This window comes from Streptomyces verrucosisporus, assembly GCF_017114865.1.
Classification (GTDB): domain Bacteria; phylum Actinomycetota; class Actinomycetes; order Streptomycetales; family Streptomycetaceae; genus Streptomyces; species Streptomyces fenghuangensis.
The window spans coordinates 1-46,118 of record NZ_JADEYH010000035.1 but is presented as its reverse complement, the minus strand read 5'-3'; the positions used below and the strand labels follow the sequence as shown (position 1 = coordinate 46,118).

Sequence of the window (46,118 nt, the reverse complement as noted above, 5' to 3'; positions counted from 1 at the left end):
CGATGGAGGAGCCCGCACCCGCCGGTACCGGACCCGCCGGCTCCCCGACGCACGGCCCTGGTGCGAAGCCGGCGGGCGCGGGGGCTGACCCCGGGCGGGAGACGGTCCTGGCCGGAGGAAGCGGATAGTGTGCCTCTCCCGCCACTCCGGGATCTGTGCACTACGGGAGTCGTGGTGGCGGGCGGCGGTCGCTCCCGGGCGGCGCGGCGCGCCGGCTTCACGCGCTGTCCCGCAGCGCCGGCATGCGATGCGACCGCAGCTCTCCTCCGGTTTCCCGGGCACGTTCCCGCGGGCGGGCCGGGCACGACGGACCCCGCCGCACCGCAGCGGCACTCCCGGCACACTCCGGGATGCGGCCCGATGCGTGGGGATACGACTGTGAGCCCGGTGATGGCACACCGGACCGGACGGAGGTGGCGATCCCGCTTCCAGCACTGCCGTTTGAGGTGCTGTCCGTCCGTCCTTCCCCCAGATCACGCGGCTCCGAGGAATGTACAGGCCGGCCGACCCGCGCCGGCCGGCCTGCGTGGCGGTCACACGCCGGTCAGACAGGGGTCATCTCGGCGGTCGCGGTGAAAACGAAACTCCCCCGCTGGAGGGCGTTGACGCGTACGGACCTGTGTCCGCCGGACGCCTTGGATTCGGTCTCGGCCTCGATCCAGCACGGTTCGTCGAACTCCACGTAGCGCCTGAAGGAGACGTCCATCGCGGTCGGTATCGTCGCTCCGCCGGAGGGCTCCAGAGCGTGGGCGGCCTGGCGCACGCCTTCCAGCAGGAGCATGCCGGGTACATGGTCGACGGGGTGATCGAAGAGGACGGGGTGGGTGGTGTCGACGCGCAGCTGCCAGCGCCAGTCCTCTGCGGTGGGGGAGAGGACCACATCCTGGGGCCTGAGGCGTCCTGTCAGCTCTCCGGCGACCGGAGGTACGGGCGTCGGGGCCTCGGCGGACATCAGGGCGGCGTCGCACCGGCCGGAACGGAGGCGTTCGTAGACGCGGGGGGAGTGCAGGCCGAAGGCGATGGTGGCCACCGACAGCAGGGAGCCGTCACGGACGGCCTCGATGTGCATGGTCATCGAGGCCGCCAGGGAACGGTGGTAGCGGATGTCGGTGCACGCCACGTGCAGTTCGATCTCGGCGGGTGTGTTCTGCGCACGTAGCGCCTGCGCGTTGGCGGCGTACTGCAGGCGGGACCAGCTGATCTGATAGCCGAAGGGGATCTCGTAGGCGGTGTGGGAGAGCAGCAGGCCGCTCTGCCGGAGCGTCTCACAGAGCAGCAGCGGGTCGTGCACGCCGTGCTCGGTGGTGTAGAAGCTGTGGCTGCGCGGCCACTGCGCGGTGACCGTGAAGGTGTCCTTCTCGACCTTGTTCCACCCTGTCAGGAACACCTCGGAGAACGCGGCCCTGTGTACGTACTCTCTGGCCACGGTGGTGGTCAGAGCGGGTCTCACGGAAACGGAGCGTTCTTCGGTGATAAGCATGGCTCTCCCCTGGAACGTGCGTACGTGGCGCCCCCGCGCTATCAGCCGTAGGGGCCGATCTGTAAAATAAGGGTGTTCGTTTTTTTTGTCGAGGGAAAAGTTGAGGTCGCCAGATGAGCGGGCCGAAGCAGGAACGGGCGGTGAGGACAAAAGAGGTGATTCTCCACGCTGCGGCCGAGGTCTTCGACGAGTACGGGTACAGCGGTGCCAGCATCAGCAAGATCATGGAACGCGCCGGGGTGACCCAGGGCGGCATGTACTTCCACTTCAAGTCCAAGAAGTCACTCGCCCACGCCGTCATCGCCAGTCAGCAGGAGTTCGTCCAGTTCCCCGCCGGTGAGCCCGGACTGCAGCGGTTGGTCGATCTGACGTTCCACATGGCGCGGGCACTGCAGACCAATGTCCTGGTCCGTGCGAGCGTCCGCCTCTCGGTCGAGCAGGGCGAGATGGGGATACGTGACGACACACCCTATCGGGAGTGGGTGGAACAGCTCCACGGGCACCTGTGCGCGGCGCGTGAACAGGGCGAGCTGCTGTCTGACGTGGACGAGGAGGAGTTCGCCAAGGTGCTGGTGGGCGCTTACAGCGGCACTCAGCTGTACTCGAACATCTCCACCGGCCGGGAGGACCTGCTGGAGCGCGTCGCCATGCTGTGGCGCTATCTCCTGCCCGGGATCGCTCCTCCGCACGTGAGAGCGAGGATCCGGGCGAGACCCTGCGAGGAAGGACTGGTCGCTTGAGGCCCCCGCGGATCGTGGTCACCGGAGCCACCGGGTTCACCGGCTCGGCTGTGCTGAGGGCACTGGCGCGATGGCGGGGGACCGCCGGAGACCGATTCGTCGTCCGCGCGGTGGGACGGCGGCCTCCGACCGGGGAGACCGCCGCCGACGAATGGTTCCCGGCCGACCTGGCGGAGCCCGGCACGCTGAAGGGTGCGTGCGAGGGCGCGGAGGTGCTGGTGCACCTGGGCGTCTCGCTCGGCCCGGACCCGTCGTGGTGCGACGCGGTCAACAACCGGGGAACCGCCGCCGTGATGGCGGAGGCGGAGCGGGCCGGGGTTCACAGGATCGTGCACCTGTCCACGGCGGCGGTCTACGGCCCCGGTCCCCACCGCGGCATCGTGGTGGGCGAGGTCGAGCCCGCCCCCGTCTCGCCGGCCAGCCGGTCCCGGCTGGCCGGCGAGCGGCATGCCCTCGCGGCCGGGGCGACCGTGTTGCGTCCAGGCCTGGTGATGGGGCGTGGGGACCGGTGGGTGGTCCCCACCCTGGCCGAACTGCTCACCGCCGTGCCCGCCCTGTGGGACGGCGGAAGGGCGCTGCTCTCCCTGGTGGACGTCCAGGATCTCGCGCGCCTGATCGTCCGTTTCGGCCTCACCGGGCGGTCGGCCGCCGCGGCGGTGCACCATGCCGGCCACCCCGTTCCGGTACGCTGCGGCGACCTCCTGACGGCCCTGGCCGGGCACGGACTGCTGCCGGCGGTCACCGAGGAGCTGCCCTGGAGCGAATGCGTTCGCGCGCTCGAGTCGTCCGGCAGTCGGGTGACCGAGCGTCAGATGTCACTCATCGCGCTCGACCACTGGTACGACAGTGCGGCCACCTGGCGCGCCGCGGGGTGCGAGCCGGGTCCGGGTCCTCTGGCACGACTGGAGGAGTCCGCCGACTGGTACCGCTCGGTCACAACGGCCGGGTCCCCGGGAACCCGCGGGGCGGAGTGAGGTGACCGGACGGAGCGTCTCCGGCTGCCCCCCTGAACGTCACGGAGCGGTGGCCTCGGGAGCGCGGACACCCGTCAGGACCAGGTGCCACACGCGCTCCAGCCGGCCGGCGGCGCTCTGGTGGCCGGTGCTCCTGCCAGGGCCGGTGCCGCTCCGTTCGCGCGTGTAGGCCTCGGCCCCGCTCGTCAGGTGTTCCACCAGTGTCGCGACGTCCGCCGGCAGCGCGTCCTCACGGAGCTGGCCGGACCGGTGCGCCTCGTCCAGCAGCTTCCGCACGGTCGGCAGCCAGCTGTCCGACCAGGTCGAAGCGGTGGGCCGTTCCCGCGTGAGGCGGATGGCCGAGCGCACCGCCACGTTCTCCTCCATCAACCGCGCGAGTTCGAGCGTGATGTCGATGATGGCGCGCAGGGCGGGCGTCCGCTCTCCCGCGACGCGCTCCAGGACGGCCTGCACGGCCGCCCAGCCCTCCTCCATGACGGCGTCTGCCAGGTCCGCCTTGGTGGAGAAGTGGAAGGTCAGTGCTCCCACCGACATGCCCGCGGCCTTGCTGACCTGGGACAGCGAGGCGCCCTCGTAACCGCCGTGATCGAACGCCTCCGCAGCGGCCCTGAGCACGGCGGCGCGTGTCCGTAGAGCTCTCTCCTGCTTCACCATGCCGACTCCGAATAGGCGCTCGCCGATTGACGCACAGGGGGTACGGCCTCCGACCGCAACGCACCATTGCGCTTCCCCGGTGGTCCACTCTTCACGTTAGGTGAACACCCTGCTCCTCCCCGGAGACGCCGGGCAATACCGAGTTGCCCAAGATGCGCCTAATCCGTGAAGTGACCCTCCCGGAGCACACACCACCGCCGTGACCTGGGAGAAGATGCGGGAAAGCGCCTTCTTCGCACCCGGGCGGCGGGGCAGGCCGGCCACCCGTGCGTGGGGCGGCTCCCTCCGTCACGCCGTACACCCCCGTGGGCGCCGGTGCCGCCCGCGGCGCGAGGGGCGAGTGGGCGACATCGCGGACCGACTCCGCAGGGTCGCAAAAAAAAGAGGGTGTTCGCTATTCTTTTGGCGTGCGTCAGCCTCATGCCTGCCGCAGGGAGGGAACCACGCCATGACCACGCACGCCCTCACGGACACCCGGGGCCCGGTGCCCGCGTTCGCCGACAGCATCTTCGAGCGCCTGCCACGGGCCGATCAGCGCAGATGGGCGCGAGCCTACCTGCAGGGCCTGCTCGCCACCCCGGGCAAGAAGTCGGTGCGGCGCATCGCCGCCGCCCTCTCGGAATCCCCCACCGTTTCCCAGTCGCTGCACCAGTTCGTCAACGCGAGCCCATGGGACTGGGCGCCTCCCCGGGAGGAGCTGGTGCGCTGGGTCGAGCACCGCACGCGACCGCAGGCCTGGACCGTGGACCTGGCGGTGCTGCGCAAGCGCGGGGAGCATTCCTGCGGCGTGCACCGGCGCTTCGTCCCGTCCACCGGACGCTCGGCCACCTGCCAGGTGGGCGTCGGCGCCTTCCTCGCCGTACCCGACGGGGCCTTCCCGGTCGACTGGCGTCTGCTGCTGCCCGGCCCCTGGGCCAGGGACCCGCAGCGCCGCAGACGCGCCCGTATCCCGGACGGCGTCCACGACCAGCCGGTCGAGCGGCACGTCCTGGACCTGGTCGACATCCTGGCCTCGGTCAGCCGCGCAGTCCCCGTGCCGGTCGTGGCGGACTTGTCCGCCTCCCCCGACGCGGTCGACCTGGTACGCGGCCTCACCCTGCGCGACCGCCACTTCGTCGTCGCCGTACCGGACGACTTCAAGGTCGTACTCGGCCGCCATCTGAAGGTTCAGCAGCGAGGCGGCTCCGGCGTGCGCGGCATGCTCATCGCCGCGCGCAGCCCGTTCCAGTTCGAAACCGGCGGGCTGTTCCAGACGGAGACCGTGCCCGCCGAGCCCGGACACAGGCGCGGCACGACCGTCATGACGAGCCTCGTGCACCTGCCCACGGCGCTTGTGTCCGATTCCCAGCCGCCGCGCACCTACCAGCTGTTCGCGGTGCGCACCGCGGGAGACCGCCGACCGCCACGGCTGTGGCTCACCTCCCTCACCCGCGCCAGGGCGGATGAGAGACTCGCGCTGGTACGGACGCTGTCGCGGACGGCCGAGTCGGTGAGGCGGATGGAGAAGGATTTCGGCCTGCTCGACTTCGAGGGGCGCTCCTACCCCGGCTGGCACCACCACATGACCTTGGTGTCGGCGGCGTACGCCTACAGTCGGCTCGACGGGTCGGGAATCGCGGCGCGGCCGCTGCCGACCGCCGCCTGACCGGTGGGACCTGCCGCCCCGGAGCCGGGCCGGACCGCCAGTGCGCCGTGCGCGGGTCCGCGGCTTCACCACCTCGGCCCCCTTCCGGGAAACCGCTCCGACGCTAGGGTGAACGGATGCTGAGACACACCTATGAGGGGCAGGACTGCAACCTGGCCCGGGCCCTGGAGGTCGTCGGCGAGCGCTGGACACTCCTGATCATCCGCTCGGCCCTGCTCGGCACCAAGCGCTTCGACGCGTTCCTGGAGCACCTGGACATCGCCCGCAACGTCCTGACCAGGCGCCTCACCCGGCTCGTCGAGCACGGGATCATGGAGCGGGTCCCCTACCAGGACAGGCCGGCCCGGTATGAGTACCGGCTGACCCCCGCGGGACTCGATCTGACCCGGGCGGTCATCGCGCTGATGCAGTGGGGCGACCGGAATCTTCCGCTGGAAACGGGCCCCCCGCGCAGGGCCGACCACATCGGCTGTGAGGGCACCGTGCACGTTGAGCTGAGGTGTGCCGGCTGCGGCCGCCAGGTGCACGACGAAGAGGTGGAGGTGCGGCCGGTGCGTTGAACACGCCCGCGCCCCTGAACACCTCCCGCCGGCTCGAACACCTGGCGTGGTACCGAGCGAGCACTCGTCCCCTGCGCACGTCCGAAGATGCCCCGCGCTCCCCCGCCACACCACGATGGGCCATCCGCTGCCGACAGGGCGATCCGTGACGGGAGGACGACCGTGGTATCCGTACTGGGAGCGCTGCGCAGAGCGGCGATGGCTCCGTCCCTGACGGAGGTGAGCATCGCCGGCCGCGGCTTCGCGGTGGAGGCGACCGAGAGCACCCGGCGGCTGGATGCCGTGCCTCAGGCGGTCGTCTGCGGCTTCGAGTGGGGTATCGGGGACCGCGACCTGGCCGACACCGAGCGCCGCCTGGCCATGGTCGAGCCCGAGATCAGGGGGTTCGCCTACGAGGGCGCCACGATGGCCTGCGTCATCCGCGACGCAATGGGCCCGCGCGGTCGCCGCACCCGGGATCTGATGGAGGGCGGCGGCAGACCGCACGTCTTCCTCAACTACATCGGGATCGGCTTCGCCATGGCCCGCCTGCCGCGACCGCTGTGGCGGAAGGCCGTGCCCCCGCTGACCGGGCCGGAGCACTATCCGGCGATGAGCTGGCTGGCCGTGGACGGGTACGGCTTCGACCGCGCCTACTTCGACACAAGCCGCTGGGTCGACGAGCAGCGGATGCCCCGGGCGTACCCGTGGGAGGGCGACTGCGGCTACTTCCGGCGCGCCGTCGACCAGGGCGTCGGCCGGGCCCTGTGGTTCATCCACGGCGGCCGCGTCGACCGCGTCTGCGCGGCCGTGCGCGCGTTCGCCGACCACCGCAGGGCAGACCTGTGGAGCGGCGTCGCGCTGGCCGCCACCTTCGCCGGCGGGAACACCCCCGAGGGCTTCGCCGCGCTGCGCGCCGAGGCCGGGGAGGATCGCCAGCACGCCGCCCAGGGGTCCGTGTTCGCGGCCAAGGCCCGTCACCACGCCGGTCACGTGCCCGACCACACCCGCGCCGCAACCCGGGCGTTCGCCGGGCTCGACGTCGAGGCAGCCGCCAAACTGGCCGACGATTGCGCGGTGCCCCGGACCGGGACGGGATGCCTTCCGGCGTACGAACTCTGGCGCCGCAACGTGCGCGAACGGCTGGCCTCCGCCGTGGTTTGAGCACATACGGAGTAGACGTCCGCCCGACCTCCCTGGATAGATTCGAAATCATCCATCTACTGGGGGATATTCCTCGAGAGGCGGTTTACTGCGTTGTCCACGATCTTCGGGGCGCTACGGCGCCGCATTCTCACACCTTCCATTTCCGAAACGACGCTGAAAAAGCGCGGTTTCCACTGGAAGAACCGCCAGGCCCAGGAACAGCTGGAGACGATCGGCCGGGTTTTCCTGGAAGGATACGGCCACACGGTCCAGGCCCGGTCGGCCGCCGAGGCCGAGGAGATGCTGGAATCCGTCCCCCGTGCCTACCGCGGGTTCGCCTACGAGGGCGCCGGCATGGGGGCGGTCGTGCACGACGCGCTGCCGGGCCACGGCGGGAGGCTGGAGGGCCTCCTCGCCGGCGAGGGCCGCCGCCACATCTACATGGTCTACGTCGGCATCGGCTGGGCGATGGCCCGCCTGCCGAGGTTCCTGTGGCCCGACGTGGAGCGCACCGACCCGCTGCTGCGGTGGCTGATCCTGGACGGCTACGGCTTCCACCAGGCTTACTTCCGCACCGATTCCTATGTCCGTACCCCGCACGTGCGACACCCCTTCCACTGGGCGGGCGGTCCGGACGACTACGCGGCCAAGGTGATCGACCAGGGCATCGGCCGGGCCCTGTGGTTCGTCGGCGGCACCGACGCCGACACCGTCACCGACCTGATCGCCTCCTACCCCGAGGACCGCCGCGGCGACCTGTACGCCGGCGCGGGGCTGGCCGCCACCTACGCCGGCGCCGCCGACGAGGAGGAACTGCGCCGGTTCGCCGAGCGGGCCGGGGAGCACCGCCTCCAGCTGGCCCAGGGCGCCGCCTTCGCCGCCGAGGCCCGCGACAGGGCGGGCACCACGGTCGCGCACACCCACCTGGCCACCCGCCTTCTGTGCGGTACGACGCCCGAGCGGGCGGCGCGGGTGTGCATCGACCGCATGCCCGCGCAAGGCGGCCGCGCAGATGTCCCCGCCTACGAGACGTGGCGCCGGGACATCGCCGCCGAAATCGCCTCCATATCGATCTCCCGGAAAGGCGCCGACCTGTGAGAAAAGTAACCGGATGGCTGCGCAAGAATGTAGCGGGAGTCGCCGCGCTCACCCTCATGGTGGGGACTTTCTACGTGGTGCGGATCCCCGAGACATCCGCGTCCGAAACCGCGAAACTCGCCGATAAGTTCTCCTTCGAATCAATGACGGTCGCCATGCCGGCCGGATTCGAGAAGAAGAAGATACGCGAGGTCAACAAGGCTTACGAGCACATCGACGCCTGGATATCCTCGGTCGGCGCCGGCATCGCCATGAACGACGTGGACGGCGACGGGCTGGCCAACGACCTGTGTGTCACCGACCCGCGCATCGACCAGGTCGTCGTGACGCCCTCGCCCAACCGCAAGGATGCCTACCCGCCCTTCGCCCTCGACCCGGCCCCGCTGCCGGTCGACGAGACGATGGCTCCGATGGGGTGCGTGCCCGGCGACTTCGACGAGGACGGCGCCACCGACCTGCTCGTGTACTACTGGGGCCGCACCCCCATCGTCTTCCTCGCCGAGGACGCGGGCAAGGACAAGGGCCTCGCGCCCGGCTCCTTCCGCCCCACCGAGCTCCTGCCCGGAAAGAAGGGCCCCCGGTACACCGGCCCGCTGTGGAACTCCAACGCCGCCGCCGTCGCCGACTTCGACGGCGACGGCCACAACGACATCTTCATCGGCAACTACTTCCCCGACAGCCCCGTGCTGGATCCGTCCAAGGACGGCGACGTCGTGATGAACGACTCGCTCTCCCACGCCCAGAACGGCGGCGGCGGCCACTTCTTCCGGTGGACCGAGCACGGCTACGAGAAGACCGACGGCTCCCTGCCGCAGGGTCTCAGCCACGGCTGGACGCTCGGCGCGTCCGCCGCCGACCTCGACGGCGACCGGCTGCCGGAGCTGTACCTGGCCCACGACTTCGGCACCTCCGCGCTGCTGCACAACACCTCCCGCCCCGGCCGCATCGAGTTCGCCCAGGTCAAATCCGTCCACTCGGGCACCGTGCCCAAGTCCAAGGAGATCGGGCGCAGTTCCTTCAAGGGCATGGGCGTCGACTTCGGCGACCTGGACAACGACGGCCTGTACGACATGTTCGTCAGCAACATCACCACCTCGTTCGGCATCCAGGAGTCCAACTTCGCCTTCATCGGCACGGCCGGGAGCAGAGCCGAGGTGCGAGCCCGTCTGGAGGACGGCCAGGCCCCCTACGAGGACCGGAGCACCGACCTCGGGCTCGCCTGGTCCGGCTGGGGCTGGGACGTGAAGACGGCCGACTACGACAACGACGGCGTACTGGAGATCACCCAGGCCCTCGGCTTCGTCAAGGGCAAGAACAACCGCTGGCCGCAGCTGCAGGAGCTGGCCACCGCCAACGACGCGCTGATCTCCAACCCCACCTGGTGGCCGAACGTCCGGGAGGGCGACGACCTCGCCGGAAGCCAGACCATGCGCCTGTTCGCCAAAGGCGAGGACGGCAGGTACACCGACCTGTCCCCCGCACTCGGCCTCGCCGTCCCCATCCCCAGCCGGGGCATCGCCACCGGCGACGTCGACGGCGACGGGCGCCTCGACCTCGCGGTCGCCCACCAGTGGGGCGAGCCGGGCTTCTACCACAACGTCGGCGAGGACACCGGAGCCCATCTCGGGCTCCGGCTCACCCACCCCTCCGGCTCACCCGCGGTCGGCGCGGAGGTCCGCGTCACCCTGCCCGACGGGACCGAGCGCATCGGCCGCGTCGACGGCGGCGGCGGCCACTCCGGCAAGCGCAGCTCCGAGGTGCACATCGGCCTCGGCCACGACGTCCGGGGCCCGGTCAGCGTCCGGCTGACCTGGCGCGACCGCACGGGCGACGTACACGAGCAGCGGCTGCGGCTGTCCCCCGGCCGCCACAGCATCCAGCTCGGAACACAGGCCAAGGAGAAGTAACCCCATGTCCGCACAGCAGAAGGCACCGGCAGCGCCGCGCCACAACCCGAAGGTCGTCACGGCCCTGCGCCGGTTCGCGATCTCCATCTCCGTGCTCAACATATTCGGCTACACCGTCCTCGGTTTCGAGCAGCCGTGGACCTGGCCGTTCATCGCCCTGGCCACCGCCTACACGGTGGAGATCGCCCTGGAGGCGGTCGGCGCCCGCTCCGAGGGCAGGGCACCCCGGTTCCGCGGCAAGGGCCCCCGCGGGCTGGTGGAGTTCCTCTACCCGGCCCACATCACCGCCCTGGCGGTGAACATGCTCACCTACGTCAACGACCAGGTCTGGGCGATGGTGTTCGGCGTCATCGTCGCCGTGGGCGCCAAGTGGGTGCTGCGCGCGCCGGTGCGCGGCCGGATGCGGCACTTCATGAACCCGTCGAACTTCGGCATCGCCGTCATCCTGCTGCTCTTCCCGTGGGCCAGCATCGCCCCGCCCTACCATTTCACCGAGTACCTCGACGGCGGCTTCGACTGGCTCGTCCCCGCCGTCATCATCGTCCTGGGCACGATGCTCAACGCCAAGCTCACCGAGCGCATGTGGCTGATCCTGGCGTGGGTGGGCGGCTACGTCCTGCAGGCGGTGGTCCGCGGCCTGCTGTTCGACACCTCCGTCCCCGCGGCCCTGGCGATGATGACCGGGGTGGCGTTCGTGCTCTTCACCAACTACATGATCACCGACCCGGGGACCACCCCGTCATCCAAATGGGGCCAGATCGCCTTCGGCGGCGGCGTCGCGGCCGCGTACGGCGTGCTCACCGCGCTCAGCGTCGCCTACGGCATCTTCTTCGCCACCGCCCTGGTCTGCCTGGTCCGCGGCGCCCACCTGTGGACGGTCGACGTCCTGGAGCGCAAGCGCCGGCAGACGGAGCCCCCCGCCGGTCAGGCCCCGGAGCGGCTCGCCGCCGGGGAGCTGACCCCCGAGCAGTTCGCCGCCACACAGTGCGCCGGCGGCTGCGCCGGCGAGTGCGCCTGCCCGGCCGAGCCCGCCGCGAAGAACGCGCCGGAGAAGGTCGGGGTGGCGGCATGACCAGGATCGCCATCGTCGGCATGGCCTGCCGTTATCCCGACGCCGCCGACCCCCGTCAGCTGTGGGACAACGCCGTCGCCGGACGCCGCGCCTTCCGCCGGCTGCCGGAGGTGCGCATGCGCCTGGAGGACTACTGGGACGCCGATCCCGCCGCCCCCGACCGTTTCTACGCGCGCAACGCGGCGGTCCTGGAGGGATACGAGTTCGACCGGGTCGCCCACCGGATAGCGGGCAGCACCTACCGCTCGACCGACCTGACCCACTGGCTCGCCCTGGACACCGCCGGACGGGCTCTGGCCGACGCCGGGTTCGCCGGCGGCCAGGGACTGCCGCGCGAGCGAACCGGCGTCGTGGTCGGCAACACCCTCACCGGCGAGTTCGCCCGCGCCAACGTAATGCGGCTGCGCTGGCCGTACGTGCGCCGCGTCATGGCCGGGGCGCTCAAGGACCAGGACTGGGACGACGGTCGGATCGCGGACTTCCTGGCGGATGTGGAAGCCGCCTACAAGGAGCCGTTCCCGGCCGTCGACGAGGACACCCTGGCCGGAGGTCTGGCCAACACCATCGCCGGCCGGGTCTGCAACCACTTCGACCTGGGCGGCGGCGGCTACACCGTGGACGGCGCCTGCTCCTCCTCGCTGCTGTCGGTCACCACGGCCGGCACCTCCCTGCTGAGCGGCGACATCGACGTCGCCGTCGCGGGCGGTGTGGATCTGTCGATCGACCCGTTCGAGATCATCGGTTTCGCCAAGACCGGGGCCCTGGCCAAGGGCGAGATGCGCCTGTACGACCGCGGCTCCAACGGCTTCTGGCCCGGTGAGGGCTGCGGCATGGTCGTCCTGATGCGCGAGGAGGACGCCCTGGCGGGCAATCACCGCGTCTACGCGACGATCGCGGGCTGGGGCGTCTCCTCCGACGGCCAGGGCGGCATCACCCGCCCGGAGGTGAGCGGCTACCGGCTCGCCCTGCGCAGGGCGTACGAGCGGGCCGGGTTCGGCATCGACACGGTGCCGCTGTTCGAGGGCCACGGCACCGGCACCGCGGTCGGCGACCGCACCGAGCTGTCCGCGCTGATGAGTGCCCGGACCGCGGTCAACCCCAAGGTCCCGGTCGCGGCCATCACCTCCATCAAGGGCATGATCGGCCACACCAAGGCGGCGGCCGGCATCGCCGGTCTGATCAAGTCGGCGATGGCCGTCGACAACCAGGTCCTGCCCCCGGCCATCGGCTGTGTCGAGCCGCACGAGCTGCTCACCGGCGAGCAGGCCAACCTGCGGGCCCTGCGCACGGCCGAGGCCTGGCCGCAGGGCACGCCCCGGCGTGCGGGCATCACCGCCATGGGCTTCGGCGGGATCAACACCCACGTCGTGCTGGACGAGCCCGCCACCCGCCGGCGTACGGCGCCCGACCGCCGCTCCGTCACACTGGCGCACTCCGCGCAGGACTGCGAGCTGCTGCTGCTGGAGGGCGACTCGCCCGCGGCCCTGGGCGCCCGGATCGGCGAGGTCGCCGATTTCGTGGCCCACGTCTCCTACGCCCAGGTCGCCGACCTGGCCGCCACCCTCCAGGGCGAACTGCGGGGCCTGCCGTACCGCGCCGCGGTCGTGGCCTCCTCCCCGGAGGACGCCGAGCGCCGGCTGCGGAACCTGGCCGAGGTTCTGGAGGCGGGCGAGTGCGCTCACTTCGCCCCGGACGGCCGCGGCTTCCTGGGACACGCCACCGGCCGCGGCCGGATCGGCTTCCTCTTCCCCGGGCAGGGCTCGGGCAGGAGCACCGGCGGCGGCGCGCTGCGCCGCCGCTTCCCGGAGGCGGCGGAGGTCTACGACGGAGCCGCCCTGCCCGCCACCGGCGACATGGTCGCCACCGACGTGGCCCAGCCGCGCATCGCCACCGGCTCGGCGGCCGGTCTGCGTGTCCTGGACGCCCTGCGGGTGGAGGCGACCGTCGCCCTGGGCCACAGCCTGGGCGAACTGTCCGCCCTGCACTGGGCCGGCGCGCTGGATGAGGAGACCCTGCTGGAGGCGGCCCGGGTCCGCGGCCGCGCGATGGCCGAGCACAGCGCCTCGGGCACCATGGCCTCGCTGGTGGCCGGCCCGCAGGAGGCCGAGCGGCTCGCCGAGGGGCTGCCCGTCGTCGTCGCCGGGTACAACGGCCCCGAGCAGACCGTCGTGGCCGGACCGGTCGAAGCGGTCGAGGAGGTGGCCGGCCGCGCCGCCGCGGCGGGGGTCGGCTGCACCCGGCTCGCGGTGTCCCACGCCTTCCACTCCCCGCTGGTGGCGCCGGCCGCGGGCTCCTTCGGCGACTGGCTCGCCGGCGCCCGCCTCGGCGAGGTCGGCGCCCGGGTGGTCTCCACCGTCACCGGCGAAGAGCTGGCGCGCGACACGGACCTGGTCGGCCTGCTGCGGCGGCAGATCACCGACCCCGTGCTGTTCACCCAGGCCGTCACCGCGGCCGCCCGGGAGGTCGACCTGTTCGTCGAGGTCGGTCCGGGGCGGGTGCTGAGCTCACTGGCGACGGCGGCCACCGGCGTCCCGTCCGTCGCGCTGGACACCGACGACGAGTCGCTGCGCGGACTGCTGGGGGCGGTCGGCGCCGCCTACGTCGTCGGCGCGCCCGTCGCCGGTGAGCGGCTCTTCCAGGACCGGCTGGTCCGGCCGCTGGAGGTGGGCCAGGAGTTCGGCTTCCTGGCCAGCCCCTGCGAGCAGGCGCCGCGGGTGGCCCTGCCCGCCGGCCGGGCCTCCCGAACCGGGCACAACGCCGGGACCGGTGAGCCGGCCGCTGCGGCCGCCGCCTCGCCCGGAGCAGTCGCCTCGCCCGCGAGGGCGGCCACGGCGGGCCCGGCCGCGGAGCCGGAGGGCGGGGGCGGCACCCCGGCGCTGGAGGTGCTGCGCGGCCTCGTCGCCGAGCGGGCCGAGCTGCCCGCCGACCTCGTCGCCGAGGACAGCAGGCTCCTGGACGACCTGCACATGAGCTCCATCACGGTGGGTCAGATCGTCAACCAGGCCGCCTCCCGCCTGGGCATCGAGGCGGCCCGGGTGCCGACCAACTTCGCCACCGCCACGCTCGCCGAGCTCGCCGAGGCCCTGGAGACACTGGCCGCCACCGGCGGCGAGGCCCCCGGCGGGACGGAGACACCGGTGATCATGGGCGCCTCCGCCTGGTCGCGCGCCTTCAGCGTCGACCTGGACGAGGTGCCCCTGCCCCCGGCGGCCGCGCCCGAGGGCGACGGCTCCTGGGAGTTGTTCGCGCCGACCGGCGACCGGGCGGCGCGGGAGCTGCGCGACGCGCTGCAGAACGCCGGGGTCGGCCCGGGGGTGCTGGTGTGTCTGCCGGCCGGCTGCGCCCCGGAGCTGGTCGAGCAGGCCCTCGCCGGGGCGAAGACCGCCCTGGCGGGGGAGAAGGGCCGGCGCTTCGTCCTGGTGCAGGACGGCCGGGGCGCGGCCGGGCTGGCCAAGACGCTCCACCAGGAGGCGCCCCACCTGCGCACGACCGTCGTCCACACACCGCTGGGCGGGGACACCGTGGACCGGGTGGTGGCCGAGGTGGCCGCGACCACCCGCTTCTGCGAGGCCCACTACGGCGCGGACGGGGTGCGCCGCGTGCCGACGCTGCGGGCCCTGCCCGTCAGGGCGGAGCGCGCCGACACTCCGCTCGGTCCCTCGGACGTGCTGCTGGTGACCGGCGGCGGCAAGGGCATCTCCGCCGAGTGCGCTCTGGCGGTCGCGCTGGACAGCGGTGCGCGGCTCGCCGTGCTCGGCCGCTCCGACCCCGCCTCGGACCGGGAGCTGGCCGGCAACCTGGAGCGGATGACCGGCAACGGCGTGACCGTGCGCTACGCCCGCGCCGACGTCACCGAACCGGACCAGGTCCGAGCCGCCGTCGCCGAACTGGAGCGGGAGCTGGGCCCGGTCACCGGCCTGCTGCACGGCGCCGGGCGCAACGAGCCGGGCCCCCTGCACGCTCTGGAGCCAGCCGATTTCCGCCGCACCTTCGCGCCCAAGGTGGACGGTCTGCGGGCCGTGCTGGACGCGGTCGGGCCCGGCAACCTGAAGCTGCTGGTGACCTTCGGCAGCATCATCGGCCGCGCCGGCCTGCGGGGCGAGGCCCACTACGCCACCGCCAACGAGTGGCTGGCCGACCTCACCGAGGAGGTCGCCCGCACCCATCCGCAAGTCCGCGCCCGCTGCGTGGAGTGGTCGGTGTGGTCCGGGGTCGGTATGGGCGAGAAGCTCTCGGTCGTCGAGTCGCTCTCCCGCGAGGGCATCACCCCGGTCTCCCCGGACCAGGGCGTGGAGATCCTGCTGCGGCTGGTCTCCGACCCGGACGCGCCCGTGGTGACGGTCGTCAGCGGCCGCACCGAGGGCATCGAGACGGTCCGGCGCGACCTGCCGCCCCTGCCGCTGCTGCGGTTCACCGGGAACCCGCTGATCCGCTACCACGGGGTGGAGCTGGTCACCGAGGTCGAGCTGAACGCGGGCACCGATCCCTATCTCGCGGACCATCTGCTGGACGGCAACCTGCTCATGCCGGCCGTCATGGGCATGGAGGCCATGGCGCAGGTCGGCGCCGCGACCACCGGATGGACCGGGACGCCGGTGATCGAGGACGCCCGCTTCCTGCGGCCCATCGTCGTCCCGCCCGATGGCAGCACCACCATCCGCGTCGCCGCGACCGTCACCGGCGCGGGCACCGTCGACGTCGCCGTCCACGCCCAGGACACCGGTTTCGCGGCGGAGCACTTCCGCGCCCGGCTGGTCTACTCCGGCGCCGCGGCGCCGGACGGCCCGCCCCTGCAGACCGCCGCGGACACACCGCAGGTCCCGCTGGATCCGGCGGCCGACCTGTACGGCGGCATCCTCTTCCAGGGGGAGCGCTTCCAGCGGCTGCGCCGCTTCCACCGTGCCGCGGCACGTCATGTGGACGCGGACGTGGCGGTACGGGAGCCGCAGGGCTGGTTCGCCGGCTTCCTCCCCGGCGAGCTGCTGCTGGCCGACCCCGGCATGCGCGACGCGCTGATGCACGGCAACCAGGTGTGCGTCCCCGACGCCACCCTGCTGCCCTCGGGGGTCGAGCGCATCCACCCGCTCGGCGCCGGCCCGAACATCCCGCGGGAGCTGCGCTACTGCGCGGTCGAGCGCAGCCGCGACGGCGACACCTACGTGTACGACATCGCGGTCCGCGACGCCAGCGGCGCCGTCGTGGAGCGCTGGGAGGGCCTGACCCTCCACGCGGTGCGCAAGACCGACGGCTCCGGGCCCTGGGTCGCCCCGCTGCTGGGCCCCTACCTGGAGCGGACGCTGGAGGAGGTGCTCGGCGCCCGTGTCGCGGTCGCGGTCGAGCCGCACGGTGACACACCGGTCGAGTCCGTGGCCGAGCGCCGCGCGTTCACCTCGGCAGCGACCTCCCGGACCCTGGGGGGGCCGGTGACCGTGCGCCACCGGCCCGACGGGCGCCCGGAGATCGGCGGAGAGCGGCACCTGTCGGCGGCGCACGGCCTGGGTATCACCCTCAGCACGGTGGCGGACGCAGAGGTCGCCTGCGACCTGGAGGCGGTCTGCATGCGTCCGGCGGACGAGTGGGAGGGCCTGCTCGGCGAGCACGCGGCCGTGGCGGAACTGGTCACCAAGGAGACCGGTGAGGCGCCCGACACCGCCGCCACGCGGGTGTGGAGCGCCGTCGAGTGCCTGCGGAAGGCCGGTGTCATGGCGGGCGCCCCGCTGACGATGATGCCCCGGCGCGAGGACGCCTGGGTGGTCTTCGCCGCGGGCGAACTGCGGATCGCGACCTTCGTCACCGCGCTGCGGGACGCTCTGGAACCCGTTGTCTTCGCATTCCTCACGCACGAACCGGAACTCACGGAAGGACGGTCATAGACCATGTCGGACGACTACTTCGAGTACCGGCACACGGTCGGATTCGAGGAGACCAACCTCGTCGGGAACGTGTACTACGTCAACTACCTTCGCTGGCAGGGCCGGTGCCGGGAGCTGTTCCTGCAGCAGAAGGCACCGGAGGTGCTGGCCGAGGTACAGGACGACCTGAAGCTGTTCACGCTGAAGGTGGACTGCGAGTTCTTCGCCGAGATCACCGCCTTCGACGAGCTGTCCATCCGCATGCGGCTGTCGGAACTGGCTCAGACGCAGCTGGAGTTCACCTTCGACTACGTCAAGGTGACCGGCGGCGCCGAGGCCCTCGTGGCACGGGGCCGGCAGCGGATCGCCTGCATGCGCGGTCCGAACACCAACACCGTGCCCTCGGTCGTCCCCGCCTCCCTGGCCCGCGCTCTCGAGCCGTACGCGGCGCGGAGCCGGACCCCGGTGGGGAGGGCGGCATGAGCACCTTGGCCGTTCCGTCACAGGACCGCACCCGGGCCGGGGACCCGGTGCGGCTGAGACGGACCTTCGGGGCGTTCGCCACCGGCGTGACCGTGGTCACGGTCGGTGGCGACGCCCCGCGGGGCATGACGGCCAACTCCTTCACCTCCGTCTCGCTCGACCCCCCGCTGATCCTGGTCTGTGTCGGCAAGGACGCGGTCATGCACCGCGGCCTCGCCCGGTCCGAGACCTTCTCGGTCTCGGTACTCGGCGCCGGCCAGGAGGGCGTGGCCCGGCACTTCGCCGACCGGTCGCGGCCGATGGGCGCCGGCCAGTTCGACGCGGTCGGCCGACTGGAGGGCCTGGTCTGCGACGCCCCCCTCATTCCGGGGGCCGCGGCGCACTTCGAGTGCGAGAAGTGGCGGGAGTACGACGGCGGCGACCACACCATCTACCTCGGGGAGGTGCTCCGCGCGGAGGATCTCCCCGGCCGGGGCGCGCTGCTGTTCCACCGCGGGCGCCTGCGGGACCTGGCACCGGAGCCGCCCGGGGCGGCGGTATGAGCGCCCACCCGCCCGGGCCGCCGCCGACGGCCCTGCCCGGGCTGCTGAGAAAGCTCGCGGTGGACCGGCTCGCGATGATGCGGGACGCGGCCGCGCTGGGCGACGCCGTACGGGTGGTGACGGGGCCCAGGAAGCTGTACGTCTTCAACCGCCCGGAGTACGCCAAGCACGTGCTGGCCGACAACGCGGCCAACTACCACAAGGGTATCGGCCTGGTGCAGGCCCGGCGCGTCCTGGGCGACGGACTGCTCACCAGTGAGGGCGAACTGTGGCGCGCCCAGCGCAGGACCGCGCAGCCCGCCTTCAGACCGGCCCGTATCAACGCCCAGGCCGGGGCCGTGGCGCAGGAGGCCGCCGGACTCGTCGCGTCGCTGAGGACCCGTGGGAAAGAAGGGCCGGTCGATGTCCTGGAGGAGGTCACCGGCCTCACTCTCGGGGTCCTCGGCCGCACCCTGCTCGGCACCGACCTGGACCCCTACGACTCCATCGCGCACGCCTTCGAGGCCGTGCAGAACCAGGCGATGTTCGACATGGTCACCCAGGACCTGGTGCCCTCGTGGCTGCCGCTGCCGGTCCAGCGGCGCTTCCGCCGGGCGCGCCGGGAGCTGGTCCGGATCGTCGACGCGCTGGTGGCCGACCGCTCCTCTCGCATTGGTGAGGGGGACGGCGCCGACGACGCGCTGGCACGGATGATCCTCGCCGCGCGCCGCCACGCCGACCCCCGCACGGGCCGCCGCCTGCTCCGGGAGGAGCTGGTCACACTGCTGCTGGCCGGCCACGAGACGACGGCGAGCACCCTGGGCTGGGTCCTCCAACTGCTGGCCGTGCACCCGCACGTGCGCGACCTGGTGCGCGAGGAGTCCAGGAGGGTCCTGGGCGGCCGCGTGCCCGAAGCGGACGACCTGCGTGAACTGACGTACACCACGCAGGTGGTGCAGGAGGCCATGCGGCTGTACCCACCGGTGTGGATACTGCCCCGGGTCGCCCGGCGCGGCGACGAGGTCGGCGGGTACACGGTGTCGGCGGGGGCCGACGTGCTCGTGTGCCCCTACACGCTCCACCGCCACCCGGAGTTCTGGGAGGATCCGGAGCGGTTCGACCCCGGACGGTTCGATCCGGCGCGGAGCGCCAGCCGGCCCCGGTACGCGTACATCCCCTTCGGAGCCGGTCCCCGGTTCTGCGTCGGCAGCGGCCTGGGAATGATGGAGGCCGTCTTCGTCACGGCTCTGGTCACCCGCGACCTGGACCTGTCCGTCGTGCCGGGGCACGCCGCGGTCGCGGAGCCCATGCTCTCCCTGCGGATGCGCGGCGGGCTGCCGATGACGGTCGGGGCGGCACCATGACGGGGCGCGGACGCGCGCGGAAGGCCGGCCGCGGGGATTCCCGCGGCCGGCCTTCGGTCTTTTACTCCCGGGTGGCGGGAGCGTCAGCCCGCCACGGTCTCCAGCGCGTTCGTCCGCATGTCGAGGAGGGCCATCAGCACCGGCGGGTCATGGGCGTCCAGCGGGCGCAGGGCGATATCGGCCGGCATCAGCAGCGTGTCGGTGCGCACGGTGACCGGACCGTACCGGCCGACGGAGACGACGTCCTTGTGGTCGGTGCCCGAGGGCAGGTGCTCGTGGCCGTACGGGACGGAGTGCACGAGGACATACCAGGAGCCGACGGGAACGCCCGTCAGTTCGAAGGGCCCCGGGCCGTCCAGAACGCTGCAGCGCACCGGCCGGCCCTGGGGAACCGGGGTGGGGAAGAGGCCGACGAAACAGTGCCCGGGAGAGCGGTCCTCGCGGAACCGCACCTGGCCGCGCAGGGTGGCGCGCGCGGGGTCGTGACCGGGGGCCGGCCTTCCCTCCACGAGTTCGGGAACGAACCCGCCCATCGTCCGGAACAGGCTCGGGGAGACACCCACACAGGACTTGAAACGCGAACTGAAGGTGCCGACGCTGCTGTATCCGACCTGGCTGCTGATGTCGGCCACACTGAAATCGGTTTCCAGCAGCAGACGCTTGGCCTCCTGCAGGCGCAGCGCGGAGAGGAATCGTCCGGGGGAGGTGCCCGTCACATCCCTGAAGACCCGGGTGAAGTGGAATTTGCTGAACATCGCCGTGCGCGCCATCTCGTCGATGGTCAGTTCCTGGCCGAGGTTGGCATGCATGTCATCGATAACCCGGCGGACGGCGTGCTCGATAGCAGCGGTTGGCACCATTTCCCCCTTTTGTCGAGTGAGGCGTCTTCTCAGTTCTTCGAAGGTGCATGCGGTTATGGTGCGGAGGATCTTCCGGTAAGCCGTCTGGACAGTTCGTCGGCGAATCTCTTCCAGCTCCCGGAGCACTGGAGTGCCAGTTCCGCGACGGTGGCGGAGCAGTGAGGCGGAACGGAGTCCGCGTGCTGCCGCCAGGAGTCATCCACAACGAAGTGCGTGTGGAGCCAGCGCAGCAGATGACGGCCGGACTCGGTGTGGCGGAGCGACGGATCGCGGGCGAGTTTGTGCAGCGTCTCCACCGAGAGGCGGGCCCGGCCGGCCAGGACCGGGAGGTCGCCGCCGGGCGCGGCGGCCTGCTCGCGCTGAGCGCGCACCGCGCGCTCAGCGGTGGTGGCCGTCCCGGGGGAGCCGGCCTCGCCGGCGGCCGGTTCCGGCGAGGCCGTACCGCGAGGCTGTCTGCGGCCGACGGGGACGGGGGACTCCCCCCGCAGCAGCCGCTGCCGCACGTCGTGCGCGGTGCCGAGGGAGAGCCCCGTCTCCTTGACGATGGCCCGAAGCGGCAGGTCCGGGTGGGTGGCCATCAGCCGCGCGGCGTGCATCCGCTCGGCCGTGCGGTCCAGGGGATAGGACCTTCCGTCGGAGCCGACACGGTTGTTCGACCGAGGAGAATCCCCGACTGAACGCCGGCGCGCGGTGGCCACGGTCTTGGCATCCAGGCCGACGCAGGCGGCGACGGCCCGGTCCGACAGGTCCGGGTGGGTGCCGAAGACTCGGAGGGCGGCCGCCTTGCGGTCCGCGACCGACAGCGGCAGCCCGTGGGAGACGTTGGCCGTGACTGCCCGCAGGAAGGCGTCCTCCTCGGCTCCGTCGAAATACCGGACCTCGACGAATTCAAGCCCCTTGAGGGACGCCGCTGCTATCCGGTGCATTCCGTCCACCACCCGCATCGTCGCGCGATGGACGAGGACGGGCGGCAGACTCGCGTATATTTCGGCAAGTCGGTGTACATGGGCGTCGTCGACGCCGTTCAGGCGCGGTGAGTCAGCCGGCAGCAGCTCCTCGATCCGCACTCTGTGCGTGGAGTCGTATGACAGGGCAAGGGTTCTGTCGGCGTTTTCCAACTTTCCCCCCGTGGTGAGAGCGAATTTCCCTTTCGGCATGTCGGAACGCTTCGCCGGTAAACCACGACCGCGAACAGCAAACGCGTTCCAAGAAAGCATAGCGGTCGACCTGTTTTTTTCGACGCGGCGGCGGAACGACGCCTCGACTCCGGCTAGTTGCTTCACGAAACTCGATGTTCTCCTGAACGGGCTCAGATAGTTGCTTGAAAGGACTAAGCAGCTCTAGCGTCTTTCTCACACCAGCCACCAGTTCCCACTCACCTGACGGAGGTCGAGTTGCAGCGAGATGGATCAAACGCGCCGACGGCAGACACGGTGGACGACGTGTCGCTCACCCTCGAGGCCTACGCGGACACGATCGTCCCGGGAGAGAAGCGGTGGCCCGGAGACCGGGCCGTGGTCGGCGCCGCCACGGGCGGTGGAGCGGTGGCGGCCGGCGCCCTGGAGCTGCTGCGCTGGGACGCCACCGGCATCAGCGACGGTCTGGACGACCTGGCGCAGCGTGTCAACGGGCACGCCGAGGCCTACGCCGAGGAGACCGGGCTGGAACTCGACCCGGAGGTGCCCGCCTTCGTGGCACTGGACTTCGACCACCGCACGGAGGTGGTCGCACGGCTGACCCGTCCCGGCCACCCGGAGAAGGAGTTCTGGGTGCTCCTGTCGCTCTTCTGCAACATGGCCTTCGACTCGGCCGCGCACCTGCACACAGCCGACGCGCTGCGGGACGGCCACCCGGGACTGGAGGCCATGGGCATCACCAGGCCCGACGCGGACGGCCTGTGGCGCTTCCGCAACTTCGGCTACGGCCGCGAACTCGCCCGAACGCACCCCACCACCACGCCCTCAGGGAGCCCAGCATGAGCGAGACGACCGAGCGCACCGACGTCCTGGTGATCGGCAGCGGGTTCGGCGGCGCGATCGCCGCCTACCACCTGGCCGCGGGCGGCGCCAAGGTGACCGTGCTGGAGCGCGGTCCCTGGCTGGAGAGCCAGGAGTTCGAGCACGACTACAAGCTCGGTTCCTCCTACACGCGCATCTTCGACTTCGTCGTCGGCGACGGGATGAGCGTGCTGGGCGGCAACTGCGTCGGCGGCGGCAGTGTCGTGTACTTCGCGGCCATGCCCCGGGCCCCACGTTTCGTCTTCGAGCGCAAGGGCAGCATCGGCCGCCGTATGTGGCCCAAGACCATCAGCCGCGACACCCTCGATCCGTGGTACGACCGGGTCGAGGAGTCCCTTTCGGTCAGCAGGCAGGGCTGGGAGGACGCCTCCTACGCGGGGGGGTTGTGGGCTGCCGCCTGCCACCGCGCCGGCCGCACCGCCAACCCGCTGGCCGCCGCGATCGACAACTCCAGGTGCGTCAACTGCAACTTCATGATGGCCGGGTGCCGTTTCGAGGCGAAGCAGTCCCTCACCTCGAACTACCTGCCGGCCGCCATCGCCCACGGAGCCGAGATCCGCCCCCTGCACGAGGTGCAGTACCTGGAGCGGACGGCCGAGGGCGGCTACCGGATCCACTACGACATCGTCCACGACGAGGACTACCGCCTGCGGAACGGATCCGGAGTGATCGAGGCGAAGATCGTGGTGATGGCCGCCGGCGCCGCCGCGACTCCCGTCATCCTCCAGCGCAGCGAGGCGCACCTGGGCAGGATGCCGCACGCGGTGGGACGCTATTTCTCCGGCAACGGCGAGCGCCTCAACACCGCGATCCTCAACGAGGACAAAGTCGCCGAGCTGCTGGGACTGTCCCGGGGCGAAGGGGAACCGCCCTACGGCGCCAACGCGATCGGCAGGGGTCCGACCGTGGCCAGCTGGGACAGGCTCGACGGCTCGCTGCCGGAGTACTCCCGCTACTCCCTGGAACAACTGTACTTCCCGCCGGGTCTGGGGACGATCCTCGCCCAGGCGCCGGGCGCCACCGGTCCCGCCTGGTTCGGCAGGGAGAAGAAGGAGATCCTGAAGAACTGGAAGTCCTGGCTCACCATCTTCTCCATGACCGAGGACGACAACGAGGGCGTCTTCGGTCCGCCGCCCGCGACCGGCAACGCGCACCGCATCTCCCAGCAGATGCTCGGCCGCGGCAGCCTGACGTACCGGCCGACGGACAACACCTGGCGCGGCTGGCGGCAGTCCGACGCCGACGTGAAGGAGATCCTGGAGAAGGACGGCCTGGCCAAGGTGATGCCGTGGACCAACGACCTGGTCGGCGCCTACACCGTGCACCCGCTGGCGTCCTGCCGCATGGGGGACGACCAGCACACCTCCGCCCTCGACGACACCAACGAACTGCGGGGCCACCCCGGCATCTTCGTCACCGACGGCTCCGCCGTTCCCGGCGCGCTCACCGTCAACCCCGCGATGACCATCGCGGCGGTCGCCGAGCGCGCTGTCCCCGGCATCGTGGCGGCCGCCCAGCGCAGGGGCATAGCCGTCTCCTACGGCGCCCCGACCCCCAACGGCCGGCGAAGCGGCCGCGAGAGCCCCCTGCCCCTGCTGCCCGTGCTCGCCCGTGCCTGATCTCTCACCGGCGCACTCGCACACGATCAGTAAGTTGCATCAAAGGACTAGGCGGCTCAGGTGAGTCGCCCGATGAAATCGACTACCGACTGAGGGAGACGACAGACCATGGACACCCTGAACGACGTGCTGAAGGCCCTGGCCACCGATATCGACGAGGTCGATGCGCTCCTGCGGGGTCTCGACGACACCGACTGGAACAAGCCCACCCCCGCGCCCGGCTGGAACATCGCCGACCAGGTCGCCCACCTGACGTTCATCTTCCGGCTGGCCAGGACGGCGGCCGCCGACCCGGACACCTTCAAGGGCATCGCGGCCCAGGCCGCGCAGAACTTCGACGGGGCCGTCAACGCCGCCCTCCAGCAGTTCAACGGCCTCCCGCCGGCCGAGCTGCTCGCCCGCTTCCGCGGCGAGGGCGACGCCTCCGTCGAGGCGCTGGCCGCCGTGCCGGAGGACGCGGTGGTGCCCTGGCTGGTCAACCCGCTGCCGCCGGCTGTCCTGGCCTCCGCCGGGATCATGGAGCTCTTCGGCCACGGCCAGGACATCGCCGACGCCCTCGGCGTGCGCCGCGAGCCCACCGAGCGACTCCGCCATCTGGCCCGGTTCGCCGTCCTGACCCGCGACTTCGGGTACCTGGCCCGCGGCCTGACCCCACCGCAGGAGCCCTTCCGCTTCGAACTCACCTCTCCCTCGGGCGAACCGCTCCTCTTCGGCCCGGAGGACGCCGGCCAGAGGATCACCGGCCCCGTCCACGACTTCTGCCTCCTGGTGACCCGCCGCCGCCACCGCGACGACCTCACCCTGACCGCCACCGGTGAAGAGGCCGACCGCTGGCTGGACATCGCCCAGGCCTACCGCGGCCCCGCCGGCGAGGGTCGTGCCCCCGGGCAGTTCGCGGACCGGTACCGCAACTGACCGGCCCTGCCAGGACGTGTCCGGGACCATCGCCCGCCCCCGTCCGCCGTAAGCCCCGCAGGAGAGGCCATGCCCAGCGCGCGCGTCCGCAGCGCCACGGTGATCGGCTGCGGCCCCGTCGGCACCTCCGTGGCCCTCGCCCTGGCCGGCGTCGGGGTCCGCACCCTCGTCGCGGACCCCGACGCCGGGGCGGTGCGGCGGGCCGTCCGCGCAGGTGCCGGAACCCCGCTCACACGAGACGCCCCGCCCACCGACGTCGTCGTCGTCGCCACCTTGCCGTCCGCGGCAGCCGAGGTGCTGTACACGGCTCAGCTCCTCGGCCTGGGCGGCGCCTACACCGACGTGGCCGACGGCCCCGGAGCCGGGATGCCGGTCCGTGAGGAGGCACTGCTGCGCGGGTGCGACCTGAACGGGTACGTCCCCGGCCGCCTCCTGGCCGGCGGCCCGGGGGGACGGGCGGAGGACGCCGCGGGACCCGGCGCGCTCGCCGGCCGGCCCTGGATCCTGGCCCCCTGGCCCACTGTCCCGTCCGAGGCCGTGGACACCGTGCGCGCACTCGTCACGCTCTGCGGGGCGGTCCCCCTGGAGCCCGCGGCCCGGCCCGGAGGGACCACCGCCCTCCCGGCGAGCCCGCAATCCAGGAGATGCCCTGTCCAAGACCGGGTGTGAAGCTGCCACCACATGCCCGGTGGGGCTCGACCGCAGAGGGAGGACCGCACATGAGCGCGGATGCGACGACGGTGACGGAGAAGCTGGAGAGGATCTGGACGGAGACCCTCGGGGTGCTCCCCGGCGACCTGAAGGACACCACGTTCTTCGAGGCGGGCGGCGAGTCCATATCCGCCACCCGCATGGTGTCGCGCATCGAGGACGAGCTCGGCGTGCAGATCGAGGTCGGCGACATCTTCGAGGAGGACCCGGACCTGGAAGCCCTCAACCGCATCGTCACGGCCGGTGGCCCCCGCAACGGCTGAGACGCGGCCACCGGTACGAATCCGACGGCGGAGCGGAGAAAGGTGAAGTGCGATGAAGGGGTTGCAGCGGTTCGGGCCCGGGGCGGGCCTCGACGAGGTCGTGGGCGTCCTCGAGCGGGACGGGGCGGTGGTCGTCGAGAACCTCGCCGACGCCGGCACCCTCAAAGGGCTGTGGGAGGATCTGGGTCCCCACCTGGACTCCTGCGACTACAGCGGTGACTGGTACAACGGCACGCGTACCCGGCGGGTCTCCTCGGTCTTCGCCCGCACCGACAGGCTCACCCCGGTGGTGACGCACCCCCTGTACCTCGGCGCCGCGCGCCGGATCATGCAGAAACCGGTCCACGTCTGGATCGGCCGGTCCCGTACCGAACTGGTGCCTACCGTCCAGATCAGCGGTACCCAGGTCATCCAGATCCACAAGGGGCAGGGCAGGCAGCCTCTGCACCGGGACGACGCGCTGCACCTGCGCCGCCACCCCGGCCCGACCAGCCGGGTGCAGCTGATGCTGGCCATGAGCGACTTCACCGCGGACAACGGCGGCACCATGGTCATCCCGGGCAGCCACCACTGGGACGACGAGCGGGCCCCGCGTGCCGAGGAGGCCGTCCCCACCGAGATGGAGGCCGGTTCGGCCCTCATCTGGCTCGGCGGGGTCTACCACGGCGGCGGCGGCAACACCACCGACACCCCGCGCACGGGGCTGACCATCGCCCTGGACCTGGGCAACCTCCGCCAGGAGGAGAACCAGTACCTCGCGGTGCCCAGGAGGGCCGTACTCGCCTATCCAGAGGAGGTGCGGCGGCTGCTCGGCTACGACCGCTGCCCGCCGGGCCTGGGCTGGTACGAGATGGAGGACCCCTACACCGTCCTGGAGGGCGCCGGCCCGGCACCCGGCCGGGCCGCTCCCGGCAGCCACCGGTAGAGCCCCGCCGCGGCCCGGCGCCCGGCCGGGCCGTTCCCGCGCGCCGGCGGACGCCCGCGCCCCGCCGAGCGATCCCAGCCACACCACCCCAGGAGAGAACCCATGCCGCAGCGCTGCCCCGTCGCCCACACACTCGACACCACCGGGCGGGACATCCACGCCGAAGCCACCGCCCTGCGGGCCCGCGGGGCCGCCGTCCGGGTGGAGCTCCCCGGAGGGGTCCTCGCGTGGTCGATCAACGACTACGCCACCGTGCGCAAGGTGCTGAGCGACCCCAGAGTCACCAAGAGCGCCCGCAACCACTGGCCGGACTTCATCGAGGGGCGGATACGCCCCGACTGGGAGATGATCAGCTGGGTCGCCATGGACAACATGGTCACCGCGTACGGCAAGGACCACGTCCGGCTGCGCCGGATCGTCGGCAAGGCGTTCACCCCGCGCCGCACCGAGACCTACCGGCCGCTCGTCCAGCGGCTCACCGAGGGCCTGCTGGCCTCCCTGGAGACCGCGGAGCCGGGCGAGGTGGTGGACCTCAGGGAACGCTTCGCCTACCCCCTGCCCGCCATGCTCGTCGCCGAGCTGATCGGCATGTCCGAACAGGCACGCGTGGCGACGGCCGAGGTCATCGACATGATGGTGGACACCACCGTCACCCCCGAGCAGGCCCAGGCCGTGCTGCTCAACTGGCGCGGGGCCATGGAGCAGCTGGTGGCCGAGAAGCGGGCGCACCCGGGCGAGGACATCACCAGCGACCTGATCGCCGCACGCGACGAGGACGGCTCACGGCTGTCCGAGGCGGAGCTGTGCGACACCATCTTCGCGATCCTCGGCGCCGGGTCCGAGACGACCATCAACTTCTTCGACAACGCCATCACCGCGCTGCTCACCCACCCCGGGCAGCTGGAGCTGGTCCGTTCCGGGCGGGCCTCGTGGGACGACGTGATCGACGAGACGCTCCGCGTGGAGTCGCCCCTCGCCCACCTTCCGCTGCGTTACGCGGTCGAGGACATCGAACTGGAGGGGGTGACGATCCCCAGGGGCGACCCGATCCTGGTCAACTACAGCGCCGTCGGGCGCGACCCGCGGCTGCACGGGGAGACCGCCGACCGCTTCGACCTCACCCGGCGGGACAAGGAGCACCTGTCCTTCGGCCACGGCCCCCACTACTGCATGGGCGCCGGCATCGCCCGCCTGGTGGCGACGGTGGGCCTGTCCTCCCTGTTCGAGCGCTTTCCGGACCTCTCCCTCGCAGTACCGGCGCAGGAGCTCCAGCCGCTGCCGACCTTCATCATGAACGGCCACCGCGCCCTGCCGGTGCGTCTGGCCGCCGGTGTGCCGGCCGCGGTCGGCTGACCGCCGACATGCGGCGAAGCGGCGCCCCCGGTCCCGATGACGGGACCGGGGGCGCCGCTTCGCCGCACCGGGGAAGGATCAGGCGCTGTCGCGCGGGCTGTTCTGGTAGGCGGCGAGGTACCAGCGGCCGTCCTCCTGCTTGGCGGCCACCCAGGTGGCGCGCACCGCACGCACGTCGGAGACGGTGGTCTCACCCGGCCCCAGGATCCCGCCCTGGGTGACGACGATGGCCGCGTCGGGGCGGAAGAACTTGAGCGTCAGAGGTGTGCCGACGACCCGGGTGCCCTTGTACGGCCCCTGGAACGCCGCGGTCATGAAGGCCTCGATCTGCTCGCGTCCGTCCCGGTAGACGCCGGGGAGGACCATCGTGCCCTCCTGCGTGAAGACCTGCGCGAAGGCGGTCGCGTCGTGCGCCGCCCAGGCGGCGACGATACGGCCCGGGAGGGCGGCGACGGCCTCCTTGTCGGCCTCGGAGACGGCTGCGTCGGCCGGGGCCGGCGATTCGACGATCATGTCGTTCCTTCCTGTTGGGTGTCATCCGGTCTCACGGGCTCTCCCGGCCGGGTCAGACGTAGAGCGTGTTGGGCGCCAGGCCGCACAGGACGCGCCCGTACAGCTCGGCGTTGGTGTTCGGGTGCATCAACGCGTGCAGGTTGACGGCCTGGACGTCCCGGGCGATGCGCTGGATCGCCACATCGCTGTAGACCGAGGAACCTCCGCTGGCCGAGGCGAGGATGTCCACGGCCTCCTTCGCCAGGCGGCAGACCATGCCCATGTCGGCACGCGCGCGCACCCGCTCGTCGACGGTCCACTCCCCGGCCTGCTCGTTCCTGGCGTCCAGGAGCCCGGCCAGGCGGTGGGCGTGGAACTCCGCCTGATCGATCTTCATGGCCGCCTCGGCGACCTGGTGGTGGGTCAAAGGCGCCTCGGCCTGGCTCCCGTAGTCCGTATACGTGATCTTGCGCTGGGGCAGTCGCTCCAGGAACGCCTCGAAGGCGGCGCGCGCCATGCCGAGCACCGCGCCGACCGAGGAGGCGGAGGCGACCGGCAGCAGCGGAGCGCGGTACATGGCCGACCCGGCGTTCGCGCCCGACACCCCGCCCTGTCCCTGCACGACGACGCCGAGCGGCAGGACACGGTCGGCGGGGACGAAGACGTTCTCGGCGACGGTGGTGACGCTGCCCGTGCCCTTGAGGCCCGAGGTGTGCCAGTCGTCCACGACCGTGAGGTCCGAGAGCGGGACCAGGGCCATGACCGGCATGGGCTCACTGTCCGGCGCGGTCCGGACGGCGACGACGACCTGCCAGTGGGCGTGCGGCGCGCCACTGATGAAGCCCCACTTTCCGTTGACCACGATGCCGCCGTCGGCGGGGGCGGCCATCGCGCTCGGGCTCAGGGTGCCGCAGACACGGACGTCGGGGGTGGAGAACACCTCGTCCTGGACGTGGTCCGGGAAGAGCCCGGCCATCCAGGTGGGGATCCAGTACACCGAGGCGGTCCAGCCCGCGGAACCATCGGCGCGACCCAGTTCGGCGGCGACGTCGACCAGGGTGCGGGCGTCGCTCTCGTAACCTCCGAAACGGGCCGGCGCCCGCATACGGAAGATCCCGGCATCGGCCAGGGCCTCGATCGAGTCGTCGTGAATTCGCCGGTTCTCCTCCGACCATGCCGCGTTCCTCCGCAGAACCGGCACCAGTTCGGACGCTCGACGAACAAGTTGTTCCCTGGTGGGAACATCGGTCGTCAGCACCATATCCTCCTGGAAAAGACGTCCCGTTCCGGAGGCCGGGAAACGGCCGTCCGTAGTATTCACGGAGAACGTTGGCATTCTGAGGTTGCGCACGCATCTCCTGGATTGCGCAACGATCCGGCAGACCATTTCCCCGATTCCGACGCCGCACCCTGGGAGAAGCCGCTTCCCGGGCCCGCCTGCGACCATGGTGACCTGCAGTACGTCGCCGAGCTTTCCTCGTGGAAGAGGGAAAGGGAAGATAACTGATGACCGAGCGTCAGGAAGTCCCTGCCGGCACTGCCGGCCCCACCCGGGAGCTGCACAGGACCCGCCCACTCACGGGTGACGAATACGTGGAGAGCCTGCGCGACGGCCGGGAGATATACATATACGGCGAGCGGGTCAAGGACGTCACCTCCCATCCGGCCTTCCGCAATCCCATCCGCATGACGGCGCGGCTGTACGACGCACTGCACGACCCCGAGCGGCGCGGCGTCCTCACCAAACCGACGGACACCGGCGACGGGTACACCCACAGCTTCTTCACCACCCCGCGCAGCGTCGACGACCTGGTGGCCGACCAGCGGGCCATCGCCGAGTGGGCGCGCCTGAGCTACGGGTGGATGGGGCGCAGTCCCGACTACAAGGCTTCCTTCCTGGGGACCCTCGGCGCCAACGCCGACTACTACGCCCCGTACCAGGACAACGCCCGTCGCTGGTACCGGGAATCGCAGGAGAAGGTCCTCTTCTGGAACCATGCCATCGTCCACCCGCCCGTCGACCGGGACCGGGCCCCGGACGAGGTGGAGGACGTCTTCGTCCACGTGGAGAAGGAGACCGACGCCGGGCTGGTGGTCAGCGGCGCCAAGGTGGTGGCCACCGGTTCCGCGCTGGCCCACTACAACTTCATCGCCCACTTCGGCCTGCCGGTCAAGAAGCGCGAGTTCGCGCTGGTGGCCACCGTGCCCATGGACGCACCGGGCATGAAGCTGATCTGCCGCCCCTCCTACACCGCCACGGCCGCCGCCATGGGCAGTCCCTTCGACTACCCGCTGTCGTCCCGGCTGGACGAGAACGACACCGTCCTCGTCCTGGACAAGGTCCTCATACCCTGGGAGAACGTCTTCGTGTACGGCCACCTGGGCAAGGTGCAGATGTTCCCAGGACGCTCCGGTTTCGTGGAGCGCTTCACCTTCCACGGCTGCACCCGCCTCGCGGTGAAGCTCGAATTCATCGCCGGGCTCCTGATCAAGGCGCTGGAGATCACCGGGACCAGGGACTTCCGGGGCGTGCAGACCCGGATCGGCGAAGTGCTGGCCTGGCGGAACCTGTTCTGGGGGCTGTCGGACGCCGCCGCGCGCAACCCCGTCGAGTGGAGGAACGGCGCGCTGCTGCCCAATCCCCAGTACAGCATGGCCTACCGGTGGTTCATGCAGATCGGCTATCCACGTGTCAAGGAGATCGTGCAGCAGGACGTCGCCAGCGGCCTGATATACGTCAACTCCGCCGCGGAGGACTTCAGGAACCCGGACGTGCGTCCGTACCTCGACAAGTTCCTGCGCGGTTCGGGAGGGACGGACGCGGTTGACCGGGTGAAGGTGATGAAGCTGCTCTGGGACGCGGTCGGCACCGAGTTCGGCGGCCGGCACGAACTGTACGAGCGCAACTACGCCGGCAACCACGAGAGCACCCGCACGGAGCTGCTGTCCTCCCAGGCGCTCTCGGGGCAGGTGGATGCCTACAAGGCGTTCGCCGACCAGTGCCTGTCCGAGTACGACCTGGACGGCTGGACCGTGCCCGACCTCTCCTCGTTCGACGAACTGCGCGCCTCGACCCGGGCCGCCCTGTCGGACATCTGAGGCCCGGCGGGGCGCCGGCCCGTGTGCCGGGTCCGCCCGTGTCCCCCTCCCAAGGGAGGGGGACACGGGCGGACCCGGCACACGGGCCGGACGGTCAGGCCGGGGACAGAGGCGCGTCGGGGGTCATCACGGTCCGGTCCAGGACCCGGACGAATCCGGCGGCGAACTCCCGCATGCTCTGCTCGCGGAACAGGTTGGTGTTGTACCCCAGGTGGCCGAGCATCTCGCCGGATGCGGGGTCGATGTCCAACTGGAACAGCACACCGTCCGGGACATCGGTGCTCACGGGCTGGGAGAGCAGGCGGCGGCGTATCTCGGAGATCCTCACGTCGCCCGCCTCCATGCCCTCCCGTGCGGGGAACTGGAACACCTGGAACGCGACGACGCCCAGGTCGTCCGCGCCGAAGGAGGCGGCCAGCTCCGGCGCCTCGGCGGCGACCTGGCTGAACGGAAGGGGGTTCCCGTACGCCTTCAGGCACGTCGCGCGGGTGCGCTCCACCACCTCGCGGAAGGTGGCCGCGCCGGCGAGGTCCGTGCGCAGCGGGACGAAGTTGAAGAAGGCCCCGACGGTGTCCTGGAACCTGGCGGGGCCGCGGCCGGAGGCCATCGTCGGCACGACGACGTCGGTGGCGCCGACCAGGCCGTTGAGGAAGACCTTGTACGCGGCGAGCAGCACCATGAAAGCGGAGCCGCGCGTCTGCCGGGCGAGCTCGCGGGCCGCCGCGGTCTGCTCGGACCCCACCAGGAAGCGGTGCACCGCGGTCGTCTTCTCCAGGCCCGCGGACTTCGGGTGGTCGGTGGGGACACCGGTGATCCTCGCCCCGGCCAGCCGCTCGCGCCAGTAGGACCGCGCCCCGACCTCGGCCGTGGGGGCGTAGCGCTCCCGCTCCCAGGCGGCGAACTCCCGGAACTGCACGGCCTCCGGCAGCTCGGCGAGGTCGTGACCGCACCGCTTGGCGTACAGGATGCCCAGATCGCGGATGATCACCTGCAAGGAGACCTCATCGACCGCGGTGTGGTGGGCGATGAGGACCAGCACGGCGTCGTCCTCGTCGAACCGGCCCAGCACCGCGTGCAGCAGCGGCAGCCGGTCCACACCGTAGTGCCCGCCCTCCAGTTCGATCAGCAGCTCCTCCGCGCGGCGGTCGCGCGCGGCACGGTCCGGCTCGGGCATCTCCCGGACCGTCAGGGAGACGGGAGAGGGCGGAAGGACCTCCTGGCGCCGGTCCTCCGGGTCGCGCACGACGATCGTGCGCAGGGCCTCGTGGCGCGCCACGACATCGTCCAGCGCGTCCTGCAGGGCGGCCCGGTCCACCTTCCCGGCCAGTCGCCAGCCGCCGACGATGTTGTACAGCGGTCCGAAGGGGCCCTCCCGGTCCCCTTGGTCGAACAGGCACAGGAACTCTTGGTTGAAGGAGAGCGGAATACGCATGGGTCCGTCCCAAATCTCGTCGGGGGTCAGGCCAGCACGGTGCCGGCCCGGCCGGCGGCTTCGAGGAACTCCCCGCGCGCGAGGGCGGCGGCCACCAGCTCGATGTCGTCCGACATGTAGCGGTCGCGGTCGAGCGTGGGCACCAGGGAGCGGATCTTGTCGTACGCGGCCCTGCCGGCCGGGCCGAGCCGGTCGTAGCGGCCGGACAGGTCGATCGCCTGGGCGGCGGCGAGGAACTCCACCGCCAGGATGTGGTTGTTGTTCGACAGCACACGGCGCGCGTTGCGGGCCGCGATCAGGCCCATGCTGACCACGTCCTGGTTGTCCCCGTTGGACGGGACGCTCTGGGTGCTTGCGGGACCGATGGTGCGGTTCTCGGCGACCAGGGCGGTCGCCGGGTACTGGGCGCCGGCGAATCCGCTGTTGAGCCCGGGGTCGCCGGCGACGAGGAACTCCGGGAGGCCCTCGCTGAGGTGCCGGTTGAGCAGGCGGTTGGTGCGGCGCTCGGAGAAGACGCCCAGCTGAGTGAGGGCCACGGTGACGAAGTCCATGGCGAAGGCGATCGGCTGGCCGTGGAAGTTGGCGCCGTGGAACACCTCCTTGCCCTCGAAGAACAGCGGGTTGTCGTTGGAGGAGTTCAGCTCGGTCTCCAGTTTCTCCGCCGCGTGGTAGAGGGTGTCGCGCACGGCCCCCACCACCTGCGGGATGGCACGCAGCGTGTACGCCTTCTGCAGGTACACCTCGGTGCGCGAGACGCTGTCGCCGGTGCGCTGCTCCTCCGCCTGCCGACGCAGGTCGGCGTGCCGCAGGACCAGGCCGCTGCCGCGCAGCAGGGCGCGCATGTTGGCGGCGGTGTCGACCTGTCCCCGGTGCGGGCGGGCGATGTCGTGGCCCTCGGCCTGGAAGGGGCTCAGCGAGCCGCTCAGCGCCTCCAGGACCAGCGCGGTGACGATCTCGGCCTGGCGCACCTGCTCGAGGGCGCGGCCGACGACCAGGGAGCCGAGTCCCGTCATCGCCGAGGTGCCGTTGATGAGCGCGAGCCCCTCCTTGAAGCGCAGCTGCAGCGGCTCGATCCCCTTCTCGCGCAGCACCGGACCCGTCGGGACCCGCTTGCCGTCGCGCAGGAGGTAGCCCTCGCCGATCAGCGTGCTCGCGATGTGGGAGAGGGGGGCGAGATCGCCGCTGGCGCCGAGCGACCCGATCTCCGGGATGGCCGGTGTGATGCCGAGGTTGAGGTAGAGGGCCAGACGTTCGAGCAGTTCGGGGCGGACCGCCGAGTAGCCCTTGGAGAGTGCGTTCAGCCGGGCGGTGACGATGGCGCGCGCCTCGTCCTGGGCGAACAGCGGGCCGACTCCGGCGCTGTGGCTGCGCACCAGGTTGGTCTGGAGCTCCACTTCCTTGGACTGGTCGACCAGCATGTAGATCATCTCGCCGTAACCGGTCGTGACGCCGTAGACGGGAGCGCCGTCGCGGACGATCTTCTCGAACTGTTCACGGCTCCTCGCCGCCCTGGTCAGCGACTGCGGGGACACGGACACCGGGGCCCGGCCCTCCGCCACCCGGCGCACGGCCGGAATGTCCAAGGTCTCGCCGTCGACTCCGACGCTCAGGCCGTCGGAGTCGGTCGGGACGTTGGTCTCCAGAATGGTCACGGCATTCATCCCATCGTCAGTTCGCGGTCAGGTATCGTTCGGTGGCCGAATCGGTCATGTCGCCTTCGCGGCCCGGGCACCCGGTGCGGGGCCGGCGCCGGCCGCCAGCGCATGCCGGTCGACCTTCCCCCCGGGGCCGCGGGGCAGCTCCTCCACCGCCACGAACGACACCGGGGGGAGCGCCTGCCCGAACCACCGGCGCAGGCCCGACCTCCAGGCCCGGACGGGCAGCGCCGAGTCGCCCTCCGCCGGGCGGCGCGGCACCACGTAGGCGGTCAGGTTCCTCACCAGCCCGTCCTCCCCGGTACGCGCGACGACGGCGCAGTCGGCCACCGACTCGTCGGCGACGAGCCTCGCCTCGACATCGGTGAGTTCCAGGCGGGTGCCGAGGATCTTGACCCTGCTGTCGCCGCGTCCCGCGTACTCCAGCAGTCCGTCCCACCGCCTGCGGCCGAGATCCCCGGTGCGATGGCAGGGGCCGCCGGCGATGCCCGTACCCGGCGCTCCGGCCAGGGGGCGAAAGGCGTCGCCCGGGGCCGCTCCCACGTAGCCGGGGGTCACGTGCGGGCCGCACACGACGACGCGGCCCGTGACTCCGGCCGGGCAGGGCCTGCCGTGCTCGTCGAGCACGAGCACCTGTCGTCCGGGTATGGGCCGGCCGATCGGCACGGTGCCGCGGACCGGTCCGTCCACCTCGTGCCAGGTCGCCAGGATCGTCTCGGTGGCTCCGTAGAGGTTGACCAGCCGGACGCCGGGGAGGGCCTCGCGCAGGCCATCGGCCAGCTCACCGGGGAACGCCTCGCCCGCCAGCAGCAGATGACTCAGCGAGACGGGCCGCAGCGGGGCCGCCTCACGGATCGCCGCGAGCAGTCGCCGGGCGAAGCTGGGGACGGTCTGGAGGTGTGTGATCCGCTCCGTGCGGAGCCAGCCGGCCAGTTTCTCGGGGTTCGCCCGGTACCTGTCCGGGACCGGACACAGAGTCGCTCCAGTGGTCAGGGCGGCGAACAGCTCCACGAGGCCGGCGTCATAACCGGGGGCGGACCACTGCGCCACACGGGAGCCGGGGCCGATTCCGAACTCCGTGGTGAACCACTCGACGAACTGGGCGAGGGTGCGGTGGCTCTGCGGAATGCCCTTCGGCAGCCCGGTGGAGCCCGAGGTGTAGGCGATGTAGGCCCAGCGCCCGGCCCGGCCGGCCCCCTCCGGCGCGGGCGGGGGAACCTCGCCCTCCGCGGGGGCCGCCCGGACGGGGAGCCCGGGGCTCGCAGGAGCCTCCCGCGGGGCGTTCAGACCGATGACGTCGATGACGTGGCCACCTGTCTCCTCACCGAACCAGGAGACCAGCGGGGAGTCCTCAGTCCGCGACTCCACCAGCAGGCAGCGCGGCCGCAGCTCCGAGAGGACGGCTCTGCCCCGTTCCCCCGACAGGCCCGTTCCCAGGCACACCGCGTGGGCGCCGGCCCCGAACACGCCGAGCAGCGCGGCGGCCCTGTGAGGGCCGTTCGGCAGCCGCAGCGCGACGGGCGAGCCCTCTTCGGTGTCAAGCGCACGCAGCGCGCGCTCGACGGCCCCCGCCTCCTCCCACAGTTCCCGGTAGGTGACGCCCTCCCCGCCGTCGTCCAGCGCGAGGGAGTCCGGACGCGAGCGGGCGATCGCGCGCACCTGTGTGTGGACCGGTCGTCCGCTCCACACACCGGCCGCGATCCGGTCCGCCTCACGGGCCGCGGCGCGCAGTTGCCCGGACGTCTCCAGCGGCAGCGTGTCCGCAGGCGTGCCCGGGGCGTCCAGCGCGGCGCGCAGCAGCGTACGGAGCTGGCCGAGCAGACCGGAGGCCGCCGCCGTGTCGAGGGGGACCGTGCGGTACTCCAGGCGGCCCGATACATGGGAAGGGGAGCACCTCACCGTGAGCGCGAGGTCCGTGTCGGGCACGCCGTCGTCGGACCGCAGCCGGTGCACCCGGGCACCGGGGAGGCCGAGCAGGGGCTCGGCGGGGTTCTCCGCGCGGAACAGCGCGTCGTACCGCGCCGGCCGGTTCGCGGGCGAACCGGCCGCCCGCCGGGACCCGGCCATACGGGCGACCAGCTCACGGAACGACGGCTGCCCGGTCAGATCGGCGAGGACCGTCCGATGGCCGCCGTCCGGCTCCAGTACCCCTATGACCGGCCGTTCCCCGCCGGTATGTCTGTTCAGCAGACAGCAGTAGGCGGCCAGCAGGACGTTCAAGGGCGTCGTGCCCTCCCGCGAACACAGCGTGGTCAGGGGAGAGGACAAGCCGGCCGACCAGTCGAAATCCGCTCCGCAGAAGTCCCCCGCGCGGCCGCCGGATGCGGCCTGGCAGGCCGTACCCAGATCGCTGATCAGGTCGGCCGGGGAGTGCCGGTCCGCGAAGTCCTGATTCACCCAGACCATCACCAGGTGCGTGTCGTCGGCCGTTCGCGCGACGACGAGCCGGGCGGCCGGTCCGGGTGCCGCCGCGGGGGGCAGGAGGTCCGGATCGGCCCGCAGACGTGCGGCGGCCCTCCACGGCCCGGGGTCGGGGATCTCGCCGAGGTCCGTGAAACCGAAGGGACCACGGCCCGGCCCCGCGTACCGGGCCGTGGTCCCGCGCCAGGCGGTGTGCAGCGCCCGCTCGTCGAGGCCGCCGGTCACCGCGTACGCCCGGTACAGGTGGGCCGTCTCCGTCATGTCCGCTCCCTTCGTCTCGTCCCCGGCAGCGCGGGTCAGCCCGCCGACACCAGGTTTTCTCCGCGGGAGTCGGCGGAGGTCCGGGACGCGGCACCCGGGCCGGGGCGGAACCTGTCCTCGATCGCGCCCATCACCACGTTCCACAGCACGCGCGCGAGGAAGGCCGGGCGCTTCATGGCGTCGGGTGTGTCCACCAGACCGGCGCCGCGCATGTAGGCGGCGGTGACCGCGCCGTCACGGGTCGCCGCCTTCTGCACCAGCTTCAGGAAGGTCTGGGCCGCCTTCACCTGCGCGGTCCGCTCGCCCTGTACGCCGGGGAAAGTGAGGTCGACAGTGTTGGTCATCTCCCAGGCGGGGTCGATCACCTCCCGGGCCAGGTCGCGGAAGTACTGCGCCGGGATCGGCGCCGCACCGGTGTGCAGGTGGTCGCGGATGGTGAGGGCGCCGAGTGCGGCGACCGTCATCCCCTGGGCGTAGACCGGGTTGAAGGTGGTGACCGCGTCCCCGGTGACCAGCAGGCCCAGGGGGAACCGGTCCAGCTCCTCGTAGCGGCGCCGGAGGGTGGTCGGGAAGCGGAAGGCGACCGGCTCGTCCAGGGGGACGGCTTTCTGCAGCGCGTCGTGGATGTCGGGGACGGCCAGCGACCTCACCCAGGCGTACAGGCCCTCCTGGTCGGTCGGGGGGTGGTCCCCGAGCAGCCCGTAGGTGGTCAGTTCCACCCGGTCGCCGTCGGTCTTGGTGAAGATGGCGCCCCGGGGCACCCCGGGGAAGGCCACCGGGTTGATGGACAGGTCGCCGTCGTAGGGGTCCTCCAGCAGCCTGTAGTGCTGGGTGACGTAGCCGAGCCCGATCTTCTTGCGCTCCTCGGGGACGCGCTGGTAGCCGAGCTCCTCCAACCAGACGGGGGTGCGCGAGCCGCGGCCCGTGGCGTCGACCACCAGGTCCGCCTCCAGGATCTCCTCGGACCCGCCCTCCGCGAGCGGCTGGACGCGCACCCCGGTGACCCGGCCGCGGTCCGCGGTGGTGACCAGTCCCAGGATGTCGTGCTGCTCGCGGAAGGCGATGTTCGGCAGGGCCGCGGTGCGGCGGCGTATGTGCTTCTCCAGCATCGGACGGCTGGCGGCCACGCAGGTCAGTCCGGCGACCTGTTGCTTGAGCCGCCTGCCGTTGAAGTACCAGCGCACATGGCCGGCCAGGTCGCCGGTGGGGACGCCGTCGTCGAAGATCTCCTGAGTGATGCCGGGGTACAGCTCCTCCATGGCCAGCTGCCCCCGGGCCAGCAGACCGTTGATGTGCCGGCCCTGGGGGCAGTGCTTCCGCGGCCCCTCCACCCCGGTCAGCACATCACGGTCCACGACGAGCACGGCGTCGTAGGCGTCGGCGAGCACCCTCGCGGCGAACAGGCCGGCGATGCTTCCGCCGAGTACCACCGCCCGAGTACCGGTCTTGTCACCCGACACGGGTACCTCCTCGGATCTCCCGGTATGGGATGGGAATCTGGGACTGGGACGGGAACCGGTGACCGGTTCCAGGTGCGCCGATCGTCGCGCCGGTGTGCGGTACGGCGCATCTCCTGGAGTGCTGCCCGGTCCTCGGTGTGCGGCCCGGGCCGGGGCGGGGAGGTCGCGCGGTGGCTCTCAGGGGGCGCGGACGCCGAAGCGCGCGCGCGACAGTTCCCGGTTCGCCGCGGTGAACAGGAACACGGCGATGCCCGCGTGGCTCTGCTGCATGGACATGTCGCGCCAGACGCGCTCCATGCGCTCGCCGTTGCGCACCGCGCTGGAGCCGGCTGTGGGGAAGAGGTAGCCCTCGACCGCGCGCCAGCTCATCCGCACCACCTCGCGGCAGACCGAGGCGATCCGCAGTTCGCGTTCGGGCGTGACGTGCTCCGGTCCCCTGGAGGAGACCTCCTCCCACTGCCGGACGGCCCCCAGCAGGCCCGCCTCCGCCGCGTGGACGAGCCCGGCGGCCTCGCCGTACCAGTACTGGAAGTCAGGGTCCTGGGTGCGGGGGACCACGGGCGGGAACAGCGTTCGGCGCGACCGCATCAGCTCCTCGTAGGCGTCCAGGGCTCCCTTGGCCATGCCCACCGCCAGCGCCGCGTCCTCCAGGATCATGAAACTCAGGGGGCCGCCGCCGTACATCGGGTTGTCGTGCAGGGACCGCCCCGGCGTGCCGCCCGTGACGTTCACCTGGCTGAGGTGGGTGTCGAGGGTGAAGTGGTCCGGGACGCGGCCGTCCTCGATCCGGATGCCGTGCGAGCCGCTGCCCCGCAGGCCCAGCTGCTCGCCCCAGTCGTCGAGCCGGGTGAACTCGCTGCGCGGTGCCACGAACAGCAGCGGCCGTCTTTCTCCGTCCCCGTCGTCGACGAGGGTGTGGCCCATGAAGTGGGTGGCGTAGGGCGAGCCGGAGCAGTAGCGCCAGGTGCCGCTGATCGCCCACCGGCCGTCGGGGGCGCGCTCGCCGGCGCCGCTCGGCGCGACCGTGGCCGGGCAGACGAAGTCCCCGCCCGCGAAGATCTCCGCCTGCGCCCGTTCGCCGAACAGTGTGGCCACCGCGTGTGCGTGGGCCGCGCCCAGGCAGTACATCCAGCCCGTCGACGGGCATCCCCTGGAGAGCTCGACGACCACGCGCATGAAGGTCCCCACACCGAACTCGTAGCCCCCGTACCGCCGGGGGACCAGGATGCGGTAGAAACCCGACCGGCGGAACAGCTCGTGCGTGTCCTCGGCGTAGAAGCCGCGCCGCTCCGTCTCGGCCTGACGGTCCACCAGGTCGCGTGCGACGGCCTCGGCCCGGGCCACGACCTCGTCCGGCTTCAGGCCGGGTTCGGGGGGCGGGGAGAGGGTCGTTTCGGAAGCGTTCGCGGTGAGCTTCATCGGCGGGGATTCCTTTGCCTCGGATGACACCACGCCGCGGGGACACGCCGTCCGTGCTCCGCCGCGCCGCGGCCCTGGCCCACGGCCATCGTCCGCAGCGTGGCACCCGCGTCCCACGTGGGCATCTCCTCGATTGCGAAGGCAGCCGGCTCCCGGAGCGCGGCGGCAGGCACAGCACGCGGGAAGATGCCGCCGGAAGGCGTGCCGTGGGACCGTCGTGCGGCCGGGCCGGGCCGGGCCGGGCCGGCCGCACGGATTCCGCCCTCCCACGCTCCTGGAGTTCCGTTGAGAACCGCGCACCGCACCTGCCCCATCTGCGACGCCGTCTGCGGCCTGCGGATCGAACTCGGCGACGACGGCCGGGTCCGCACCGTCCGGGGCGATGCCGAGGATCCCTTCTCCAGGGGCTACGTCTGCCCCAAGGGAGCGAGCCTGGGCCGGATCGACGAGGATCCCGACCGGCTGCGGACGCCGATGATCCGCACCGGCGACCAGTGGCGCGAGGTGGGCTGGGACGAGGCATTCCGGGCGGTGGAGAAGGGCCTGACCGACGTTATCGACCGGCACGGACGCCAGGCCGTCGCCGCCTACTTCGGCAACCCCACCTTCCACACCATGGCCGGCATCTTCTACCGGGGCCCGCTCTCCCAGGCTCTGGGCACCACCAACCTCTACAGCGCCGGCACCATCGACCAGATGCCCAAGCAGGTGGCCTGCGGGCTGATGTTCGGCAACGCGATGGCCATTCCCGTGCCGGACCTGGACCGCACCGATCACCTGCTGGTGATCGGTGCCAACCCGGCCGAGTCGCACGGCTCGCTGTGCGCGGCCCCGGACTTCCCCGGACGGCTCAGGGCGCTGCGCGGGCGCGGCGGCAGGATCGTGGTCGTCGACCCGCGGCGCACCCGTACGGCCGACCTCGCCGACGAGCACGTCTTCGTACGGCCCGGCACCGACGCCCTGCTGCTGTTCGCGATCGTGCACACGCTGCTGGCCGAGGACCTCGTCACGCCGCGCGTGGGAACCGAGGGTCTGGAACGGCTGCGGGAGCACGCCGTGCCGTTCGGCCCGGAGGCGGTGGCCGAGGCGTGCGGGGTGCCGGCCGAAACGATCGTCCGGATGGCCCGTGAGCTGGCTGCCGCGCCCACCGCGGCCGTCTACAGCCGGGTGGGCACCTGCACCGCCGACTTCGGCACCCTGACCCAGTACCTCGTCGACGTGCTCAACGTGCTGACCGGCAACCTCGACCGCCCCGGTGGCGTCATGTTCACCCGGCCCGCCACCGTGGAGGTGCCCTGGGGACCGCGGCCCTTCACCTCCGGCCGCTGGCGCAGCCGCGTCCGGCAGCTTCCCGAGTCGCTCGGGGAGCTGCCCGTGGCGACCCTCGCCGACGAGATCGAGACCCCGGGCGAGGGGCAGGTCAGGGCGCTGGTCTCGGTGGCCGGCAACCTCGCCCTGTCGGCGCCCAACGGCCCGCGGCTGGCCCGCTCCCTGCGAGGCCTGGACTTCATGGTCTGTGTCGATCCTTATCTGAACGAGACGACCCGCTGGGCCGACGTCATCCTGCCTCCGCCGCGCATGATGCAGATGCCCCACTACGATCTGCTGCTGCTGACGGTCACCGTGCGCAACTACACCCGGTTCTCCCCGCCGGCCCTGCCGCTGGAACCGGGACAGCTCTCCGAGGCGGAGATCATGGCCCGTCTCGCCCTGATCGCCTCCGGCCGGGGCGCCGACGCCGACCCCCGCGAGCTGGACGAGGCGATCGTCGGCGAGCTGCTCGAGGCCGGGGTGCGGGCTCCCGGCTCTCCCTTCGAGGGGATGGAGGTCGCCCAGGCGCGTGCCCTGCTCGACGGCGACAGCGGTCCGGAACTCATGCTCGACGCGATGCTGCGACTGGGCCCGTACGGGCTGTCGCTCGCCCGGCTGCGCGAGCACCCCAGCGGCATCGACCTGGGGCCGCTGGAGCCGCGTCTGGCGGAGGTGCTCGGCACCGAGTCCGGCCTGGTCCGGCTGGCCCCGCCCGAGCTGGAGGGGGAGGTCGCCCGCCTGCGCGAGCGGATGGCCGCCCCTGTGCCGCCGATGCTCCTGATCGGGCGCCGCCAGCTGCGCTCCAACAACAGCTGGCTGCACAACGTCCCCGCGCTCGTCGGCGGCAGCAACCGGTGCACACTCCACATCCATCCGGACGACGTGGCCCGGCTGGGCCTGGGCTCCCACGCACGCGTCACCTCGGCCACGGGCGACCTCGTCGTCCCCGTCGAACCGAACGACCGCATCATGCCGGGCGTGGTCAGCCTGCCCCACGGCTGGGGACACGCCGGCTCGCCGCAGCGCACCGCCGCCCGTCACCCGGGGGTGAACGCCAACGCCCTGACCGACGACTCCGTCGTCGATCCGGTCTCGGGCAACGCGGTCTTCAACGGTGCCCCGGTCACGGTGACCCCTGCTGCCGGCCCCGGTGGCGCGGGGCCGCGGCCGGATGCCGCCGCCCCGCGGCGGACCGCGTTCCCCTCCGTCACCTGAGGGCCGGGCCGCCCCGCCCGCGGCGCACGCCGCCGACCCCGCCGCCACACTCCGTTCTCACCACTGGAGGACCCATGCGACCCGGCATCCGGGACGGAGAGGCCGTCATCGATGTCTGGCTCTCCGAGTTCCCGTTCCCCGGCTTCCTGGAGCCGATCCGCGAACGCGCCAGGGAGTTCGAGAAGGCGCACCCGGGCTACCGGGTCGACATCCGCGGGTTCTCCTACGAGGAGCTTCCGCGTGCGGTAGCCGCGGCGGCGGCCCGGGGCGCCGCTCCGGCGGTCGCCACCTACTACGCCGGGGCGTCCCAGCTGGCCCGGGATGTCCGCACCCGTGACGGCAGGCCGCTGTTCACCTCCGTGGAGAAGGCCGTCGCCGGCCGTACGGAGATCCTGGGCGAGCCCGTCGTGCTCGGCGACTTCCTGCCGGGCGTGCGCGAGTACCACACCGTCGACGGCGAGTTCGCGACGATGCCGCTGACCTTGTCGACGATGCTGCTGTACGCCAACACGACCATCCTGCGCGCGGCGGGGGTCGCGTCGGTACCGCGGACCTGGCAGGAGACCACGGCCGCGTGCGAGGCCGTCGCCCGGCTCGCGAACGGCCCGCGCAGAGCCATCGCCTGGCCGGTGGACGGCAAGTTCGTGCAGCACGCGCTGGCCCAGCAGGGAGCGATGCTCACCGACTGCGGCAACGGGCGGCACGGCAGGGCCACGAGGATCGACCTGACCTCCGCCGCGCTCCTGGACTACGTCACCTGGTGGCGGGACCTGCACCGGGACGGCCACTATCTCCACACGGGCGTTCCGGAGGACTGGGCGGGCACCTTCAAGGCCTTCGCCGACCAGGAGGTGGCCCTGCGGTTCAGTTCGTCCTTCGACGCCAACTACATGGTGCGGGCCGCCGCCGAGGCCGGTTTCGACATCGAGGTCGGCGTCCTGCCCCGCAACGGCGCCCTGCCCTGCGCCGGCAACTGGATCGGCGGGGACTCGCTGTGGCTGGCCGACGGTCTCGACGAGGCCACCCGCGACGGCGCGCTGGCCTTCATGCAGTACCTCAACAGCCCGCGTGCCGCCGCCCAGTGGCACAAGGCCAGCGGCTCGGCTCCCGCCACCCGCGGGGCGGTCGCCCTGCTGGAGGAGGAGGGCTGGTTCGACCTGCACCCGCATCACCGGGCGACCGGCGAGCAGCTCGGCCTGCGCACCGGTCCGCCGGAGGCGCACGGAGCGGTGCTCGGCGGGTTCCACGCCATCCAGATCGTGATGATGGAGGCCATGGAGGACGTCCTGGCCCGGGGCGCCGACCCCCGGGAGCGGTTCGCCCGCGCCCAGGCCCAGGCCCAGGCGCTGCTGGACGACTACAACGCCTACGCGCTGGGCGCGGGACCCGAGACGCCCGACTGCCTCGCGGTGCGCGTCTGAGGCGGGCCGGGTTCGGGAACGCTCCGGTCCCGGCGCACCGGGGCGGGCGAACAGCACGGCGGAAGAAGACATCCGCGGGCGGACTCCTCCACCCTGGTGGCGGTTTCAGTACCGGACAGGGCACGGCGCCGGACAGAGCACGGCGTGCCCGCCGTACCGCCCGCCCCCGATGGAGGAACGACGTGACCGAGACGGACATCCCGGCCCTTGGGGCTTCCACGATCACCGCCGACGACCCGCGGTACCCGAGCATGGTTCTCGGGACCAACCACCGTTTCCCCGGCCGGCCCGACTACGTCCGTGTGGTCACCACGACCGAGGAGGTGGCGGCGGCGGTGACCGAGGCCGTCGCGGCCGGGAAGCGGGTCTCCGTCCGCAGCGGCGGGCACGGCTTCGAGGGCCTGGCCGCCGACGGAGTCGAGGTCCTGCTGGACATGTCCGAGATGACGGATGTGCGCTACGACGCCGGACGGCGTGCCTTCGCCATCGAGGCGGGAGCCACCCTCGGCCACGTCTACCGGGTCCTCTTCAAGGGGTGGGGGGTGACCATCCCGGCAGGGGAGTGCCCCGAGGTGGGCGCCGGCGGCCACATCGTGGGCGGCGGCTACGGTCCCCTCTCGCGCAGCCTGGGCGCGGTGGTCGACTACCTGTACGCGGTGGAGGTCGTGGTCGTCGGGGAGGACGGCGTCGCCAGGGCGGTGGTCGCCACCCGCGAGGAGGACGACCCGCACCGCGACCTGTGGTGGGCGCACACCGGCGGGGGCGGCGGCACCTTCGGCGTGGTGACCCGCTACTGGATGCGGGCCCCGGGCGCCGACTCGCGCAATCCGGCCGAACTGCTGCCCAGGGCCCCGAGCCGGTGGCGCAGCGGCTCGGTCGTGTGGTCCTGGGAGACGCTGACCGAGGAGTCCTTCACCACCATCCAGCGCAACTTCGGCGCCTGGTTCGAACGCAACAGCGGCGCCGACTCCCCCTACGCCCCGCTGGCGGGCTTCCTCCACGTCACGCACCGCTCGGGCTTCGGGCTGACCGTGGGAGCGCACATCGACGACGGCGTCCCCGGCGCCGAGAAGCTGATGACGACGTTCTTCGAGGAGGTCGCCGCCGGTGTCGACACGGCTCCGGTGTTCAGCGACCGGAAGGTCAACCCCTGGCTGTACTGCTCCGCCTACCCCGGCTGGGGTGACCCGGGGGACCCGTTCACCCGCCGCATCAAGATCAAGGCGGCGTATCTGCGCAAGGGCTACTCGGGCCGTCAGATAGCCGCCCTGCACCGGCACCTGACCACCGGGGAGCGCAACCCGGCGCAGCTGATCCTCATCGGGTACGGCGGCAGGGTGAACACCGTCGACCCGCACTCCACTGCGACCGCACAGCGCGACTCGGTCCTGAAGGCGGCCTACATGTCGGTGTGGGCGGACGCGTCGGAGGACGAGACCAACATCGGACTGCTGCGCGCCATGTACCGCGACGTGTACGCCGACACCGGCGGTGTCCCGGTACCGAACGACGACAACGACGGCTCGTACATCAACTACGCCGACACCGACCTGGCCGACCCGGAGCTGAACACCTCCGGCGTTCCGTGGCACACGCTCTACTACAAGGACAACTATCCGCGCCTCCAGCAGGTCAAGAAGCGCTACGACCCGCGGGACGTGTTCCGCCACGCGCTGTCCGTCCGGCTTCCCGGCTGACCGGGCCGGGCGGCGCGGCAGGCCGCGGGCCGGGCGGCGCGGACCTGCCGGGGCGAGGAGGCCGTGCGCCGCCTCCGAGCGGTCCGCCGCCACCGG

Annotated in this window: 34 protein-coding genes; 23 read left to right on the top strand and 11 right to left on the bottom strand. The window is 71.9% G+C overall.

What is annotated here, in order from left to right:
- Nucleotides 1-544 precede the first annotated feature (544 nt).
- The gene (locus IQ279_RS24945) at nucleotides 545-1,450 is read right to left on the bottom strand and encodes a ScbA/BarX family gamma-butyrolactone biosynthesis protein (protein WP_307792527.1); all 906 of its coding nucleotides are present in this window, start codon (nucleotides 1,448-1,450) and stop codon (nucleotides 545-547) included.
- A 143-nt stretch (nucleotides 1,451-1,593) separates the two neighbouring features.
- Between IQ279_RS24945 and IQ279_RS24940 the strand changes: the two genes are divergently transcribed.
- Together IQ279_RS24940 and IQ279_RS24935 are read left to right on the top strand one after the other, a co-directional pair.
- Nucleotides 1,594-2,220 (top strand): ScbR family autoregulator-binding transcription factor, encoded by a 627-nt coding sequence (locus tag IQ279_RS24940; RefSeq protein WP_206351571.1) that lies wholly within the window; start codon nucleotides 1,594-1,596, stop codon nucleotides 2,218-2,220.
- Nucleotides 2,217-3,194: an NAD-dependent epimerase/dehydratase family protein gene (locus IQ279_RS24935; protein WP_206351570.1), complete on the top strand. Its 978-nt coding sequence runs from the start codon at nucleotides 2,217-2,219 to the stop codon at nucleotides 3,192-3,194. Before IQ279_RS24940 ends, IQ279_RS24935 begins: the two co-directional genes overlap by 4 nt.
- A gap of 39 nt (nucleotides 3,195-3,233) precedes the next feature.
- Here the strand turns inward: IQ279_RS24935 and IQ279_RS24930 are convergent, their stop codons facing one another.
- Nucleotides 3,234-3,848 carry a ScbR family autoregulator-binding transcription factor gene (locus IQ279_RS24930; protein ID WP_206351569.1) on the bottom strand — a complete coding sequence of 205 codons (615 nt, stop codon included), beginning with the start codon at nucleotides 3,846-3,848 and terminating at the stop codon, nucleotides 3,234-3,236.
- A gap of 448 nt (nucleotides 3,849-4,296) precedes the next feature.
- On the opposite strand from IQ279_RS24930, the gene IQ279_RS24925 reads away from it, so the two are divergent.
- The 10 genes from IQ279_RS24925 (at nucleotide 4,297) to IQ279_RS24880 (ending at nucleotide 19,475) form a co-directional block, all read left to right on the top strand.
- Nucleotides 4,297-5,493, top strand: a complete 1,197-nt coding sequence (locus IQ279_RS24925) for an IS701 family transposase (RefSeq protein ID WP_206351568.1) — start codon at nucleotides 4,297-4,299, stop codon at nucleotides 5,491-5,493.
- A gap of 116 nt (nucleotides 5,494-5,609) precedes the next feature.
- Nucleotides 5,610-6,053, top strand: coding sequence for a winged helix-turn-helix transcriptional regulator (locus tag IQ279_RS24920; RefSeq protein WP_206351567.1), 444 nt, complete (start codon nucleotides 5,610-5,612; stop codon nucleotides 6,051-6,053).
- A gap of 162 nt (nucleotides 6,054-6,215) precedes the next feature.
- Nucleotides 6,216-7,196 (top strand): DUF1702 family protein, encoded by a 981-nt coding sequence (locus IQ279_RS24915; protein ID WP_307792526.1) that lies wholly within the window; start codon nucleotides 6,216-6,218, stop codon nucleotides 7,194-7,196.
- 93 nt (nucleotides 7,197-7,289) lie between these two features.
- Nucleotides 7,290-8,276 carry a DUF1702 family protein gene (locus IQ279_RS24910; protein WP_206351565.1) on the top strand — a complete coding sequence of 329 codons (987 nt, stop codon included), beginning with the start codon at nucleotides 7,290-7,292 and terminating at the stop codon, nucleotides 8,274-8,276.
- A gap of 56 nt (nucleotides 8,277-8,332) precedes the next feature.
- Nucleotides 8,333-10,183, top strand: coding sequence for a CRTAC1 family protein (locus tag IQ279_RS24905; RefSeq protein WP_206351574.1), 1,851 nt, complete (start codon nucleotides 8,333-8,335; stop codon nucleotides 10,181-10,183).
- 4 nt (nucleotides 10,184-10,187) lie between these two features.
- The gene (locus IQ279_RS24900) at nucleotides 10,188-11,255 is read left to right on the top strand and encodes an enediyne biosynthesis protein (protein ID WP_206351564.1); all 1,068 of its coding nucleotides are present in this window, start codon (nucleotides 10,188-10,190) and stop codon (nucleotides 11,253-11,255) included.
- Nucleotides 11,252-17,128, top strand: a complete 5,877-nt coding sequence (locus IQ279_RS24895) for a type I polyketide synthase (protein ID WP_206351563.1) — start codon at nucleotides 11,252-11,254, stop codon at nucleotides 17,126-17,128. The genes IQ279_RS24900 and IQ279_RS24895 overlap by 4 nt, the downstream gene beginning before the upstream one ends.
- Before the next feature lie 3 nt (nucleotides 17,129-17,131).
- Nucleotides 17,132-17,590, top strand: a complete 459-nt coding sequence (locus tag IQ279_RS24890) for an acyl-CoA thioesterase (protein WP_206351562.1) — start codon at nucleotides 17,132-17,134, stop codon at nucleotides 17,588-17,590.
- Entirely contained in the window at nucleotides 17,587-18,132 is a 546-nt protein-coding gene (locus IQ279_RS24885; RefSeq protein WP_206351561.1) for a flavin reductase family protein, read from the top strand. The genes IQ279_RS24890 and IQ279_RS24885 overlap by 4 nt, the downstream gene beginning before the upstream one ends.
- Nucleotides 18,129-19,475, top strand: coding sequence for a cytochrome P450 (locus IQ279_RS24880; RefSeq protein WP_206351560.1), 1,347 nt, complete (start codon nucleotides 18,129-18,131; stop codon nucleotides 19,473-19,475). The genes IQ279_RS24885 and IQ279_RS24880 overlap by 4 nt, the downstream gene beginning before the upstream one ends.
- Nucleotides 19,476-19,558: 83 nt before the next feature.
- Here the strand turns inward: IQ279_RS24880 and IQ279_RS24875 are convergent, their stop codons facing one another.
- The gene (locus IQ279_RS24875; protein ID WP_206351559.1) at nucleotides 19,559-20,332 is read right to left on the bottom strand and encodes a helix-turn-helix domain-containing protein; all 774 of its coding nucleotides are present in this window, start codon (nucleotides 20,330-20,332) and stop codon (nucleotides 19,559-19,561) included.
- A 56-nt stretch (nucleotides 20,333-20,388) separates the two neighbouring features.
- Nucleotides 20,389-21,402, bottom strand: a complete 1,014-nt coding sequence (locus IQ279_RS24870) for a ParB/RepB/Spo0J family partition protein (RefSeq protein WP_307792525.1) — start codon at nucleotides 21,400-21,402, stop codon at nucleotides 20,389-20,391.
- 366 nt (nucleotides 21,403-21,768) lie between these two features.
- On the opposite strand from IQ279_RS24870, the gene IQ279_RS24865 reads away from it, so the two are divergent.
- From IQ279_RS24865 to IQ279_RS24835, 7 genes are all read left to right on the top strand, one after another.
- The gene (locus IQ279_RS24865) at nucleotides 21,769-22,314 is read left to right on the top strand and encodes a DUF5987 family protein (protein ID WP_206351557.1); all 546 of its coding nucleotides are present in this window, start codon (nucleotides 21,769-21,771) and stop codon (nucleotides 22,312-22,314) included.
- Nucleotides 22,311-23,972: an FAD-dependent oxidoreductase gene (locus IQ279_RS24860; RefSeq protein ID WP_206351556.1), complete on the top strand. Its 1,662-nt coding sequence runs from the start codon at nucleotides 22,311-22,313 to the stop codon at nucleotides 23,970-23,972. Before IQ279_RS24865 ends, IQ279_RS24860 begins: the two co-directional genes overlap by 4 nt.
- 108 nt (nucleotides 23,973-24,080) lie before the next feature.
- Nucleotides 24,081-24,887, top strand: coding sequence for a TIGR03084 family metal-binding protein (locus tag IQ279_RS24855; RefSeq protein WP_206351555.1), 807 nt, complete (start codon nucleotides 24,081-24,083; stop codon nucleotides 24,885-24,887).
- A 69-nt stretch (nucleotides 24,888-24,956) separates the two neighbouring features.
- Entirely contained in the window at nucleotides 24,957-25,556 is a 600-nt protein-coding gene (locus IQ279_RS24850; protein WP_206351554.1) for a prephenate dehydrogenase/arogenate dehydrogenase family protein, read from the top strand.
- A gap of 50 nt (nucleotides 25,557-25,606) precedes the next feature.
- Nucleotides 25,607-25,861, top strand: coding sequence for an acyl carrier protein (locus IQ279_RS24845; protein WP_206351553.1), 255 nt, complete (start codon nucleotides 25,607-25,609; stop codon nucleotides 25,859-25,861).
- Nucleotides 25,862-25,913: 52 nt separating this feature from the next.
- The gene (locus tag IQ279_RS24840) at nucleotides 25,914-26,786 is read left to right on the top strand and encodes a phytanoyl-CoA dioxygenase family protein (RefSeq protein ID WP_206351552.1); all 873 of its coding nucleotides are present in this window, start codon (nucleotides 25,914-25,916) and stop codon (nucleotides 26,784-26,786) included.
- Nucleotides 26,787-26,888: 102 nt separating this feature from the next.
- Nucleotides 26,889-28,139 carry a cytochrome P450 family protein gene (locus IQ279_RS24835; protein ID WP_206351551.1) on the top strand — a complete coding sequence of 417 codons (1,251 nt, stop codon included), beginning with the start codon at nucleotides 26,889-26,891 and terminating at the stop codon, nucleotides 28,137-28,139.
- A gap of 78 nt (nucleotides 28,140-28,217) precedes the next feature.
- On the opposite strand, the gene IQ279_RS24830 is transcribed toward IQ279_RS24835, so the two are convergent.
- Nucleotides 28,218-28,652 carry an SgcJ/EcaC family oxidoreductase gene (locus tag IQ279_RS24830; protein ID WP_206351550.1) on the bottom strand — a complete coding sequence of 145 codons (435 nt, stop codon included), beginning with the start codon at nucleotides 28,650-28,652 and terminating at the stop codon, nucleotides 28,218-28,220.
- Between the two features lie 52 nt (nucleotides 28,653-28,704).
- Nucleotides 28,705-29,889 carry an acyl-CoA dehydrogenase family protein gene (locus IQ279_RS24825; protein ID WP_307792528.1) on the bottom strand — a complete coding sequence of 395 codons (1,185 nt, stop codon included), beginning with the start codon at nucleotides 29,887-29,889 and terminating at the stop codon, nucleotides 28,705-28,707.
- Between the two features lie 248 nt (nucleotides 29,890-30,137).
- On the opposite strand from IQ279_RS24825, the gene IQ279_RS24820 reads away from it, so the two are divergent.
- Nucleotides 30,138-31,730, top strand: a complete 1,593-nt coding sequence (locus tag IQ279_RS24820) for a 4-hydroxyphenylacetate 3-hydroxylase family protein (RefSeq protein ID WP_206351548.1) — start codon at nucleotides 30,138-30,140, stop codon at nucleotides 31,728-31,730.
- A gap of 94 nt (nucleotides 31,731-31,824) precedes the next feature.
- On the opposite strand, the gene IQ279_RS24815 is transcribed toward IQ279_RS24820, so the two are convergent.
- The 5 genes from IQ279_RS24815 to IQ279_RS24795 all read right to left on the bottom strand — a co-directional run bounded on the left by IQ279_RS24815 (nucleotide 31,825) and on the right by IQ279_RS24795 (nucleotide 40,378).
- A complete protein-coding gene (locus IQ279_RS24815; protein WP_206351547.1) occupies nucleotides 31,825-33,162 on the bottom strand; it encodes a condensation domain-containing protein in 1,338 nt (445 codons plus the stop codon).
- Between the two features lie 26 nt (nucleotides 33,163-33,188).
- Nucleotides 33,189-34,814 carry a tyrosine 2,3-aminomutase gene (cmdF, locus tag IQ279_RS24810; RefSeq protein WP_307792524.1) on the bottom strand — a complete coding sequence of 542 codons (1,626 nt, stop codon included), beginning with the start codon at nucleotides 34,812-34,814 and terminating at the stop codon, nucleotides 33,189-33,191.
- Between the two features lie 54 nt (nucleotides 34,815-34,868).
- Complete coding sequence (locus IQ279_RS24805) at nucleotides 34,869-37,499, bottom strand: AMP-binding protein (protein WP_206351545.1); 2,631 nt, start codon at nucleotides 37,497-37,499, stop codon at nucleotides 34,869-34,871.
- Between the two features lie 35 nt (nucleotides 37,500-37,534).
- Nucleotides 37,535-38,959 carry an FAD-dependent oxidoreductase gene (locus tag IQ279_RS24800; RefSeq protein ID WP_206351544.1) on the bottom strand — a complete coding sequence of 475 codons (1,425 nt, stop codon included), beginning with the start codon at nucleotides 38,957-38,959 and terminating at the stop codon, nucleotides 37,535-37,537.
- Between the two features lie 177 nt (nucleotides 38,960-39,136).
- A complete protein-coding gene (locus IQ279_RS24795; RefSeq protein WP_206351543.1) occupies nucleotides 39,137-40,378 on the bottom strand; it encodes an acyl-CoA dehydrogenase family protein in 1,242 nt (413 codons plus the stop codon).
- 285 nt (nucleotides 40,379-40,663) lie between these two features.
- On the opposite strand from IQ279_RS24795, the gene IQ279_RS24790 reads away from it, so the two are divergent.
- The 3 genes from IQ279_RS24790 to IQ279_RS24780 all read left to right on the top strand — a co-directional run bounded on the left by IQ279_RS24790 (nucleotide 40,664) and on the right by IQ279_RS24780 (nucleotide 46,022).
- Nucleotides 40,664-42,904, top strand: a complete 2,241-nt coding sequence (locus IQ279_RS24790) for a molybdopterin-dependent oxidoreductase (RefSeq protein ID WP_241028701.1) — start codon at nucleotides 40,664-40,666, stop codon at nucleotides 42,902-42,904.
- Between the two features lie 74 nt (nucleotides 42,905-42,978).
- On the top strand, nucleotides 42,979-44,325 hold the full coding sequence (locus IQ279_RS24785; protein WP_206351541.1) for an extracellular solute-binding protein: 1,347 nt from the start codon (nucleotides 42,979-42,981) through the stop codon (nucleotides 44,323-44,325).
- A 182-nt stretch (nucleotides 44,326-44,507) separates the two neighbouring features.
- Entirely contained in the window at nucleotides 44,508-46,022 is a 1,515-nt protein-coding gene (locus IQ279_RS24780; protein ID WP_307792523.1) for an FAD-dependent oxidoreductase, read from the top strand.
- Nucleotides 46,023-46,118: the final 96 nt, after the last annotated feature.

Bases quoted from the DNA above. Each gene is read 5' to 3' on its own strand.
- IQ279_RS24940 (WP_206351571.1), top strand. From the start codon at position 1,594: ATGAGCGGGCCGAAGCAGGAACGGGCGGTGAGGACAAAAGAGGTGATT.
- IQ279_RS24930 (WP_206351569.1), bottom strand. From the start codon at position 3,848: ATGGTGAAGCAGGAGAGAGCTCTACGGACACGCGCCGCCGTGCTCAGG.
- IQ279_RS24925 (WP_206351568.1), top strand. From the start codon at position 4,297: ATGACCACGCACGCCCTCACGGACACCCGGGGCCCGGTGCCCGCGTTC.
- IQ279_RS24920 (WP_206351567.1), top strand. From the start codon at position 5,610: ATGCTGAGACACACCTATGAGGGGCAGGACTGCAACCTGGCCCGGGCC.
- IQ279_RS24905 (WP_206351574.1), top strand. From the start codon at position 8,333: ATGGTGGGGACTTTCTACGTGGTGCGGATCCCCGAGACATCCGCGTCC.
- IQ279_RS24900 (WP_206351564.1), top strand. From the start codon at position 10,188: ATGTCCGCACAGCAGAAGGCACCGGCAGCGCCGCGCCACAACCCGAAG.
- IQ279_RS24895 (WP_206351563.1), top strand. From the start codon at position 11,252: ATGACCAGGATCGCCATCGTCGGCATGGCCTGCCGTTATCCCGACGCC.
- IQ279_RS24890 (WP_206351562.1), top strand. From the start codon at position 17,132: ATGTCGGACGACTACTTCGAGTACCGGCACACGGTCGGATTCGAGGAG.
- IQ279_RS24885 (WP_206351561.1), top strand. From the start codon at position 17,587: ATGAGCACCTTGGCCGTTCCGTCACAGGACCGCACCCGGGCCGGGGAC.
- IQ279_RS24880 (WP_206351560.1), top strand. From the start codon at position 18,129: ATGAGCGCCCACCCGCCCGGGCCGCCGCCGACGGCCCTGCCCGGGCTG.
- IQ279_RS24860 (WP_206351556.1), top strand. From the start codon at position 22,311: ATGAGCGAGACGACCGAGCGCACCGACGTCCTGGTGATCGGCAGCGGG.
- IQ279_RS24855 (WP_206351555.1), top strand. From the start codon at position 24,081: ATGGACACCCTGAACGACGTGCTGAAGGCCCTGGCCACCGATATCGAC.
- IQ279_RS24850 (WP_206351554.1), top strand. From the start codon at position 24,957: ATGCCCAGCGCGCGCGTCCGCAGCGCCACGGTGATCGGCTGCGGCCCC.
- IQ279_RS24845 (WP_206351553.1), top strand. From the start codon at position 25,607: ATGAGCGCGGATGCGACGACGGTGACGGAGAAGCTGGAGAGGATCTGG.
- IQ279_RS24840 (WP_206351552.1), top strand. From the start codon at position 25,914: ATGAAGGGGTTGCAGCGGTTCGGGCCCGGGGCGGGCCTCGACGAGGTC.
- IQ279_RS24835 (WP_206351551.1), top strand. From the start codon at position 26,889: ATGCCGCAGCGCTGCCCCGTCGCCCACACACTCGACACCACCGGGCGG.
- IQ279_RS24830 (WP_206351550.1), bottom strand. From the start codon at position 28,652: ATGATCGTCGAATCGCCGGCCCCGGCCGACGCAGCCGTCTCCGAGGCC.
- IQ279_RS24820 (WP_206351548.1), top strand. From the start codon at position 30,138: ATGACCGAGCGTCAGGAAGTCCCTGCCGGCACTGCCGGCCCCACCCGG.
- IQ279_RS24815 (WP_206351547.1), bottom strand. From the start codon at position 33,162: ATGCGTATTCCGCTCTCCTTCAACCAAGAGTTCCTGTGCCTGTTCGAC.
- IQ279_RS24805 (WP_206351545.1), bottom strand. From the start codon at position 37,499: ATGACGGAGACGGCCCACCTGTACCGGGCGTACGCGGTGACCGGCGGC.
- IQ279_RS24795 (WP_206351543.1), bottom strand. From the start codon at position 40,378: ATGAAGCTCACCGCGAACGCTTCCGAAACGACCCTCTCCCCGCCCCCC.
- IQ279_RS24785 (WP_206351541.1), top strand. From the start codon at position 42,979: ATGCGACCCGGCATCCGGGACGGAGAGGCCGTCATCGATGTCTGGCTC.